This window comes from Vibrio sp. 661, assembly GCF_033339315.1.
In the GTDB taxonomy this organism is placed as follows: domain Bacteria; phylum Pseudomonadota; class Gammaproteobacteria; order Enterobacterales; family Vibrionaceae; genus Vibrio; species Vibrio alginolyticus.
The window spans coordinates 401,382-457,301 of sequence record NZ_JAWOUJ010000001.1 but is presented as its reverse complement, the minus strand read 5'-3'; the positions used below and the strand labels follow the sequence as shown (position 1 = coordinate 457,301).

The window sequence follows — 55,920 nt, the reverse complement described above, 5'->3', positions numbered from 1 at the left end:
GTTATTTGGGCCAATAAACTTTCATTTGTGTCAATATCGTCTAAATTATTGATATCAGGAACGTGGCAAATACACCTGCTATGAAAACTGTTGTGAGAACGAAATAAAGGATAGGTAGTTAAACTTTGTTAAGTTCAGGTAAAAGTTGACGTCAGGTACTCCATGAAATTCTTGGGTTTTTTTGACTTTTGCTACATCATGTACTGATAAAATGTAACCACATTTAACCTCGCTACTGTATAAAATAATAGTTAGTAGCGAGACTTTCACTATAAGCAAGGAGTTCTTATATGAACAAAACGTTGATCGCAGCTGCAGCAACTTCAGTACTTCTACTAGCCGGTTGTGCTTCTTCTGATGACGCAGCTACAGCAAATGCAGCAAAATTAGACGAACTAAGCAACCAAGTTAGCCAACTAAGCCAAGACGTACAAGCTCTTCAATCTGACGTTCAAAAATCAGGCGCAGCAGCAATGGCTGCTCAAGAAGAAGCTGAGCGTGCTAACGAGCGTATCGATAACATCGCTCAGTCTTACACTAAGTAAGACAAACAAGAAAAAAATATCATTAACTATCATTTAGTTAGTGGCCATTAAAAACAAAAATGGCGATAAAATGGCGACATGTACTATGCCGCCATTTTGTTTTATTGTTGCTGTCACTTATGTGACCAGGCTATGTGAACTTAAACAAAAACAACCTGAATCATTTTGTTAATTTAGTTCGGCCGAAATCAAGGGTTGAAACTCATTACTGCATGCTTTCTTTTATCAGCTAGGAGCAAGCGATGTGAAGCACTAAATGATGAGTCACGCTAAAACCGTGACTAGTAGTCGAATATATCCAATAGATCTAAATCGAATTCAACACCACGTAAGTCATGTTCATTACACAAGTTCTTTAGCTTGTCATCGCAATACAACAACTCACATCCTTCCATCAATGACTTGAAAACGTACTTATCGGAAACGCTAGACTCAACGAACTTGAGCGATACCAAGCCAACCGGATGCTCATCAATGTATTCGTGTTTCGTATGTTCCTTGTCTTCTTCGCCAAAACTCATGACATTGAAAACCTGAAACTTCTCGCCATCAATCTCGATAGGTAAAAACTCACCATCTGATTCAATGTATGGCTTTAACACTTCGAGCGCTCGAGGCGTTAGCACCAAGCTCGCACCCCAAACGGATATGTCCGGGATTTTTACCGACGTCTTGTAGTGAGCGGTAAATTCCACACTCTCTTCTACCCAAACATCAGCCAGCCCTTGTGCTTTTACTGGCTCATTGAAAAGCCTATCCAACAGGGCATCATCGCCCGCATCAATGGCCCTTTGAAACGGATCATGCTCAAGAACTTTAAAGTAACGATTGAGGTTTCTTACCTGATATATACTCATTAAGCTGGCTTCCAAGATGGATCTTTCTTCATAAGAATTTGGGGAGGATGAGAGCCATCCTTTAACTGAGATTTGATAGTCACAAGTCTCGCTCTAAATGCACTTTCATTGTTGCGAATAACCGCCAACCTGCCAACCCACCTCTGATAGTTATCGCCATGTATGCGCGAGTGCGTCGGCGCTTTTGGCGTAGTGTAATGCCCTTTGTAGGCGGTAGAACGAGGAAGCCAAATTCCATTAATTGAATCATTAATGCCTATTCCGTACATGAACATTTGCAACCGAGCGTTAGTCATGGCCCTAACACGGCCATTCCCCATGATGATATGATGCGCTGCATGATTTGGTGACGGCTTTGGCTCTGCAATGGCATACAAGTTACTTGCCAAGCGTGTTGTAGGATGATGTTTTTCCTTTGCCAATTCGGTATGAGAGCTATCTTTATTGTCGTCTCGATACGCTTCCAAATCTGCAAGCAACTGCTCTTGCAACTGTGCATGCGCGTTAATCTTGGCACGTTCTCGATTCAAATGAGCAATTGTTTCCTCTGCTTCTTTAACCTCTTTAGGCGAGGTTTTATCTAGATCCTTTATCTTGTGGTAATGCTTGTACGCTTTAACCTGGAATCTATATATCGCCATCTCCAAGCCTGACGGATTCTTTGGCCTTAAAGGGAGCTTCAGAACGGGAGACTTACCCAAAATTACTTTTTCCATTTTCTTTTCAAACCTTCAAAAAGAATAATGCTCCACCCTATAAGCGCACCCGGTCAACGAGGCAAACGTGTTTTTGTGCTTAAGTTAAAACTGTCACGAACTGACTAACATGTTAATTACATACAACTCTAAACATCGCGGACGCCCGTAGGCTGGCTCGAGCGACTCAACTTTTTAAGACATTATTTCGATGATATTTAATAAATGCCTTTTGCGGCTCACTAAATGAGCCCACGTTTAGAGGGTATGGTATACCCCAACAATTTAATAATGAAATTACGGAGTGATCTGAAATGATTAAATCAGCATCATCAGTAAATGATATCCACCCTTTATCAAAGAGCTTATCGATATGAGGAGAAAGAAGTAAGCCATTGTTTCCATCCAGTTTTTCTTGGTTATTGGATTCACGCCAAGGTTTACAGTGACTTGCGATCAAAAAGCGTTTGTCTGACAAACCTGTAACACGACATTTAGATTCAATAGCTTCCAGATTCTTTCTGAATCTTCCTTGGCCACGTCGTGCTTTTATCAACTGCTCTTTCTCTGTTTCGCTAATAGAGTCATCATACTCTAATTGCTGTTCTATTTCGTTATCTAGTTCATTGATCCCTTCATCAAAACCTAGCTCTTCTTTAGTCGCAACTGCTTCGCCTGAAAGCTCAAAAAGAAGGTTAGCTAGCTTCTCTGAAATATTAGCCAAGTAACAACTTTGATTGCCATTTCCATTCTTTTGGATAGGAGCATACTTATCAGAAAGTAGAGGGGCGATTGCGGAAATGTTGTCTTTAGCGCGAAATGGTTTATCTAAGGTTGTCCACTCAACCTTAACTAACCAGCCTTCATTGCCCCAATAACCTCCTTTGTCACCGAACTCATCTGGTTTAGATGCAGACCTACATTGTTCAACAACCTTGCCGATAGCCCTAATTTCAGCAAAAGCGAAAGAAAACACAGTGTCACCGACCGAAGTTTTAGGCATGTTGTCATAGCTATGATTTCTAGCTCCATTGGCATTCTTCTTAGGAGACCAAATATAGCCACCTTCAATCTCTTCTTTGTGTGTCTGTTTATGGTTTACCCACCAAAACATCTTATTCTCCAAGTTTTCTAATTGATATGGTGCAGATAGCCAAATATCCAAACTTAAATCTACAACTAGACATTTTCGAGTGTATAAATACACCCTCAGATATCGTTAAAGTTGTCCAATATTATATGACGTGAAATTTATAGTTATATCTTATTAGACGTTAGTTTGAAGTCTCTGTTTCTGCTGTTTAGCCTAGCACTGTTATTTACAGGTACCCATTAGAATCACATTTTAACTCATAAATTTAATCTCTTTTTTAACCTAATGTCTTGAACAGTTTCGAAAAAATATAATTCCTACCAAACTGTCTGCAATCCCTTGTTCTGTGAGGCTTTACCTCTAAGGAAAGAGATCTTTAACTTTACCTATTCGATCTTTAAAACTCTCACACAAAACACATAATAGAATTAAAAATCAAACGCTTAAAAACAAAACCAAGATCCTTACAGATCATAAATATTGCAATTTATCGAAAAAAAACGCATTTTTTGAAATTCTGCTAGATGAAATATAAGTCCTTTAAGAGATTTTCTGGATCACTGTAACTCCTTATAGCAAAAGAGCTCATTACGCGTCCTAGGTTTCTCATACTTCATAAATTTTCACTGAATCAAAATTTCTAAAATATCAGATCGAAAACTTCGCAGGTGGGGAGGAGGAGTGCGGATTCCGTCACCTTGAGGTTGCTTTTCGTCACAGTACGAGGCAGCTCGTCGTTTGAACGTGTCCGTGTCGTTCACGTAATTGATGCAACAGTATTCGAGGAAAAGAAAAGCGCCCAAAGCGGGCACTTGATTTGATATTGGCCTTGGATGGCAAGCTAGAATGTCGATAACTCCTTAATAATAAGGATACTGAGACGAAGGATTGTTAGGTAAACGACTAAGTCGTTTCGTATAATGTTCAATTTCGGTTACTCCCATAGATATATTGATTTATCTATAGGGTTGGTTAATTAGGTTGCGCCTAGTGTGAGAAAGGATTTTACGTCACGCTGTAAGATCCTTCCGAACTACCGCCAGTCACGGAAACCTCGGCATTTTGTGTTATTTCGTCATACACAGCGTTGGCGATCGCCTCTGCCATCTTCCCTGCCATCGCAAATTCTCCAGTTAACACGAAGCCTTGCGCTTCCAGTTCACTCTCTAACTTTTCTTTCAGTGAGGCTTTACTCATTGCCATACTACTTACCTGCCTTAACGGTTTTAGATATATCCACATGATTCTTGCCAGAGAACGGGCAAACGGTCTGCCCAGTACAAACCCCCGTGCCACCATTCATGGTGATGAGGTCAGCCACTTCTATGATTTTCTTGGCCGTAGTGGTTTTGTTATTTGTGATTTCTTCTATTTTGTCTTCTAGCACTTTGATGCGTTGATTTAAACATTCGGTGATGTTGTCTTTGTCGGTCTTGCTTTCAAAGTTACCTTCTTCGTCGACCAACTGGTAAACACCTTGACGTTGTTGGTATCGGCTCTCGCCTTGCTTAATCGCTGGTAACTTGAATCCCAATGGCAGAACACAACGAATAAAAGGCTTATCCGGTTGTCCGAACATAAAGCCTATTTCTACAATGCTTCCGATTGCCGGTGGTTCAAGTCTACCGGCGTATTCACCTACACCTGGTATTGGAAGTGGTACCGCCTGAAGTGGTGATTTATCTTTGAACTCCACACCCTTTTCATCGAGCAGCTGAACATCCACCGCGTAATGCGGGTAAAAGCGATCGGACATGTCGCCCTCTTCTGGCAGTTCAGGTAACGCTACTACCTTCCCCCATCGAGGTAAATGCCAACGGCCAGTCAGCTCCGGGAACAGTCGGAAGATGATCCGCTTAATTGCATTTACGTCCATGTCAATTTCACCTCTGTTCCTTGAAAATCAACGCCCACCAAACGTAAGCCGTTGACAATTGCGCCAGGTCTTAACTTTGGAATGGCGGGAACTTTTACCGATTTCGACGCAGTTCGGTTGGTCATTAGATTGCCTGGAATGGTCACTGGCTTATCAGCCCAGTAAGAATCTTTCCAACTGCCCACGTAAATCTGACCATTGCCTTGTTGCTGCCAAAACAGATCTTCAATCCCGAAGGCTTGAGACAGCTCGTCCATCACTCGATAGCCATTACCGTCGCTATAAAAACAAGGGATAGATGTTTTGCTGTAGGCCGCTTCTGGTACCACAAACTGCAGCCCTGTTTTGTTGGTTACATCGCTTAGTAATTGCATCAAGGTTGGGTGCCTAAGCGTGACATTAAGCGGTTTGAAAAGGAGCGCCGCTAGTTCGCGACAAAACAATTCTGACCATCCTTTTTCTGCGGGTTGAACTCTTTCAACATACCCAAGAAAAACGCGAGAAAAGCTATCTCCCCAACCAATATCGACAGCAACAATAGTGTTCACTATAGGCGAGCCTTCTACCTTAATTGTGCAACGCGCTGGCGTATTCACATCAAAAAGAACACGATGGTCTTTGGCTTTCACCTTTTGACTACCCAGATAAGCACGGCAGGAAAATTTGTTATTTATCGTCACGATTCACCCTTAACCCAAGGCCTCGTCTATGGCCTTAAGCACTTTCATCACTCCCGTCAGCTCAATGCTGGTACCCGGTGGTACCTCTTCGCTCGGGCCCGACTCAACCGGAGTCGTAACCCCTTGAACCTGTTGTTGCGTTGCAGGTTGGTCTTGTTGACGCTGTTCAACCCGCTCCGGTACCGAAAGATGCTCAACCAACTCAAACGCTACGTTCCATTGTCTGAGGCTTTCTTGTTCATCGGCCCGAATAGTGCCTTGGAACTTCACCTCACGAACTTTAAGTGTCGATGCGGTTTTATTGCTAACACGGTAGATTTGGCGAGCGCTATCTTGCTGCACACCGGCCATATTGAAAAGATTGCTCAGGCTCTCTGGCTTGCTGAAAGGAATGATGCCACTCACCGCCAACACCTTGCCCTTGTTACCTGTTTCCGCTTGGTCAGTCGATGAGGACTGGCCGGACATATCTTGTCCGGCGAGCTGTTGGCGAACACTAATGCGCAGGTTCTTGAGTGAGATTTGTATACCGTTAAGACTCAACATCTTGACTCGAAGTCTCCACCAACACCCCTAGATTATTGTCCCAAATGAAGACGGGAGAAGAGCAGCAGCGGCTTAATTGGTCGTTGTCCATTTCGCACTCACCACAACCGTTACAGCAACAATAGCTTTCCCCTTGTTTTAACTCTCTGATCATCATCGTTACCTTGTCGAGTTAGCAACCATTGGTTGATTGTTTAAGCCAGTAACATTCGCGTCAGCATGCTTCTCAATGTTGAATACGTTGACTTCTCCAGTACAGGTTACCGAAGAGCCACCTTGAACCAGATTTTCTAGCTTCGTGATACCAAGCTTACCGCTTAGCTGAGAGCCCACTAATGAGATTGCAGACTTGACCGCGATTCGATTCACTTGACCATCAACACCATTAAACCAGTAATGGAAACCCGTAGCCCCTCGTGTTGAGGCTGTCACATTCATGGATAAGTCGAAATCATCTACCTTCAATCCACTAAAGTAAGCAAGCGTCCTTCCCGAAGAGCCAGATGGCGCACCTTGGATGGTCGCGTTAACTTCAATTTCGAGCTTACCTCTCAATACTCCATTGACAGCAGAAGCGGAGGTGAACACACTGTGATTCACTTCATCGCCATTTCGACTCGATGCTCTCACGATTCTTGTTCTACCTAGGTCGACATCAACTGACGACCCAGTAACACTCATCGTTACGCGACCATCAGTGATAATTTCGGCCTGTGTTAGCTTTGCATTTTTGCCAAGAATGTAATGAGAACCGGCCACAGGAGTCGCGGTAATATCGACATCGATGGCGCCAACAGTCGTGGAACCATTGGAGATTTCCATCCGTCCATTGCAGGTAACATCTCCAACAGTGTTGTGTCCTCTATTTTCTGAGGCCGTGAGAACGGTAGAAGCAAAGAGCCCCGTAACACTGCCAGCTTGACACTTATCCGCATTGAAAAAATACACTGCAGCCCCTTGTGGAGAATTGTCATTTAATCCACGGCCTAATAAGTTCCCCACTTGGCAAGAAACCGCTTGCTCTCCAGCGCCACCAAAAATGACGCCATAAGCCCCAGCACCATCGAAAATATCGCCGCATTGGTTACCATTGCCTTTCATCCATACATTTCGTTCAGCAGGACCTTCGGAATAAATATCGCCAAATTTAAGGTTCTTCGCGGTACCTAGACATTCCACTACAGCAAATAAAGTATATTTTTCAGATTCTTCTTGCGGGTTAAAGGACCAAATATCGCCAAATTTCACGCCAGGAAATGAAGCGCCCTTGACGATGCGTTTGTAAACGTTTCTACCGACGATGTTGCCAAATGTAATATCGAACTGTTCTGCTATTTCAGGAGTTTCTGCATACATCCTTACCAAATCAGAGTCATGAACGACACCCAGTCCAGCATCCACAGATTTGATCCCATCGCCATATATATCACCCACCGTCCCATATGATTTGCCAAGCGGCACTTCCGAATCGACACCAACAAGGAAAACCCCGCCGACGAAACCTTTACCAATAACCGCACCATCATCATCTTGTAGGATGTTGAAGAATTTTTGGTTACCGACGCTAAAGTTCTTCGCTCCGTAAGCTGGAATTTTCAATGGGTATGTTTGAGTGGATGTTTTACCGTGAAAGTTGCGGTAAATCATATCGCCTATTTGGGCATTGATTGATGGCGTAGCAATACTAACTGGGTAAGCAGTATGATCTTCATCCAGGCCATCAACATCAAAGTTCTCAAGCTTGCAGCCACTAGAAACGGTTGCAAAATAGTAGTTCCCTATGAGTTGGATTTTCGCCCAACCTCCATCCCACCTGGCGGTATTGGTTAAATTAAAGCACTGGCTAACCGTGTATGTAGTGTCACTGCGGCCTAATACCTTGCCAGCATAAGATTGAGCAAAATCAAATGCAGCGTCATCTAAGTCGACACCATTTCCATAGGCACCAAACGACTCGAAATATTTTGTGTTTGACGCTTCCTGCAAAAAGAGCCCAGTGCCCTCAATGGGTAAACAAAACTCACCTGGGGTCACTTGGTCTACGACAGTCCAAGCTTGGTTGATCGTCGCATTAAACCGTTTTGTATTGATTCTCATGCCGATAAACGGTTTAAAGTACTTTCGTGCCCCTCTCAGCGCATGCCCAACAGAATCAAATTCAAAACTGCTCTTAACCTGCCGAATGTCGCTTAAACTATCATCAGCGTGTATCTCAGCAATTTTGCATACGAAATGCTGAATATCTTTACCCGTTGAAGAGTCAACGTAATTGTCTTTTTCTTCCTCGGTAATGACGAAATCAAACACGGTGACCTGCTCTCCGGTCGGAGAGCCTTCACGATAAGCATCAATGTAGATAAACGATGGTTTGTTCGACACTTGAACGCTGCGGTCAAACTCCATGCTGACACGATTACCCGACACATAACCAGCCCCCGCTTTGATGTTGTACGCACTACCCGATGTCGTCACCAAAAAGCCGTCTTCGATAAACCAGTCTTTACCACTTTGGTCGATGATGGCCTGTGCTACATCGCTGTCCATTTTCTTCATACGGTCGGTGGCGTTGTACTGCCAGCTTGAGGCATCCACACTAATGTTGGTGATTTCCGCGATGTCTTTGTATTCAAGGACAACCGAACGCACCAGAGTATTACCCGCTACACCAGGCTCATCTGCCGTCTTTGGTGTTAACGCATGATGATCAATGGTCACTAATACATCGTATTCAGAGCAGTACGCCCCGGTCCAGTTAAACTGAAACGGACCAACATGACTGGTCAACGTAGTACTGTAAATGACCGAGTCTGAGGATAGGCGGCCTCGTTGTTCAACCTGCTCTTGGTGAACAATATCATTAGTTGGAACCACATCACCGGGTTGTGGGAACTCTGGGCGGTTTGCTACATTCGCAAATATCATCTTGTCGATGATAAGCGGCTTTTCTTCCGCATTGAGCTGTGCCAGCAGTGCTTTACCTGCGGCGGTTAAAATTGACTTGTCTGTTGTATTTGCCATGTTTAGTAGTTTCTCAGCCCTTCACTGTGGCTTGGTAATATTCGCAGTCGACGTTCAGAACACTTGGAAGCATGCCGACGTTGAACCTGGCCTTAACGTGGGACATGGAGTATTGCGCTTCAATATTCTTACTTCTCGCCGCTAGGGGCATTTCGACATAACTGGTGTATTGATAACGACGACAGGTTCTGCCGTATTGCCTGATGACGGTATCGAGCAACTTAGGGACGTTGGTTAAATCACCGTCTTTGATTTTTAAGCTGATGACATCCCAATCCACATTGGCTAAACGTTCGTCTTGAGTGATATGCGGATAGCCCAACTTAGCGAACATCTCTTCCCACCCCGCTATCGTGCCCGCGTCGCGAGCAAATCCGTATGCATGAGCCACACGAATACGAAACAGAGCTTCCGGCTCTTGGCCTAAGCGTTCGACTTCACGTTGCCAGGCAAGAATATTGACCAGTGCCATTGGCGCGGTTAACGGATCATGCTGCTGCAGTGGCATTTCGAATGCCGCTCTCACATGTTCCCAGTAGTTACGCATGGCTCGGGCGAACTTAGTCAGTTCGCCACGTCCCATCCAGTAACGCAGATTAATCTCAGGAATTTTCAACGGTCACCCCCAGAGAATTAATGCGCGGTACCGTCAAGTTATTGATGATGTCGGCGTTATCGAATTCGAGCGATTCAATCTCTGAAAACTGCTCATGCAGCTCTTGCCCTAATCTTGAGAAACTGAATCGAAGAACCGGACTAGTGACCGTTGGCGAGTAATCGGTGTTCTCACGGAAAGCCGCACTAATAAACTGCTCCACTTTAATTTTTAACGCATCTCGGTCTTCCATCGTTAATGAACGAAGTGGCCAAACCCGGCAGACAATATCGTGAGTCGTTTCTGGCATGGCGAGGACTTGCAGATCATCACCATGTCCGTGCTGACCTTCGACACGGATGTACTCATTCAAATCCGCCAACATTTCTGCCGATGGTTCACCCGTGTCTAAAAGGATGAACGCGTTTGCGGTACCTGGTCCACGCGGGGCGTTATGCTCAAAATAAACATTGTCGTCGTTGATACCTGCGCGACTGGTGAGCAGCGAACGGTAGGCCGCATCAATGTGCCATCTTGCTACTGCGCTCCATTGGTTGCGTATACGTAGGCGGAGTTCGTCATTACTCTCTTTGTCTGCCCCTGCTTCATTCAACCATTCGGCAGGGTTCGTCACTGCGCCAATACCCGGAATGGCTGTTGGTAAAATGTGGTAATACCCTTCACCTAGGTTGTAAGCCGCGCCCTCGTTCTCTGCCTCGACTTCTGCCATCACCATGGTGTCGTTTTCTGGCATCGTGGTATCCGCAAGCACCTTTACTCGGTAAATCGTGCCATTAATCGGTTCGGTCTGTACCCATGTATCTTTGGGAATAACCAACGCAGGCCCTTTAACCGCAGAACGTTGAAAAGCGATCATACCTTTGGCTTTGGTTGCCCCTTTGCGGGTGAGTTTGCATTGCCACGCCAACAGGTCGAGCCATTGGTCAACGGCGGTCGCGACAAACATGTTCGGCAAGACATAGCCAACTAATAAGGTATTGATGAGCCACATGGTGGCTTTCACGACCGTGGCTTCAATGAGGCGCCAAAATGGAGAGAACGGCGAATCGTTTGAGATAATGGAACCTTCTTTGTCCATTTCCTCTTTGAGTACTTTCTTCCACCCTGCTTCATCGGTTGGGATACCCGATTGCTTCACCAGTTCCGAATAATTTGGTTTTGGAATATCAGTCATTAACGCTCTCCGTTATTCACTATCTCTAATTGCAACTCGCCAAAGTCCATGGTGTCGGCAAATACGTAAATCGTGCCCTCGGTCGGTTCATCCAAACGCACGGTACCTGGTACTAATCGAACGTCTTCTTCAACAAGCAGTTCCAGCCTGGTGCGGATATCGGCTTTCTTTGATGGGCTTCGCTCAGCGATTAAATCCACCGCTAAATTGCTCTCGATGATGGCGTGTTTGATGTCTTGGGCGATCACCGCACGGTCTTGAATCAAGATTGGGTTGCGGCCTGCATCGAGCACCACATCCCCGTTCTCAATCAAAATGTCCTGGTATTTGTAATCCGCCATTAGCCTGCCGCCATTTCTATTTCACTCGCTATGTCTTGCGGGCTGTTCATGTAGGTTGGATAAATCGCCACACCACCGTAGTTCGTCGAACTGGTTTGATAACTGGCAATATTCTTGGCTGCGCCTCCAGGTTGAATTTGTGCACGAGGCGTAGCGCTTTGAACGGACTTCGATTTCACTTGAGTCACTTCATCATCACCGCCCAAACCTGGTATCCAATCAATGAGTCCTTTCACTGAGTCCCAAATTCCCGCTAGGCTCTGAGAAATCCAATTGAACACTCCGGAAAAAACGTCCTTAATTGAGTTAGCCATATCACCGATAAAGGCAAACCCACTAGTGTCGGTAAAGCCGCTCATGACCCATTGCCAACCTGCCTTGATGAACTCAAACATGGCTCTGAATGGAAGTGTGATTAAAGTGATTGCCCCTTCTAGTACTTGGAACCAGGTTGTGTCACCAAACGAGGCTTTCAGATCATCCCAGTAGAAGATCAGCGCACCCACTGCGGCGATTGCGGCAACGACAGCACCAGCAATGAATCCTATTGGGTTCGCCATCATTGCGATGTTTACCGCTAGCATTGCAACGCGAAGCGCTGCCATTCCTTTAGTTAGTAAAAAGTTCACCCCTGTAAACATCTTCATGGTGAGCATATAAGTCGCCATGACTTGTTTACCTACACCCATCATTAAGGTAAAAGCACCACCTGCTGCTGCTGCACCTAAAATCGCCATGGCAGCAAAACCAATGTACTTGGTCAGGTTCGGGAACATCTCTGTCCATTCGATGATTTCTATCGCACCATCGGCCAAGCTCGAAATCACTGGCAAGAGAGAAGGCAACAACGCCGCGCCAAAAGCAGTGCGAACTGCAAACACGCCTTGTTCGAGTCGTTCCCATTGGTCGGTCATCGCTCCGGCCATGTTAATTGCCGTATTTAAGTTACTAGCATCATTTAGGTCTTTGACGCTGGATTGCAGCTCATTCGTTTTGCCTATCAAGTCGGTGATAAGCAGCACGGCTTCATCCGAGCCGAAAGCTTGCTTAATCTGATCAATTTCCAGTGAATCTAAATCACCGAATTGGTTGCGTAGTTTCGACAGAATATCGAACATGGGCAGCATTTTTCCGTTACTGTCGGTAAACGACATACCAAGCTTGTCTTGTGCTTTGACAACACCGTTCATAAAAGCTTTGTAACGAGTCCCCGCTTCACTACCAGTCATAGAGCCTTGTAGTAGGCCAAGCACGGCCATTTGCTCTTGAATGGCTACGCCGTGAGTTTTACCTAATGCGCCAACACCTTTAAACGCATCCGACATGCCTTGACCCGTGGTTTTGAACCTCTCGACAGATTTTGCGGTCATACCTGCAACTTGTTCAGCCCAGTTGTCTTTACCAATCCGATCGGCTTGGTCTTTAAAAACCGAGTACATGGTGCCCATGTAGTTGGTAATGGTGGCTGTATCTGCTTTAGTCGCAGCGGCTAAAATAGCCGAGCTTCTTGTGACACCCGCCAGTTCATCACCTGTCATATCTCCCATAGCAGATTTGATATCATACGAAGCCGCCACAAATTCAGTGGCCGACTTACCGTATTCAACCGAAAACTTCATTGCGGTTTGGGTAAGGGTTTTTAGTTGGTCATCGGCAACACCAAGTGATTTCACTTCACCTAATGCCCTGTCCATCTCAATTGCTGGCATCAAGGCTTGTTGCAATGCAAAGCCAGCACCCACCATGCCTGCCGCGCCAGCCATCATGGTATGAGTACCCTGACGGTAGGTATTGGTGACATCATTCAAATTGCGTTGAATATTGCCCAGAGGTTTAGAAATCTGGTCAATCAATCCAACTTGAAATCTGAGTGCTTCTGGTAACATCGTGTTCCTTATCAGCTAAACGCCCTGGCAACCCCATTGGCGGTGGCAGCTTGCATGTTTTCCCAATACTGACGCTCTAACCAAATTGCCCTTGCAAGGTTCTCTTCGCTGTCTGTCTCACCCGGCAACCACTTACGGCGCCAGGTAAGCATTTGTTCGAGCTCGTTGGAGTCCATAGCCCGAACAAGGGCATCTATTTTTTTACTTTGATTTGCAGCTTCGGTGTGTATTCCTTGAGAACTTCACCCACAACCTGAATCGCTGCACCTGGGTTATCGTTCGTCAGTTCACGGAATAGTTCTTTGCTTTCTTCTATAACGGTGTTCATCAGAAAGTTATGCGCAGAGTTCACGATTTCCCCCTGTGCCAACGCGTTCATGTAGTCGCTGTAATCCGCTTCTGTTGGGACGAACGTGATATCTGCATCACCGACCGTTAGTACAATTTGCTTGCTCATGCTACATCTCTCTCTTTATCTAGCTTGGTTTCCAAACGGTCGAACCGTCCGTTAATTGAATCTTTCAAATCATCTACGGCTTCCCGTAGTTCGTGCTTGGTGGCGTACTTCTCAGCGACATCACCACGCAGTCGCTCAGTGGCTAGCTCATTGGCATGGATACGACGATCATGATCTCGGGCGGTGTTCTGCCCTTTATCCGTTCTGCCGAAAACCACATTGATGATGGCGATAAGCAGCGCTATCGTTGCCACAATCGCCGATATCCATGATGAATCCATCGCTATTCCTTCAGTGGCACTTCTTTCAAGCGTTTGCCTTGTAATGCGTTGATGATGTCGTCCACGGTTTCTTGCAGAACATCGTTTGTGCTCAGGCCTTTCAAGGTTTCCAAGCCCCATACCACAAGACGTGTGGCGAAACGTTCAAGGATGATTGACCAACTGATTTGAAAGAACAGACCTTTCAGTACTTCCAACAATGTCTTGCCAACGATTCCAGTTAAGAAATTCATGCTGCTTCTCCGATTAACGATTGATATGCCTGTAGGTAATCTTCTGCGGTTGCTTTACCTGCGCTTGTGTTCCAGTACTTCTTCGCGTACCGAGCCAAACCTTCTAGGTCATCGGCTTCTGGCAAGGCTTCTGGGAACCGAATTAAATTGAGTCGTGCGGTTGCCACTGCGAACTCGGGTGAAATCACCATGTAACGAGGGTCTAAGTGCTCAACGGGGCAAAACATCGACAGTGCATCCAACAAGTGAGGGCGACTGTTACCTAACCACTCGACAAGCCAGCTGAAGGTGGCTGGCTCCATTTGGGTAAAGCCCAATGCAGGACCACGTACTTGTTTTGAGTAAGTAAACTTTCCAGACTCATGGGCAATAATCATCAGGATCAGATTAATGGCCGCTTGAGTGTTCATTGTGCCTTTACCACCGGATGCCATATCTAAGTGGTCAAGGACTGGCTTCATGATTTTCTCAACAAAGAGCTTTGCTAAATTCATCGGTTCATTCGCTCCAATTCGCTTTGACACTGGGTGCAGTAGATGCAACCTGGTACTTTTTGGCGGCGTTTTTCTGGGATTGGGTCGCCACATTCGCCGCATTCATGTGCGCTTTCCCGTTCTTCAATTCGCTTAGCCCTTGCCAGTTGGTTGGCAAGCGCCACTTCTGTGAATTGGGTTTCAATACCGCAGGCATGGTCGATAACATCTGCCATCATGCCTCCTTATTATTGAACCAAATCTTCGATTTCATCCGGACGTAGGTACGGCACACCGTTGATGCTGACAAAGTCTGGGCTTGTCACCTCGAACGGCAGCTTGTGAACTAATGCACTACCGCCATTCGAATCGGCATCAAGTAGGTCAGAGATTTTGATACGACATCCGAAGGCTTCAATTTTGAGCTCATCTTTATCAATCTTGCCGTAGAACAGCGCGTCAAAATCAGGCATTCCTCGCCAAGAGCCGGCTTGTTTCGCAGCTTTGCCTAGCAGGTTAAATTGCTGCGTGGTCAGCTCCATTTCACCACTAGCCTCAACATCGCCGTCGACGTAACCATCTGGCACACCCGAGGTTTTATTGATGGCGGAGTTATCGGTAATCGATAACGTGACTTTTTGTGCTTTGAGCTTGTAGTCACCTAAGGAGAAATGCATGTTCTTGCCAGAAATTCTCATGGATTACGCCTCCAAATCTGTAGGGTTAGTAAGATCAAGCGCGATGTTGACCACGATGTGTTTCGGGCAGTTATGAGGGCGAACCATCAAACCGATAAACACTTTGGTTTTGGTTACCCACTGAATGGTGACGTCCCCATCTTCTGGCGGCATGATCTCACCAGGGAAGGTAATGCCACCAACTTCTGTCGTTTTCGACATATCACGCATATCTTTGCGAAAGTAAGTGCGGTTCAGCTCAATGCTTGCAGGCGTTGAGTTAAGAATGCGGTCTGCAATACGGCGGATCGCTTTGATACGCACACGACGATTAAGCTTGTGCACCGGGCGAACGTATTCGAGGTACTGATAATCGCCGCCTTTGGCTTCCAATGTGGTCGCATCCGACCAGTACACCCCTTCTAAATCGGCATACCATTGCGGCAATGAGTAACGTGCATCAGCTAGCGTTGCGATGGTACTCATCTCTAATGCTTTCCCTGCGCTGTCCGTTGGCATGTTTCCCAAACTCAAGACTGAACCTGTTGCGACACGCATCGGGCTGTCTGCTACCGTGACGTTTCGATCACATAAACGACCAGCGAGTACACCTACGTTATTGCCGTTAAGCTGAGGAACGGGCGTCACGAGGTTTGCAGAAACATCTTTCACCAGGTCAAGCATGGCGGTTTCGTACTCTGCCCACGTTTGGCCTGTATCAGGGGTTGAATCAATGCCCGCACAAGCGGCGAGGAAGAACACCCAACGACCAAGTTTGCTCGTCAGCTCGCTTGCTTTCGACTGCATATCATCAAACTGAGTTTTGACCGTGACTGGGTCACAAATAGCAATGCCTTCGAATGAGTCAGTCCGGTTCGCCAGATCAACAGCGTCTTGCCAGGTATCGTCTGCATCTAAGCCAACAATCGCACCCGTCCAGTTTTGTTTGCCGTTAAGCTGGGCGGCTTTCACGTTCAGACCAAGCGCATCATCGGCAACAACTTCGTCAAGGTTGGTCATGTTATTAATACGGGTCACTTTGCCTTGCAGTTCGGCCTTGTCAGTACGCCCGATGAAAAGCACGTGACGTTCTATCTCAGGGATACCGCCTTGTGCCAAATTGAGATTATTAACCTCTACCTTTCCGGTTGCCATTGGTTATTTCCTCTGTTTTGCCTGCTCAAATATCTTGATGAGCTGGCGGTTCACTTCACGTTCTTTACTACCGAGAATCTGACGCTCTGCTAACGGAATATCCCAACTGGTGATATTTGGCTGATTAGAGAGTTCTCGAATGAGCTGTCCTGCTTGTCCATGGGTGATAGTTGCCATCAACTCACGTAAGCTGGCTTTCTTTCGTCCTTTGCCGCTTTTTCTCGGTACCGTGTAACCCAGTTCTCTTAGCTTTCTCGCTTGCCCCTTGGTACAAGGTGCTGAGTAATCCGGTTTGCCCCATCGCTTTTGCATTTGGCGCTTGGTCATTTTTTGCTTTTGACCAAGGTGGTGCCTTGCTGCGATTTTTGCGGTTAACTTGTTACTCCAAGTCAAATCAAGCTGGTTGGCGTTTCTCACATAAGGCGTTAAGCCCTTTGCCATCCGCTTTAAAACCTTGCCTTTCTTCTTTCCTTTCTTTGGTTGCAGAGCGCGTCCGTTAACGTCTTTTTGGGAACGAATGCGCTTTCTGGTATTGGTCGTTTCCCAACGGCCAAGGGTTTTCAGTATCCAGACTCGCTTTTTAGGTGGCAGAGCCAGCATGGCCAGCTTTTCCTGCATGTTGAGCACATCGCGATCATTGACCTTAATTTGCGGCTTCATTCACCAACTCCGCTTCTTCTGCGGTGTAGATTTCAACGGCCTGCACTCGGTAGGTTTCCCCTCGCCAAGTGATCATTCCCGCTGGGTCAGGGATCAGCTCAATCGGCTCCATCATTTCCAATTCAATGGCAACGTCGGCTACCTCACTGCTGATCACATCAACCGAAAGGTCTGGGTCGCCTAACTCATCTTCATTACGAGTGGTGTCGTAATCGCTCAGCCAACAGACAACCAAAGCAAGTAAGCAGCGAGGGTCCAAAAGTCGGTGGGGAAATTCTTCAATACTGACCACTGCGTTGTACTTCCAGTAACACGCGATATAACCGCCGTTCCCTCTGTCTTCACCGTTTGGCACAATGGAGCCGTTTTCCTGCCAGGCATCGATTTTGTTATCGAGCACATTGGAATTCAGGTGACTGACGATGTAGTCCGTCAGGTGCTCAAGCTTGGTTTTGTTGTAATTGGTTTCGCTCATATCGAGTCAATCCCATTCGCACTGCGGCCAAGGAGTGCACGCACATCTTTGTTACTCTGGGCGAGAAAACGTGCCTCTTGTTCCGGTTCATCCGTTGCCACGCTTTCACCTTCTTTTCGGCGGTCTTGGGTCGCAAACTCTTTCAGCAGCTCGGCGTGAGCCCGACCATAAATCGCACGTTTGTAGAGCATGATTTTCGGGTTGCTCAGCACAGGCTTTTCACCATCTACGATCAAGCTTTTTAATCGTTCTTGAATATTCAGCGCGGCAATGGTCACCGCGTAGTTCAAAGAGTCGTTATCAAACGTATGGGGAACACGGCGTAAACTGCGGAACTCAGCCGTGGATAAATCCGGCCATCCTTCACCTGGTATGGCGATATCGACTGCACTGTTAACATTTCCGCCAAAGCTCATAACGTTTCCTTCAATTAGGGCGCCTCTAGCCACTGGGTCGACGGTATCGAGTTAGCCTGTTGGCTTCTCCTACCTCACCAGCCGAGGCGCGGTGGCGTAGGAGTCTTTACAGATTCTTGCCTTCGTTAATGGCGCGAATTCGGGCTTCAATCTTCTTAATTTGGGTACCTACCCCCACTTTGCTGTTCTTATCGTGCGCGTGTTGAAGCAGAGCCAAGGCTTTTTCTAGCGTTTCTACGTTGCCAACCGCTGTGGCTTGCGGCTGGCCTTCTTCATTTCGGATCAGGTATAAACCCGCGAACTTGTACCACTTGGCGTGAACCTTCTCGTGCAAGCGCCACTCTTTCTCGACCTTGTCGAACACCTGGGAGAAATAAGGCTCAATGGAATGACCTCGTTCAGATTCTTTCTCCGCCCATGCCAACACTTCGTCAGCACAGAACGTCGGCCAGTCACGGCGGAAGTTTTCTGGCGTAGGCAAATCTAGCTCAATGGCTTTCATGCACCACTCAATCGCGGCATCCAGCTCTTTAATGTCGAATAGCCAAACCACCATGTTGGTAAAGATTGGGTTTTCGAACGCTTCGCCACTTTCTAAATAGGCCTGAACATACGGCTTGTATTTCGGTACCAGCACTTCACGCTTGTGCTTAATTCGATCAACGATGGCGTTAAATGAGCGCAAATACTTGCGGTCTTCTTCAAACTCAATCAGCTTGATGTGCAGGCTGTCGGTATCTGCACCGGAAACGGCTTCCGGTGCAGACTGGTTAGCTTGCTGTTCAATGAGCTTTCGGCGCTGTTTTGCTAATGGGCTAACCATGCGTCACCCTTTAACCTGCTGCTTCAACAACCGTGACTGATTCAATCGCGGCAAACTTACTCAGGTTGCCCACGGCATACCCTTCCATACGGATGTGATTGCTCTCAAATCGCATACGATCCGTATTGTTCTCTTGCTTGCGCCATTGGGTACCTGACTGCGTCAGAATCTGTAGATTCTTCAAGCTCGTGACCCAAACCGCATTGGCTGGAAAGAACGGTGGAGTGTAGGCTTTTTTACCCGCAATGGTTTTCGCCAAAGATTGAGCTGCTTTATGCTCAGTTGGTGTATTAGCTGATTCCAATAAGCGGTGCTGCTCAGCAGCGACCAAGTTAGAGCCGATCACTACGACTAGGTCATCGTCTTGACGATACTGCTCTGCAATGGTTGTGTTAATTAAGTCCTGAACCAATGAATCTAAGTTCTTGTATGAGTCAGCTGTAGCGCCTGTAGGATCGAGCTTCGCATCTGCTAGTACTTGAGCGGCTTTCTTCTCTTTGACGATAGTCAGCCAGCCTTTGTTCACATCCTGCCCCAATGGATTAGCCACTGGATCGGTTGTGGTAGCAACGCTTGTGCCATTGAAGCCAATGCGTAACATATCTAATGCAAAGCGTTTTGTGATGGCACTTTTCATTAGATTCATCCATTGGCCTTTACTACCAGAGTTGATCCATTGAGTCATGAGTTCCCAAGGGATGTGCGCTCCTGAATCGGTTTTGACTAATTGATAAGTGTTGCCATTTTGACCCACTTCCACGCTAAAGCGACCATCTGCACGACCCGTTGAGAGACCATCGTCACCTACATCAACCACTTGACCTTGGATTTGGTCAACCAGCCCGGTATGGATCATGCCAAGAAATGCATGGGAGTGCTTTAATGCTTCACGAAGTTTGGTTTCCATTACCGGAGTGATAGAAAACATTTTCTCGTCGGCTTCGGCATTCGCTGCTTGAAGAGTGCCACTGATAAACTCTGCTAGATAAGTTTTAAAATGTGTCTTGCTCATTTAGTAGAACTCCATAGTAGTGCCATCACCCTCGCCTTCCGGCTCTTGCCCAGGAACTTCCTGTGAAAGTTCAGCGAATTTGCTTTCCAGTCCGTCTACCTTCTCAAGCAACGGTTTTAACTTTTCATCCAAAGAGGCAGAGAATTGCTCAATGGTTGCCCCCTGACCTTCTGGTTCTGGTGTTTCTGGTTCGTTTTGCAAGTTGAATTCTTCAGCAAGTTCTTTCTTGAACTCACCTTTGAATGCAGAAAACTGTTCTTGCAGAGCGGCTTTAAGTTGCTCTTCAGTCACTTCGTTATCCTCAGCTGTTGATGTCGTTTCTGGCACTTCATCGCCAGAAGAGAAAAATTCATTAAATGCCGCAAATAGGCGGTCTTTACGAGTAAAGCATTCTGAAAAGTCCACCTCTTCTAAATGACTTGCTTTAATCTCGGTGGTTTCACCAGATTGGCGAGAGAATTGAAGGAGCGAGGTACCTGTGGAGGCTGGGGAGTCAGTCGCAGCTAGGCCCGTTAAATAGCAACGCCCTTCGCCCTTGTAATCGGGATTCGGTTCGATGGATGTAAATAGCTTTTGTTTTCTGCGGTTGGCTTCAAGCATATAATCGTTAGGCTCAAGCCTGGCAAACAGACGCATCTTGCCGTTTTCTTCTTCGGCTTTAAGCTCAATAACTTTGCCCCAGTTATCACCATAACCACTAAAGCGTTTATGTTCTGGCCAGATTAGCGCGGTGTATTCTTTCGGGTCATAGCTCGATGCCATTTGCTCAATCCATTCACGGGTAATTTTGCGTCCGTCAACGGTTGGTCCCTCAGTAGCAATGATTTTCCAGTCACTAATCTTTGGCATTTTCGTACTCAAGCTTGTCATTCACATTTCGGTTTGAGCAAACAATACGCCTTTGAATAACGGCTTTCAGCCACTTCAATTCCTAGAAATTCGGATTTTGTCCATATCCGATTTCATCCGAATTTTAGTTAGTCATTTGCGAGTTTTCGGCGCGTATGATGCAGATATGGCATATTCAGATGAAATAAGAGAAGCCGCGAAAAAGCTCTATTTACGCGGCGCTACTCCAAAAGAAATCGCAGCGCAGCTGAACCTCAATAGCGAGCGCATCATTTATACCTGGGCGGAGAAATTCGGCTGGGCTTTGTTGCTTAATGAACTTTCTGTTGAGGAAATGATTAATCGCCGTTTGGCGGTGCTAATAGATAAGGATGAGAAAACCGCTCAGCAGCTCAAGGAAATGGACAAGCTCATCGATCACCACGTTAAGCTGTTAAAAGCTCACGCTGATGCAAAAGCCAAAGTAGAGCGACACCTTTCGCTAGGCAGCTCACCAAAAAGTGATGGTGACTCACCTAAGAACAGCAGTAATGGGAGTCGTAAGAGAAGCCGTAAGAAAAACAGCATTGAGCACCTGACAGAAGATGACTTTAGAGGCTGGCACGAATCTCTGTTCAAATACCAGCACACGATGCGTAACAACATCAAACAGCGTATTCGTAATATTCTGAAGTCTCGCCAGATAGGCGCTACCTACTATTTCAGTGGTGAAGCCTTAGAAGATGCGATTCTGACTGGTGACAACCAAATCTTTCTTTCTGCATCACGCGCACAGGCTGAAGTTTTCCGCAGCTACATCATTGCGATTGGTAAAGAGTTCTTAGACATTGAGTTAACCGGCAACCCTATTATTCTTTCCAATGGTGCCGAGCTCCGCTTTTTGTCCACGAACAGCAAAACCGCGCAGAGTTATCACGGCCACGTTTATGTCGATGAATATTTCTGGATACCTAAGTTCGACGAGCTGAACAAACTGGCTTCGGCAATGGCAACACATAAGAAGTGGCGAAAAACTTACTTCTCAACACCATCTTCTAAAATGCACCAGGCGTACCCGTTCTGGACTGGTGACCAGTGGCGTAAAGGCAAAGACTCACGCGCCCATATCGAATTCCCGACTTTTGATGAATTCCGAGACGGTGGCCGACTTTGCCCAGACAAACAGTGGCGTTATGTTGTGACCATTGAAGATGCCGCGAATGGTGGTTGTGACCTATTCGACATTGACGAACTGCGCGAAGAATACAGCGATGAAGACTTCAAAAACCTATTCATGTGCGTGTTTGTCGACGCTTCGCTGTCTGTCTTTAAATTCTCTGACCTTGAAAAAGGCATGGTGGATGCCGCTCACTGGCAAGACTTCAAGCCAAACAACAAACGACCTTTTGCCACTCGAGAAGTTTGGTTAGGTTACGACCCAAGCCGAACCCGAGACAATGCCTGCTTGGTGGTTGTCGCTCCACCTGCCGTAGCGGGTGAACGCTTCCGCGTACTGGAAAAACACTATTGGAAAGGGCTGAACTTCCAATATCACGTGTCAGAAATAGAGAAAGTCTTTCAGCGCTACAAAGTGACTTACATCGGCGTCGACACCACGGGTATTGGCGGCGGTGTTTGGGACTTAATTTCGAAGAAATACCCACGTGAAGCACACGCCATCCATTACAGCAACGAAAACAAAAACCGCTTGGTAATGAAGATGATTGACGTCGTAGAAGCCAAACGCCTGCAGTTTGATGCCGAACACAAAGACATTGCGATGGCGTTTATGGCGATTAAGCGCGTCCCAACGGCCAGCGGTAACGCCATGACCTTTAAAGCAGAACGCAGCGAAACGACCGGACACGCCGATGCATTCTGGGCAATCTCTCACGCCATCATTAACGAGCCGTTAGATCACTCCACACCAACTAAATCAACCTGGACCACTGCAGCATGACCGAGCAAATGAACACTTTAGTCAAACAAGAAGAACACGCGCCAGAGTCGGTCTATCACATCGACTCCTCACCAGAGTCCATCGATTCAAACAGTTGGATGACCACCTATTCAGATTTGTTTTACAACGATGGTGACGACTATTGGGAGCCACCAATTTCCCGCAGTGGCTTGGCCGATATTGCTCGAGCAAACGCCTATCATGGTTCACTGCTTATCGCTCGAGCAAACTATGTAGCGGGACGCTTCCAAAGTGGCGGTGCAACTCGACGCCGACATATACAAGCTTTTTGCCGAGATTACTTTACCTTTGGCGATGCAGCGTTTCTTAAAATCCGCGATGGTTTCAAACGTGTGGTTCGTTTACACCCATTACCTGGCATGTACCTTCGTAGACGTAAAAACGGCAATTTCGTCATACTAGAGCGCGACAACCGACAACGAGAATACAAAAAGGAAGATGTTATCTTCTTACCTCAGTACGACCCGCAGCAACAAATTTACGGTTTAGCGGATTACTTGGGCAGCATTCAGAGCAGCTTGCTGAACAAAGATGCTACCTTGTTCCGCCGCCGCTACTACAAGAACGGCGCACACATGGGCTTTATCTTCTATGCCACCGATCCAAACCTTAGTGAAGACGATGAAGAAATGTTGAAGGAGAAGATTGCCAGCTCTAAGGGCGTGGGTAACTTCCGCAGTATGTTCGTAAACATTCCGAATGGTAAAGAGAAAGGAATTCAATTGATTCCGGTCGGTGATATCGGCACCAAAGATGAATTTGAGCGCATCAAAAATATTACGGCGCAAGACATTCTAGTGGGCCATCGCTTCCCAGTAGGCAAAGCAGGCATTATCCCGCAGGGTACCACCAGTTTAGGTGACCCGATTAAGATTGGCAGCGAATACGCCAAAGATGAAATTATTCCAGTATGTGAACTGATTATGGATGAAGTGAACAGCGACCCAGAGATTCCCAAACGGCTCCATTTGAAGTTTGATACCCATACGGTAACAACAGCATAAGACTGTACAAAAACACAGACATTGACGTAATATTACGCTGTCAGTCAGTTAAATTAGGTCAATGTAATGAGAGTGTTTTGCCCGGAGTGCGGCGAGAAAAGCCGCATCCAGAAATCGAATAGAATGAGCACGAAGTACGCAGATTTGTATTGCTCGTGCAATGACTCAGAATGTGGGCATACCTTTGTGATGAACTTGTCTTATAGTCACACTCTTAGCCCTAGTGCTAAAACCACATCGCAACTAGCGTTTAATATGGTTAAGGCTTTAGCACCAGAACATAGAGAAGAATTAAAGCAGCAACTTTCCATTCTATAACTTAAACGTTGGGCTCTCTGCCTCATCAGCCATCCTGATTATTGTCTCGATGGCTTTTATTTTTTCATCGTCCAGTAGGTGAGCAAACCTCGGTAACACTCCCTCAAGTAACACTCTCCCTGCTTCCTCTCTTCCCTCGCCTACCGTACTGACGGCCACACCATCAATGATTACATCCAGAGCGGATTGAAATAGCTGCTTTTCTTTAGACATATCAATACCCTTACCAGTGATGCTGATAATATACTGTATATACATACAGGTTTCTAGCTGTATTCTTAGACCTGCTTCACTCATATGTCATTTTCCTTCTTTAAGAACGTCGGTTTCACATTGTTCAGTTAAACAGCCAGCACATCTGACCCGGCACGTTATGACTCATACATTTATCAAGCAATCACGGTTTTAATGTTTCCAAAGTGCCCATGATGGCAAAGCTGAGCCCGTTACTTGCCACCATATACGTCTCAAAACTAATCTAGCTGGTCTCGGCTACGATTTGAAAAAGGCGCAATGGTGCTTAATAAAAAGAATGAGTGGTAAGGGATAAAGAAGGAGGGTGTATTTATAGTTGCGAAAAGCAGATTCGCTGTCAATAGACGAAAAAAAACGACGGCTGTGGATAACCGTCGTTTCAACCCACCTTAATTATGTTGTGGATAAATGAAAATTCCTTTTCTTTAATTACATAAAATTGCACTAAAAAAAACAACAAAAGTCACATTAAAACGGACTTATCGCTCCATACTTTGCTAACACTTTAGAGATATAGTCCCAAAGCTCGTTCAAATCTCGATATTCCAAATAGAAGTTGCTGTCGACAAACTGCGAACCACTTGATGAGAAATTCGGTTGCGCTTGTCCTTTGCAACCGATACCCAATTCAAAGGTGGCTGAGAACTTACCGCCTCTTGGCCTTACATTGAATTTGTTGTGGTATGTCCAATGGGTTTCAGATTGGCAGCGTTGATAGTGAGCCGGTATCCAGCCAGAGTCGTAAAAATTTGGGTAGGTGTGCTTTGAGAGTTGTAGCGTTGATTGAGGAGGAAAAATAGCGACAGGCTGAGAAGATTCTTTTTCGATTACATCAAGCACCCTTTTCTAAATCGTTTAGCCACTTTAGCTCGACTAAACATAGCGACTACTAAATGTGCCCCTCTGAGTGAGAAAATACGAACTGTTTTTTGTAAATTCCCCGAGACACTCAAATTGAGGGACTCGTTCATTTCAGACGAAAACTCATCACAATTACGTTCGTAAATTTGGGTTACCGCATCTGACTTAGAGTAACCAAGTGCGTGCGCTAGCTCAGTAGCAGTCAACCAAAGCTTTTATTGGTATTCGATAACGTCGAAATGAGTGTTTTGGAAAGGAAGTGCTGTTGAAGTCATAAGGTTGGTACTACCGCACAATCAGGACTGCCAGCCTAAGCTGCCTTGCCCAGCCCAACATAATTTGATAGCACAATCCTCAGACGAATTGACCATGTTTAGATTTGCCGAAGCCATACATATAAAAAACCAGCAAAAGATGGCGCATATATACCCTGAGGTGTTCAATGCGAGATACTAATCCCCGGCACTGGATTTTGCCAGTGTTCTAGTAGGTTAGCCGATGTGACCTATACTAGTCAATGACGTCTAAGAATATTGATGAACATTGACGCATATTGATTAAGATTTGACAATGTGATGATTGTTTGAAACTTTAGGGTGATGTATAGTCCGGTTTCTGAAAAATAGTGTATATTATTTTTTGTACTCCTATCCCTCGTCATAAAATGACTTAGAAAATGTACCTCACATTTTCTACGCAGATATCTAAGGGTGTAAATTGCAAGTAGCACACGCGACTAAAGTTAACGAATTACTAGACTCACTAATGGAAGCTATTGCTTCTGACACTGTGTTAAGTGAATTCGAGCAAGCTTACTATAAGAGAGAAGCAGAAAATTTACCTGATGCGGCACATACGCATTTGGTCCTTACTCTGCTGTATACCTCTTTGCGTCACCAGAAACTTACTCTTGTCCACGCTCAAGAAGCATTACGCTTATCAGAGCCAGGCGAACTCGCATCCTATGCAAATGCGATCTGGGCTATGAATTATGTGGGTGCTGCCAAGTCGCTGTATGATCTAATGTCTCAGTTTAATTTTGAACTCTTTCCAGAGGTCATTATTGAAAATATGGTCGTTGCAAGTCGCTTTTACAATGATTATCAATTGACCGAGAAGTTACTTTCACATCTTTCTGAAAGTGAATATCTAGAACCTGAGTCGCTCAACCTTGCGATAAAGCAACAAAACCTCGCATTAGCTCAAGAGCACTTTGGCACTACAGCTCAAGATCTTCTCGATGTGTCGATGATTGCATCAGAAGTTGTTGAAAAATTAGATGTTGCTGTTCCTGTCGATTCAAAGACCTACATTCTCCCTGAATCACATCATTTAAGTGTAGTGTTCGAAGTGCAATGCTCTGTTGATGAAGCTTTCGACCTAAACTGGGAACTTAGCTCAAAGTTAGTCGAGCGCGGTTTGGATGATTGTAATATTGTGGCTCGCTTCGACATTGAAAGCTCAAAGCCAGAGCTTGTTGCAGGAGGAGCGGTCTAATGCCAGTGACAACTGACGAACTTATCGCACATACGCATTCCCTACTAAACTCGGCTTCAAACGAGGCCGAGTACCGTAACGTCATAAGTAAAGGCTATTATGGAATGTACCATTCGGTTCTTTCCATACTTGATAACGCCCCTCCAAGTGTTATTGGTCAAGGGGTACATGCTTCGCTTATCTCATACTTAAAGTCACATGACGTGAGACACAGTGAACGCCACAATCATATGTCTCTCAAAGCATTAGCTATGGTTTTGGCTCAATACAAAGACAAGCGTGTGGTTGCTGACTACAAACTTGAGGCTACAGTGACCAAAGAACACGCTGAAGATATTGCTAACGCTGCAACTCGTCTTAAAGATAAATGTGACGGCTTAGTAACATCTCTCGACCAATAGGTCATATCAGCGGCCAAACGTCCCCATCGGGGAAAGTCGACAGATCAGGTTGTTGATACTCTTGCTTTTCTGGTTGGGCGAATAAGTTGTCCCAACCCTCGAAATACATCCAATTGGTGTCTGAGCCCAAGCCCTAAACAAACAAGATTTAACATCACAGACGCACTAAATTTTAAAATACAGATTATACACCTCTTTGACACCGTCAATTAGCTTGTCGAGATCTTCTACTAGGTCTAGAACATTTTGAGAGAATGGTCCCTGAGCATATTTAAAAGCCTCATCAAAGTCATCTAGTAATGCTGCGGTACTTTGATTCGACTGTTTTTTAATCATTGCCGCTGATTCTATGTCGATAAGGGTAATTAGTAGTTTTAAATTAGCCATAGTTTTCTCGATAAATTAAAGCAAGTACTTACTAAGCACCTAGCCTTGGTTTTAGGCATATGCGCCTCTAACTCAACATGGGTTGAAACCGCCCTTCCAAATAGTCAGCGGTAATACTTTGCCAATAGCACACCTCATTTTCATCAATTTCAATGGGTTGTACGGCATCAAGTAGTATCGAATGCCAGTATGCCTGATTGTCTTTGAACCTTACGAATGATCTTTGATAAAAGTTATCAGCATTGTGCTTTACATCACTCAAATCAATATCACGACACTGTAATGCCCACCCCCTAGCACCAGCAGCCCAAAACAGGAAGTCGTCCACCTTTTGTTTTGCGTCTTCACCCTCGAACGTAATGCAAAAACGATTCGTTGAGCTCACATGCACACCGCGTTCTTTAATAGTTTTGTTAAGCTTTTCCGCTTGTTTCTCCAAACGGATGATTCGTTGGCACAGACGGTTTTGATAGTCCTCTGGCTTACTCTGCTGCTTTGCTATCGACTTCGCTTTAATGGTTTGAGCTTTCGCCGCTTTTAGATTGCTAATTTGACGCTTGATTGGCTTCTTCCATTGCTCCAGCTTATAACCGAGCTCCTTGATAATTGCAGTCATATTGCCTGCTTCAAACGAAGCAAGGGTCTCCCAAGCAGGAGCTCTTGAACACTTCGCGATATTGTATCGATTTCCCTTGATTAGCCCTTGGTCAGCATTTTCACCTTTCGCGGCATAACCGACTGCTTTGATAATGTAAGAACCGGCGGCTTTTGGCTTTTTGATTCGCTCTAATTTCGCAAACCCATGCCCCCATATCTTTTCAAGTCGCTTAGCCCAAGGACTAAATAGATGCTCTGGCACTGTCCAACGTAGCAAAATGTGAACGTGTGGATTAGGCTCTCCATCTTCATTGGCTGGACACTCGGCTACCCATATGTAATGGAAATCAGCAGGCAAGTTGGTCGGGCCAACATCGCTAGGTTGAACATATTTAGCAACTTTATCCTGGGATAAATCACAGTACTTTCGTCCACTGTCGTTATCAACTTGGATGGTATGATCCGCAACCCAGCCGCGTTGATACATTTTCTTTGCGCCATCAAGAAAACGAGAGACTTCTTTACCTATCGTTGTCTCTAAGGTTTTTTCCATCGAGAACTCTTGCTTGGGCTTTTGTTTAAGATCGCAATACGGCCCGGCTATGACACTACCCTGATTCATAGCTTTAATACGCTTACTATCTAAGGTTGGAAATAGCCAGTATTCTCCACCAATATCAGTGATTGGTTGGTCAACTTTCTTTTCGCCACGCTTGGGATGTACTGTCACCATGTTGCGCTTATAGATTATGGGGTGATGCGACCCCATGCTTACACACTCACTTCCATCCAACATTCCACCGAATATGGCCATCCGTTGTGCCTTGGTGAAAGTCAGCGTCAGAAAAGTAGAGAAACCACCGTGGCAAGCTGCAGTGTAAGCCCCTGAATCAAATATTTTAGAAACTGAACGGGACGTCAGCTTTTCTGAGAACCTTTCACCACTGTTTTCTGCTGGCGCAGCACTAGATGACGTTTCGGTTACTGCCTGAAACTTATAAGTTTCATTCCAAGACCGATGCATTAGCTGCATTGAAATAGGAATTTTTTTAGGTTCGCCTTGCCCTCGTTTGCCATTCTGATTGAGAATGGCAGGTTTAGAGCGCTCGTTCGTTTCATACAATGCATCATGGCTGAAGTTGGCGTCGGCATTGCTGATGATACTTTTAGGACGTAAAGACTTGCTCAGGCTCATCAATTGCCTAATTTGCTTGTCTTTTCTGTGGCGAAATTTCTCTGTCGGACTTTTGCGCCCTTTGACTAGCCTATACTCTTCGGCGATTCTCGCCGCCGCTTCGCGGTCGTGTTCCGAGAGATAATTTACCGATTTATAGAAGTCAGTTCGCTCTTGAAGATCTCGTTCTCTCTTAGACTTTCGGTTGGGAACGCGGTCATATATCGCTATTTTTTTGACCATTCCACTATCTAGAAGTGCTTGTTCTTGGTCTGAGTAAATTTTGGAACCTAAAAAACCAGCATTGTAGCTGGCGTCATTATTTTTGATTCGGTCCAGGGGCATCACTGCCCCACCGATATAGAGAAGATCAGACTGATTCATATTCTATCCCTAATTTTTCTTTCGAAAACTTAACGAATAGTCTCTGTGTATCAGGAGACTTCAGAAAACCTTCGACCTCTTCGAGTCGAATAGTCATGGTTATGCCCCATCCTTCCGGCCCAGCAAAATATGCAATAGCACACTTTTCATATGTTTTTGTTCGTCCTTCCAAAATTTGAATGACATCATCACCGACACTAACTGAAGTGAGCCTTCTATTTTTCATACCGCCTCCAGTTCTTGGGTCGTTACCAACATAAAGCCGCCTTTCCCATTGCCTTTGCTCAAAACGCCTTTGGTTAAATGAGTGCAACTGAGGGATACACACGCTTGTTCGATCGCTTGGTCTAGTGAGTCGAAGTCGCCAACCATTACATTGGCGACTTCTTTCGTGTCTTCATGGCGGATGATGCCGCCATCTGGGCAAAGCATTATTGCGGCGTATTGCATGACGCACGCTCCTGTTCTTCTAAGTAGCGACTCGCCTCATCAATAAAAGAGCGCCCGCCTTCCACCGTTAACTCTGCATCAATAGTCGTGTATCCGGCAGAACGCGTAATCTCATAGCCAGCTTCGATGCAGTCACAACACTCTTCCAATCGGTCTTTCAACATTTCAATTAACTGGCTGGCTTCACTCGAACTATTTCTCATGCGGCATCCTCCGCTTCAACTGCATCACGACGAAAAGCAATGCGTTCAATCAGGTAGTCTTCAATATGCAGTAGTTCTTCTAGCGCACGCTCTTTATCAATCAATACAACGTTGTGAGCGTGATTCGTTGTGTTCTCATCAAACACAATCACGTTGAGAAGGCTCATTTTTGATGAGTACTCGATACGAATACTGATGACATCTGAGCTATCCAACGCCAAAGCGAACAGACTATTAATAGTTGTTTGGATCGCGAGCTTGTTTGCGACTTCATTTAGATTCATCTTTTATGCTCCTACGCTAAGACGAAAAAAAGTTCCCTGTTAAGGGGCAAAGGCTTGGAGAATTAATGGGTGCTACTGAATTGGTAATGCTTGAGGCGTCGAACGTCACCAAGATTGCAATCGAACAACGTCGCGATTTCTTTAATCTGTTGCATGCCGCTACGGATTTTTTGAAGCTCCAAATCATTAAAGCTTTCAAACTCTCGCACATGCTCCGAGGCTTTCAGATCACCGGCGACTAAAACCATACCGCGAAAACGCGGTGGCATAGCGTCCCACAATTTTTTCAACTTGCCGCGAGTAGCGGAACCATTGAACAATGCTTTACAAGCGGCAATGCTCTCACTGGCTTTGGGTGTTTGCTTTTGTTGTTCTTGTTGAATAGCTAACTGACTCATGATTGCTCCTTAGGCTAAACCTGGAAGTGGCGCACCGTTGGCAAGGAAATCTGTGCTCATTTGCATTAATGGCTGTAAGCCTGTGGTGCGATTTTCAAGGTCATTGATAAGCAAAACCAAATTGCCTAAAGCCGCTTGAGCTTTAGCAAGGGTTTTACGCTTACGAGATCGCGGTAAACGCTCTGCGGTGTACATTGCCAACGCATCGCTAGAAAGCTCACCGGAATGGGTGTTTAATTTTAGAAATCGCTCAAACAGGTTCAGATCATCTTCTGCTTTTGGAAGTGGGATAGTGACCACCCCATCACCGGCAAATAACGTATTTACGATTGAGTAATCACCAGAAACACGACTGATGTAAGCAAGGACAACAGGTTTAAGCACGTGCGGTTGGTTCGGGTTCAGCATGTTACGAAGCATTGTCCCGCTAAGTTCTAGCTTTCTAGCAATCGCTTCTATATCGTGATTGACGACAAAATCACAGCAAGCCGCATCAAAAGCTTGTTGTTTGCGTTCACGTAATCCGCACATTGAGTTATTTGCGTCCATAACTAATACTCAAATAAAGAAGAAAGGTACGAAAACGAATGCCCAGTCAAGGATATTTATCCAGAGTGGGCACTTGTTCGGATATTTATCTTCCCAAGACTCACTCATCGCATCTTGCTGGGTGAGTTTGGTTTGAGGTAGGACAGCGAAGCTCATACTTGTTGCTCCGCTGCGCGTTGGTAAAGCTTGACTAAGTTAATGAGAACGCTGCCGCTTTTGCCTTTTTTTTCTAGGACAGGGATTTCGCCAGCAGAGATTGCGCGGTCAAGGGAAGACGAAGACCAACCAGTACGACGAATAAACTCTTTTTTAGTACAAAAAGGTGCGTCAACCGCTATTTGAATACTTGCCATAAGTGGTATCCTACTTGTTTGTGTTTATTTGATGGCGATTGAGTGAGATTGGTTAGCCATCTTTGTGTATGTGAAAAGCGTACGATCATTTTTTCTTATTTGCAAAATTTATTTACTCATTAGAGAAAATAAACCTGTTAACGTGATCCGACGCAATTTAATCACCTATTTGAATAGGGAAATTTTTTCTTATGAGCAGACTTAAAGCAAAAATCCCCGCTTTTGACTATCTTGGCGGTCGAGATTTCACTGAAAAGCTCAAAAAGGTAACTGGTTGTAAGACTTATGAGTTAATGAGCGATCGCTACGGTGTACCTAACTCAACGTTCTCCACATGGCACACTCATAATCGAACCGGATTTGAGTTAATAATCAGAGAACATTTAGCTACAGGAGCGTCTGTTCGCTACATGGCTCTTGGGGAAGGCGAACCTTTCGAAAATAAAGGGTCGAATACACTTACATCTCAAGAACTTCAGATATTCAAATTAAATGACGGGACTCTTGTTGAAGCAGGTAACACAGTTCTTGACCTTGTGACTTTAGACCGCTTTGGTCTAAAACCATCTCTAACTCAAGTGATTGAAGATGACTCAGGTCTTTACTACATAAACAAAGAATCGACTGACCCAGTATCAGGTGATTACCTGATTGATATAGACGGCCGCCTTTCGATTAACTATTTACAGCGCTTACCAGGTAAAAAATTGGCAATTGCTTTTGGCAATTCAACGATTGAAGTATCCGAAGAAGATATAAAAGTGCTTGGTCGTGTGGCTATGGAAATGAAGAAGAAGTGACGAGTTAGGGTTAACTCCCATCGCGACTTCAGATCTTCAATCAGATAATAATTAAGTAATAGCCTTCTATTATAGAAAAAAAAACAAGTGTAGCGGTTAGGAGATAATGGCTAAAAATACAATCGAGCGCAGTGCATCGGATAAAACCAAAGGGTTTAGGTTACAAAAAATCCGCGCAATTAAGTTAATGATCGAAGAAGTCATGAAAAATGAAAAACAGTTGTTTTACACGGCTATCGAGGTTGTTGAAGATATCCACCATACTGTAGTCTCTGCTACTAGCAACGATGACAGAATCGAAGAATTGAAGGCTTATGACAACAGTGCTTTTACCTTGCAGCACGATGCAGTAAAAAATACACTGGTCAGCTTTTTTGATATCTATTTCCAACGTTGGAAATCCAGTGACAACGTAAAACTAGGCTTTTACACAACCGCAACTATTGGTAAAGAAAAGAAAAGTGTCAGCTTTGAAGGAAATACTCTTAAACCTCCCGCAAAATCAATTCTAAAAACATTTTCAGATGGTGAGGATTTAGATGAAGAAACATTTAAATATTTTAAAGCAACAATACTCGAAGAGTATTTAAACCAATACTATAAAGCCCCTAACCCAACATCGGAAAAATATCAGGAAGAATTAGAAAGACAGAAACAAAGATTAGAAAATTCTTATTATTCTCGCCTTAAAAGCTTGACCATTGAAGAAGCTAAAGATTTTTTAAATCAGATTTACTGGCATTTTGGTGATGAAGATATAGATGCTCTAAAAGCAACCGTTCTCCAGCTGATAAGAACATGTTATCTATCGAATATAAATAACGAAGGTAAAGAAGAGACAATCTTTTCAGAACTTATGGAGCTGCTTGATGAAAGACAGAACGATAAGGTTTTTTCAAATAAATTCCTATTTGGTTCAGATATAAAAATGGTATTTAAAGATGCCGAGACAAATATCGCTGTAGAACTTTTAGACCCATCATGGGAAAAATACAATGAAGAATCAATTCAGATTATAGACAAACGTACTTTATCTGAAAAATTATTATCTGTTTGCCCAACTTTTTCAAAAAAACTTTTAGGTGTTTATTCACGAAAAGCTTGTACTGTAAAAATAGACGCTAACAGTGGAAAGTCTTTTTTATCTCTCAAATATAGAGTATTTTTGGCATGTGAAGAGTATTTGGCTCTGAATACTAAAAGTAGCTATACACAAGATGAAATCATTGAAGCTGTAAGTACAATGTTAAAAGAATCTGAGACAGCTGTCGAATCTTTGAAAACTGACTATACATACAAAGTATCAAGTAAAGAAGTCATCGCGAACATAATCTATGATCTATTTGATGAGTGTTTTATCGCTCTAGATGAGGTTTAAAATATGGATACCATTAAAAAGCGCCTTATGTTCAACTCTAATGACGATCCTTATTACATGTGTTTTTGGATATTAATTACACTAGACCAACTTGGTAAGAAGGATGATAATTATTTTAAGGATAGTCGTAAATTATTATTCATTATCTTATTATTGAGTGACAACAACACTTTTGATTCAATCATAAGATCGATGAAATTTGGTTCTTCTAAACAAGAACAAGACATTTTGTTTGATTCGTATAAAGATGGTATAACTCAAATAAGTAGATTTAATTCTTTACTAATAACATTAGAAAAAAAAGAGTTAATATTTATAAAAAAAAGTAAAAATTTGGATACCCTCGACTTATCACTAAACAAAAAAAACATCCCAAAAGATTTCTTTGACAAAAAATCATTTAAACCTGATTACGAAAAAATAAAAAAACTAAAATCATCGGTGGAACGAATCACTGCCCTTTCTTTAGACACATTCATTGAAAGAGTTTATAAAAATAATGGTGTTAAAACATGGCAAGTTTAAGAATTAATAAAATAAATTACTTTGGTGATAAGTACTACTTTGAATCAGAAATTTTTGACTCAAATATTATTCTTATTGAAGCAGATAATGGGACAGGAAAAACAACATTTAATAGCTTAATATATTTTTGTCTAGGTGGAAAAGTAAAATATTTTGATAAGAGATCCGATGAACCACACGAACAAATAGCATATGATACTAATAATCATGCAGAGCTTTACATATCGATTGATGAAAAAAATTATTTACTTCATCGTCAAATATCAAAAAATGAAATACTAGTAGCTGAATATATTATAAATAAGGATATTCCTTTCTTTAGCCCGGAAATAATACCTGAATCTACTCGCGTATATAATATATATAGAAGTTCTAATCATGATAATGAAAATTTAATTTTTTCTGACTGGATACTTGATGAATTAGGGATTGAAGTTGTTAGCTTATATCAAGGAAATACTACTTTTAAGTTCAACTTTTCAGACTTGCTTAGATTGATATATCACAATCAACTACCAGATCCTAGCGGCATATATAAGCCACTAGATCATAAGTCTAATTTTGTAACTGACTCAGAACTTATAAGAAAAGCAATTTTTGAGCTTCTATTGGGCAATAAATACTCCGAACTCTATGCTGGAATAACTGACGAGAGAGAAGCGGAAAAAGAATATAATGTAGCCAAAAGTGTATCAGAAGAGTACACAAAGCTAGTTGATAGCTTGAACGAATTATCCGGAAACACTGATATAAAAAATGTCGATGCTATTAGAAGTGAAATTGAGAAAAAGGAATTATCTTTATCTAAGCATATAGATAAAAGAAATGAGCTAACAAATCAGTCAACGCCAGAAAAAATACCATTAACAGAAATCAATGAACTGAAAGAAGAAGTATCAAGAATAGAACAGGAAAATATCGACATGGAGCGTGCCAAATTAAGGCTCCTAAATGAGCTCGCAGATTTAAAGCAGCTAATAAAACATAGAAACCAAGATGTTAAAAATATAGAAAAAATCATCCACACTCATGACAGTCTTTCTCTATTTAACTCAAAGACTTGTCCGTACTGCCTTGAAGAAGTTGAAGTTGAAGAGAATCACTGTATTTGTGGAAGCCCTATTGATCCGTTGAGGTTTGAAAGATTCACATATACATCAAATGAATATATAGACATTTTGAAGTCTCGTGTTAAATCACGAGAAACAATTCGTGCTGCCTATGAAAATTGCAAGTCAGAACTTGAACAACTAAAAGATAGAATCTTTGCTTCTAAACATAAAACACAAATAGTAAGCGAACTTATAAATGAAAAAATAGAGGCTTCAGGAAAAGTATCACCTTTGACATCTTTACAAGAAATTGATTCTTCCATCTTTGATTTAAAAGACCAAATTTCAAAATTGAACCAAAGTCTTACTATGGAAGAAAAGTTATTAGGATTAATTAAAGAATCTGACAGGCTAAAGGAGAAATTTGATAACGCATCTTCGAAAAGAAAGATTTACGAATCCCAAGCTGAACTCGATATGAAAGGGAAAATAAAGCATTTCAACAAAATATATAACCAGTTAATGAGTGAATCATTACAAGAGTGCAGATCTGCAAAAATCAGTTCAGATAACTATATGCCAATAATTAATGGTGGCTACTATAAAGAAGCAAGTTCAAAAGTTTCTGTCAGATTAATGTACTATTTAACATTGTTGAAAATGTCGCTTACTGACCCTTCTGTTATGTTCCCCAAATTTTTGTTAATAGATACTCCGGACACCGCAGGGATCGAAATAGACAACCTTATACCTTGTTTCGAACAATTTAGAGATCTCACTGGTTCGTACCAGATTATTTTATCAACAGGTCTAGGCAAATACCCTAAAGACTTTATTGAATATAGAAAGTTGTATTTACCTAATAAAACAACCAAGCTTTTGAAACTTCGCACTTAGTTCGCATATCGAGAGAGTATGTTATGAGTGTCAGAAAAATCGAAGATAGTGGACACCCAAAACCTTGGCTTTGCGAATGTTATCCGCAGGGCCGGAACGGGGCCAGAAAACGTAAGCGCTTCGCCACCAAAGGCGAGGCGGTCGCTTACGAAAAATTTCTGATGAAAGAAGTCGATGATAAGCCCTGGCTTGGTGACAGGAAGGACTTGCGCACACTTCAAGACTTAGTCGAACTCTGGCACAAGCTTCACGGCCAGCACCTGAAATCCGCTGAAAAAGTTTACCCTCGCCTCTGCACCATTGTTGAAGAACTGGGGAACCCGTTTGCAATCAAGTTCACTGCAAAAGACTTTGTTCATTGGCGCTCTAGCCGAAAGGCAAAAAACCGATACGGAGATGAGACTACTGCAGGCAAAGTGATATCTGCGCCTACCAATAATCTCGACTTAAGATATCTGCGTGCGGTTTTCAATGAACTCACTTCCCTTGGAGAGTGGACTCAACCAAACCCACTTACCAGCGTTAAACAGATCCCTGTAACTGAATCTGAAATGGGCTTCTTCTCAAATGAAGATATTACTACGCTCTTCGATAGGATCAGCAAAAGTAAACGAGCCAAAGAGTTCGAACTGGTCTGCAAAATTTGCTTATCGACAGGAGCACGAATTTCAGAAGCGAATAACCTCCGTCTTTCACAGATTACGAAATACAAGATCACATTTCTTGATACCAAGAGCAAAAAGAACCGTACCGTTCCAATCACAGAAAAGCTTTATAACGAACTGATGGAGTTTGAGCGAACGGGAGAAAAGGACAAGTTGTTTAAAAACTGCCTTCATGGCATTGCCTATATCGTAAATCGGACATTTCCAGACTTACCGGATGGTCAAAATACCCACGTGTTTCGTCATACCTTCGCGAGTCGATTTATGGAGGCCGGAGGAAATATTCTCGTACTGCAAAAAATCCTTGGTCACAGTGATATCAAAATGACCATGCGCTATTCCCATTTTTCACCAGATCACCTTATCCAGGCGGCTGAGTTGAACCCTATTTCGAGCTTGGGACTGTAGCCATTATTTCAGAGAGAAATGGCGACAAAATGGCGGCAAATTTTCTTAATATTGATGAATATTGAATAGCATTGGCGAAATGGATATTTTGCAAGACATTGAAATAGCTCGAAAATCCTTGACTTCACTGGGTTGTGGGAATAGCTATTGATTACACTAAGTAAGATTTAATACCGCGTCTTAACGCCCGTTAAGGCGCGGTTATTTCGATAGGAACCCCATTCTGTGCAGCGATTGCTGCTTTAGCCTTCACGTTTTTCATACCGAATTCATCCAACCACCACTTTAACTCTTTCGGCACTTTGAGTTCATCTTTCTCGCCATTACTACGAGTCAAAGGCTCATGTGCTTCTAAGAACACACTTCTGTCAGGCTCAAGTGTCATTTTGATAGGCTGGTTAATGATGTTAACGTCTTCACCGTTACGAACCTTGTCAAATAACCACTCAATGTCACTTGGGTCCATACGAATACAACCCGCGCTGACCCGCATACCAATCCCAAAGTCCTTGTTGGTACCATGAATTAGGTATTCGCCATTCCCGTAAGCTAAACGCAATGCAAACATACCAAGTGGATTATCAGGCCCCGCAGGAACAACGGCTGGTAGGTCAATGCCCTTTGCTTTGTACTCGGCACGAATAGAGGCTGGAGGAGTCCATGTAGGGTTCGGTCGTTTTTGGCTGATACGCGTTGTCATTACTGGGGTATCGCGCCCTATTCGGCCAATTCCGACAGGAAATACATGGACAATATCCTCTCCTTTCGGAAAGTAATATAAGCGCAGCTCGGCTAGATTAATAACGATACCTTTATAAGGTACGTCTGGGAGGATTAGCTGTGTCGGAATAGTAAGAACATGCCCCTCTTCTGGTAAGAAGGGATCCACGCCTTTGTTTGCGGCCATTAAACCTAGCATACCCACATCGTAGAGCTTAGCGATATTTGCCATGGTTTCGCCTTCTTGCACGACGTGGTTTTCAAGGCGACCAATTAAACGGCTTCCATCCTCTGGTAATTCGTACATCTTAGCGAATGATAGACCACTCACTAAAGATAACGACACAGATAGCAGGGTACGTTTTGCGAAACTCATTGATCGCTTTTTGCTAAGCATTTCACTCTATTCCTTGGCACTTTTAAAGAGCTGTAAGGTTATCTCTCTTTCTGTCTTGTGATCAACCATCGGCTTGTGATATTCCAGTAAAGAAAAGCCCTCCCAAGTCCAAGGTTTATGGATGTATTTGTTCGGTACACTTTTGATTTCTGGTACCCAGTGGCGCACAAATTCACCATTAGCATCGAACTTTTCGCCTTGGCTTATCGGGTTGAAAATACGAAAGTATGGCTGCCCGTCACAGCCCGTAGAAGCAGACCATTGCCAGCCACCATTGTTCGCTGCAAAATCGCCGTCCACCAGCTTACTCATGAAGTACGCTTCTCCCCATCGCCAATCAATATGTAAGTCCTTGGTAAGAAAGCTCGCGACAATCATACGTAATCGATTGTGCATCCAACCTGTTTGATTGAGCTGACGCATTGCTGCATCAACGACTGGGTATCCTGTTGTTCCTGTCTTCCATCGCTCAAAGGCCTTCTCATCATAGGACCACTGGATTTTATCCTCCCAATCGATAAATCCTTTGCCTTTGACGAGTTTTGGTTCGAAAACCAATAGGTGCTGATAAAACTCACGCCAAATGATCTCACTTAGCCAAGTTGCTTTCCCTTCTGTAAGGTCATTTTGTTGATTTTCAGCATACAAACGAGCAATACACTGCCTTGGTGATAGCGCGCCAATCGCAAGGTATGGAGACAGTTGGCTAGTGCCATCAATAGCTGGAAAGTCTCGCTCGCTTTGATACGCGTCACTGCGCTCCCGTGCAAATTCCCTAAGCTGCTTCAAAATATCATTAGTCGAAGCCAGCCAGTCTTCACTGGATTCTCGAGGATAGCTAAATGTGAAGCTTGAATTAAATCGAGCCGACTCTAATTGTTCGAGTACCTTTTTATTGAGTGGCGCTTGCTCGTGAGGTTTTACTACCGTCGGCATATGGAACTGCGTTAACCAAGCACGCTTGAATGGCGTAAATACCTTAAAATATTCGCCTTGTTTATTAAGAACCGTCGTTGGCGCGTGCACACATTTGTCATGAAACAGTTCAAATTCGATATCGTGAGAAGCTAACGCTTCACTTACTTGTGTGTCGAGCTCTCGTTCGTTCACCTCATAGTGAATGTTTGCCATGACAGACGTGGCTTCAAGTGTTTCCGCCCACCCACTAATCACATCTGTACAATCGGAAAACGACGGCACCTCTTTGTACAAAAAAGGAATATTAAGGCTTTCAAGCTCCTCGTTAAGACAAGCTAAGCGACGAGCAATGAGGTCTGCCTGCATCGGCGCCATGTGATGCTCCCGCCACTGCTCTGGCGTCGCGATAAAGCAAGCGACGACAGGCTGACCTGAATCCAATGCCGCTTTGAGTGCCGTGTGGTCTAACGTACGCAAGTCACGTCGAAACCATACTAAAATCATGGTAGCTCCTATCTTTTGTCTACTAAGTTAGGTGTAATTTCTCTATCACTTCAGAGCACCCCATCCGATCACCTAGCTGTGCGTGAAGCATTTTGATGGACGCTACTTGTTTAGCAGCTAGTGCTTTATTGGAGAAAAGGTAGATAAACGAACCATTTTCAATGACCTCGTGATCTAGTAGACCAGAAACATCATCAACCTTATCGATCAAAGTCGTGTGATACCCTTGTTCACAAAGCTTCGCTGCTTGAATCCAACTCTCAGATTCTCTGTTTTGTTCAAAGCTAATGAGCAGACACTTTCCTTTGGAAGCGGCTTTGTTTTCAGAATCGATAACAAGGGCAAGTCGAGTGATTAAACAAGTCTGAAATAACCCCACCTGCAAGGATCGCAACGATCCTTTTACCATATCTAGCGCATCAAATACTGGGCTAATAAACTGATCAATAACGAGTTTTAGTGGGTACTCTTTAAGAACAGAGGCAAGTAAACTCTCTGCTTTTCCTCGATTCAGGGTAGACAGCGCAAGCAGCATGTTTTCAACTTCTTCGAGTGTGCGAACCTCGTTTTTGACTTCGACATCGGCGCTTTTTCCTAGCAACCCCTTAACTTTACCAATCGAAATCCCCTTCGCGAGCCAACTCTGGACTTCGCGAATCGTATCGAGATCTTGCTGGCGATAGAGTCTGTGTCCTTTTTCAGTTCGCTGAGGCTGGATCAAGTTGTATCTTCGTTGCCAAGCTCTCAGCGTAACTGGTTTTACACCCGTGATTTCTGCGACATCTCGGATCGCGTATAGTTTTTCTTCTGAACTACAAACCATAGCGTAATCTCATCTCCTGCGGATACGGTTCTAAAAACTTCTGTTTTGCTAAATACTCGTCTGGGTAAGTATTTAAGTAATGCTTAATCAACGTAAGTGGTGCTAGCAGAGGCAGCATTCCAATACGGTAGTCGTGAATCACTGTCGCTAACTCTTCTTTTTCTTCTTTAGTTAGTGAGCGTTTGAAGTACCCTTGTAAATGCATCAACACATTTGTGTTATTTTTGCGGCTAGCCCGATTCGTTAACGCCTTCATCAGTCCTAAACGATACTCTTGGTAAAAGTCTTCAATTTCATAATTAGCGACATCGGCAACTAAGCGGCCAAGGGATCGGTATGACTCTGGGTGGTGTGCCATTAACGTCAGTTTGTAGCGCGAATGAAAGTCGATGATTTTGCCACGAGTAGGCTCACCATCCATCGAGTCGTAAAAGTCATTTAGACAAAATACTCGAGTAATAAAATTTTCTTTCAATACAGGGTCGTTAAGTCTGCCATCCTCTTCAACAGGCAACCAAGGCATTTTTTGCATCAATGTTTGTGTATACAAGCCAACACCTTCTTTCGCAGCACTGTTCTTGCTGTAAACCTTGACTCGCTCCATGCCACAAGTTGGTGACTTGGCACAAACGATGTAACCACAAAGCTGCTCGCTTTGAAGTTCATCTACTTTATTGGCCGAGTAAGTGAGCATATTGTCGGTATGATCATTTTCTGGATTTTTGGTTTCAACCAATGCAACACGCTCTTCATTAGAAACAAGACGAATTGTTGGACGGGGTACTGGCATACCTACGCCGACTTCAGGGCATACCGAAACAAAGTCAAAATACGGGCTGAGCTCTTTAGTCACAAAGTTGCTCACCTTATGACCAGAGTCAAAACGCACTCGTTCACCCAAAACACACGAACTGATACCTACTTTGATTGAAGATTCCATGATGACGCATCCCTATACAAAAAGTTTTGTTGTATAACTTATAGCAAGCCTTTCCAAATTGTACAAGAAAATAAGTTGTACAATTTAATCGTTTTACTTCACTCGAAAGTATTTCGATCAACCAGCTGTCAGAAAAAAGTTTGGCCCAAAAACAAAGAATTTGTGCGCGCAATCGACAAACTGCTCAAAAGCAAATCGATTGCTCTTTTGATTTCAACAGATTTGGTTATCAATAGTAATTGCAGTTTCTAAATGCGTGGTTTTTGTGACTAAGCTCTCAAGGGGCCACTGTACGTCCCGATATTATTGCCTCAACGAAAACGAACAAGTTCAACAGAATTGGTAATAGCGTTCTATAATAGAGGCGTTTTATCAAAACAAAACTTTGGAGAGCACTTATGGCAACCCCACACATTAACGCACAACCAGGTGATTTCGCTGAAACAGTTCTAATGCCAGGCGACCCGTTGCGCGCTAAATACATCGCTGAAACGTTCCTAGAAGATGTGAAACAAGTTTGTGACGTTCGCAACATGTTCGGCTTTACTGGCACTTATAAAGGCAAAAAAGTTTCTGTAATGGGCCACGGCATGGGTATCCCGTCTTGCTGTATCTACGTACACGAGCTAATCGCTGAATACGGCGTGAAAAACGTTATCCGTGTAGGTAGCTGTGGTGCAGTACGTGACGACGTGAAACTAATGGACGTTGTTATCGGTATGGGTGCTTCTACAGACTCTAAAGTTAACCGTATCCGTTTCAACAACCACGATTTCGCAGCAATCGCTGATTACGGTCTTCTAGAAGAAGCAGTTAACCAAGCGCGCGCTCAGGAAGTGCCTGTAAAAGTAGGTAACGTATTCTCTGCAGACCTGTTCTACACACCAGAAGCAGACATCTTCGAGAAGATGGAAAAACTAGGCATCCTAGGTGTAGACATGGAAGCGGCTGGTATCTACGGCGTAGCAGCTGACCTAGGCGCGAAAGCACTGACTATCCTGACAGTTTCTGACCACATCATCCGTGGTGAAAAACTAAGCTCAGAAGAGCGTCAGAAGTCGTTCAACGACATGATGAAAGTTGCACTAGAAACTGCAATCAACATCTAAGAACAAATAGTAAGTAATAATTTGCAGCCAGAGTTATGCTGGCTGCCCGAATTATCCCGAGGGGGCGATTGTGTCTAACGGCGAACTGCCAAAAGACGCAGATGGGTTACAACTCAACTTTTGTAAAACATTGGCGTGTGACAACTTTGGATTGAGTGATGCAAAGCGTTACGTTCTGCAACATGCGAACCCTAAGCGTCCGGCGATGGTATGCCGTGAATGTGGAGCTTTCCCCCCCTTACTTAATAATCGCGATGTCGTGAACGAACTTCATCGCCTGCGGCACGTCCACAGTGACGGGTTGCCTGCTTGCCGTAATGATGATTGCGACAACTTTGGACTTTCTGTCCACACTCACAAACACCTCTATCACGCTTTCGGTTACAGTGGCGATCGCCAACGTTACCGCTGTAAAGTGTGTCAAAGTACCTTTGTTGACAAGTGGTCTGGTGCCAACAAGAAGCTTCAATTTCAAGAGAACTTGATGGGCTTGTTGTTTACGGGATATTCAGTACGAGAAATCTGCCGCAAGCTTAGTATTAACCCAAAAACCTTTTACGATCATGTTGACCATATAGCTAGCCGCTGCCGCCGTAAGCTGGCAACCATTGATGCGCGCTGGGTAAACCACGCAACGCATTATGAATTGGCCTCAAACTATATTGCATTGCAACCGAACAGCAATAACGGTGTGTATTGGATTGTTTCTGGCGAAGCGCATTCTGGCTATATTCTTTGCCAGCACGTCAATTATTCCGCTGATGAAGAGCCAATCGCAACGCTCGATCATAATCCTTACGATGAGGTGTCTCGTTTTGTTTCCCAGGAGTACGCAGCGGAAGCAAGTGAGCCGCTTGCGGAACCTTCTCATCACCTCAGAGAGCGAATTGACCAAAAATACCAAACAATTTTGGCTCGCGGTAACGTAGAAGACCCTCTTGGTAATCTATCTGTATTTCATTACCCTTCAAAAGGGGCATTAGTCCGTCCACCATACACCTCATATGCACACTATTTGCACGTACTTGATATGTGCTGCCCAAACAAACGTGTATCTCTATACATGCCTCAAGATCCCCTACTACGTTCGGCTGCACTGAGCGTTTGTTTACCTCGCATTAAAGAGAAAAGTGTCGACTTGATGTACGTAGAAGAGGACGCTAGTTGGGACATGAGTACTCCCTTTGGCAAAGTCGATATCGCCTATATGAGTTGGTGGCGCGATCGCTGGGCAATCTCTAGTCAAAACGAAAACCACAAAGGCATTTGCTACCTCGCTGGCGATCAAAATGAGCCTGAAAAATGGTTTAACGTTGCGACAACTCGTCATGTGAAGTTTTATCAAAACCGCTTTCAGATTCTTTTCGAAAGCTTCATTAACGAGCCACGTCGCAAATTACGACCTGCTGGTATTTTACCTCTTTTAGATATATTCAGAGCTTGGCATAATTTGTGCTATCAGGATAAACAAGGTCTTACCGCTGCACAAAGGTTAGAAGTCTCTGATGCACCTTTGACAATCAAACAGCTCCTATCGTAGCTATTCTATTGGTAATTTAGATGTAGTAATTAGGGGTTGTAACGGTATACATTACGGCCCCTGATCGTTTACCAAAACGTTATCCGCATCGCTTTGGTAAAGAAACATGCATCTAACCACTTAATATTAGGTGTGATTTCCAGTTCGATAGTCATGGATGTGAACGTTGGATAAAAACCAAATTCAGCTAGAAGATGATCTCACTAAGCTTAAAGGCCAAATAAAATCGGCCCCTAAACATACCTTTAATGTTGCGCAGCAATATCTTATCCGCGCGGAACAAATTTTATTTGTGGACGGAGAGATCAAAGCCTTACTCATCATGGCGCAATGCTGTTGGTGCCTAATGGATTACCGACAAGGCTTAAAACTCGTCAAAGACGCTTACAGCAAACAAACACAGCTTGAAACCGACGATCATCTCCCGGAAATTCTCCATCTTTTTGCACTCCAATATTGGGGCCAAGCAAAGTATTATTCCGCGCAACAATATTGGATTAATGCGCTCGAACAATCTGCTCTTGTTGATGATGTTGAAATTCAAATCGAATCTCTAATTGGGCTTGGTAATGTATGGCGCATCACTAATGAACACCAACTTGCCGCTTCAACTCATGAGTTAGCCGTTAAAGTGGCAAACAATGTTCGTATTGCTTGGTTAGAAGGCAAAGCGCGCATCCTATTAGCTTGGGACTATTACTTACTAAATAAGTTTGTCGAGATGCTTACGGTACTGGATGGAGCAACCGAAGTATTAAAAGATCATGATGATAGTACGTGGCAAGCCGAGATCTGGGACTTTAAAGGGTTAGCACTGCTTGGACTAGAACGCCTTGATGCGGCCGAAGAAGCCACCCAAAAAGCCCACCAGCTTGCCATTGAGCATGACCTCGTTTGGATGAAAGCACACTCTTTTATTAGCCGAGCAAGACTTGAGCTTTTGCGCCAAAATACAGACAGCGCTGCCAAGTTGCTACTTGCAGCAGAAGAGTCTGCACTCAGTTTCGACCACGGTGAGCTACTCAGCCAAATTTGCTTCCAACAATCACGAGTCGCTGAAGAACAAGGTGACTTTGAGTCTGCGTTTAACGCGTTCAAGAAATACCGTAAGCACGCACTCAAAATGCTCAAAGAACAAACTCATCGAATCAGCATGGATAAAGCAAGAGGCTCTAAACGCCAACTAGAGCAGCGAGCACGTAAGCTGATCAATCATATTCGCTCTCAACACGAATACGACCCTGAAAAACAGTTCTCTAATGTCGTTTCTGAGACCTACTGGTGGGAACAGTTAGTTTTGTTTAAAACGGAGCTCAAACGCTCTAACCACGCCATCATTATGATTCAGCATTCAAACCCCGAAGTTCTCGATGTTTGTACCGAGCTCGTTCATGCATTGACAACCTCCAGCGACCTCATCTCGAGAATTTCCAGTAACAGGCTAGCAATGTTAATTGCAGAAAAAGGTCAAGCAGCAGAAGAGGTCTACCGCACTGTCCAAGCGATGTTAGACATCTATCCATGGAAGCGACGCGGAATCAAAGGCCCGAAACCGATACTGTATTTGCAAGATATCCTGACCTTCCCATTCACGTTAGAACAGCTCGAAGAAAGTTATATTGAGGTAATGAAGAATGGAACAACTGCTTAGCAAGGTGACTGACGCAGGTATCGATCCTTCTTCCGTTTCAGGTGAAGAAGCGATTACGCTATGGGAACACATAGGGTTACATATTGCGTCAACAAACCGAGAGAAAGCGCATTGCTATATCATTAGCGCCGAGTATCGAAGAGAGATCAAACAGCTCAACGACAGCATTAGTGAATTGAAACAAGCGCTTGAGTTGCTTGTTTTACCAGAAGATGTAGAAGATATTCTTTCTGTGAAAGCAAGCTTGAGTGAGCGTTTAGTTGAAGTAGGTGACTACAATGCGGCATTAACCGAGTATGTTGCTTCAACCAATATCGCCGTCGAGTACGGCTATATTGATGAGTACGTATTGGCCATTATTGGAATGGGTAATTTGTGCGATGCCTATGGGGATCACCAACGTGCATTACGTTATTATCAAAAAATAGATGCTATCGATCACGCTATTGGCAGTCGATCCCTACGCCTTCGTTACAAGCTGTACATGCTTGCCTGTTATATCAGCTTGAACCGTACCGCAGACGCCAAAGAACTATTGAGTGAATGTGAAGAACTGAGCATTCTCGTCAGTGATAAAAACCTCGCCGCACAAATTCACCTCTACCGAGCCAAATTACATCGTCTGCAAGAAGACTACCCCAATGCGTTGCTGGCTATTTCGAATGTTCAGTATACAACGGGTAGTGCCACGACATACTGGTTATCCACGATGGTCAAAATTGAGACTGCGTATTGTCTAAACGGTGTAGGGCACACTTCTTTAGCTAATTTAACGTTGGACTCCATCAGTAAAAGGATTCAAAAGCAGCTATCTCCTATCGTTACTCAGCATTTTTATAACGCGATGAGTCAAGTTTACGCCTCTCAAGGGTTGTATCAAGAAGCATTAAATTGTGAAAAAAAAGCGCATAGAATCGAATCTGATCTTGTAAAACATATTCCGATCGGTGAGTTAGGGTCTGCTCAACTACGCCGACTTTCACGCTTTGAGTTACAACTCAAACTCATTTTGTCAGAGCTAGAAAACAAAGAACTAAAAGAAACCACCAAGCAGCATAAAAATACTGTTGCTCAGCTACAGCAGGACGTCTTTACCGATCCACTTACGTCTTTACACAACCGACGCTGGTTAGAAGTTAAACTAAAAGATCTACTTCTGCACGATACTGCATTTGCATTGATGGTCATCGATATCGATCACTTCAAATCCATCAATGACGAACTAAGCCACTTGGTGGGCGACAAAGCGATCAAAAGTGTGTCACAGGAACTGGCGTCCTACTTCAGATTTAAAGGCGCATCGTGCGTACGATTTGGTGGTGAAGAGTTCCTCGTGATCCTTGAGAATACCCAACTGGAACGCGCAGAAATGCATGCCGAGAATTATCGTGAACGGATTTATCAATATGGTTGGGAGGATATTCTTGGTGAACGGGGGCTGACCGTATCCATAGGGATTACCTTGCATCGAGAAGGCGAGAATACTCAGCGAACTTTTTATCGTGCAGACAAAGCTCTTTATCGCGCCAAAGCCAACGGCAGAAACCAAGTCTGTACCGAACTTTAAACCATGCCCCGGTTGACACCTGGGGCTTTAGTATACTTTTTATTTATCCTTCCTATATCACTTCACTGCTTGTTTAAATAAGTACTCAGCAACACCTTAGCTGCCAATAAACATCAGTGGATACTTACATCGCATAAACATAATTCCTACATAAAAACCGCTTGATTCATCTGTAGTTAAGACAAATACTTAAATTGTTAATTTACGTAGATTTTCCATTTCGCAATACGCACAGGTAGGTAAGATGTTTCTAGACTATTTTGCACTTGGGTTACTCATCTTCGTTGCTTTAGTGATCTTTTACGGAATCATTGTCATCCATGATATTCCATATGAAATCGCCAAAGAGAGAGAGCACCCGCACCAAGACGCAATTCACTACGCTGGCTGGGTCAGCCTTTTCACTTTGCATGCGCTGTGGCCATTTTTATGGATCTGGGCAACATTATGGCGCAAGGAACGCGGCTGGGGTTTTAAACAACTAGAACAAGAAACACACGACATTCATCACCGCCTTGAAGAACTCATCGATGAAGTCAACGAACTCAAAAACGAAGTATCGATGTTGAAACAACAAAAGATTCAGCAAAAGCCTTTGCCTGAACAAAGTAAAGAGGACGAATAATGGACTTATTGCTGATTCTGACTTACGCAGCTCTTTGTATTGCCATTTTTAAAATCTTCAATATTCCTCTAAACAAATGGACGGTCCCGACAGCTGTACTTGGCGGCGTAGTGTTAGTGGGCACACTCGTGCTGCTTATGAACTACAACCACCCATTTACTCAATTGGGTAACCAAGTGTTCCCGACTACGCCTATCGTCTCTGGCGTGCGTGGCCGCGTGGTGGAAGTGCCAGTCCAGGCCAACCAACCGCTCAAAACGGGCGATATTCTTTTCAAAATCGATCCTGTCCCTTTTGAAGCAGAAGTTGCTCGCCTGGAAGCGAAAGTTAAAGAAGCAAGCCAAGGTGCGTTGGGCTTAGAGTCTGATCTAAGAGAGGCAGAAGCTGCTGTATTGAAAGCACAAGCGGACAGAGATAAAGCACAAAGGGAATTTAGCCGATATCAAAGGGGCTTTGATCGTGGCGCGTTTACTGAACAAGATTTGGATACTCGACGCCAAGCGTATAAAGCGGCAGAAGCCATGTTAGACGTTGCGATTTTGCAACAAGAACAAGCGCAAATCGCTCTGGACTCTGAAATCGGAGGCGAAAATACCCAAGTCGCGCAACTTCTTGCCGAGCTGCGTAAAGCAGAGTTTAACCTAGAGCAAACCGTCGTTCGTGCGCCAACCGATGGTTACGTTACGCAATTGGCTTTGCGTCCTGGTGTTATGGCTGTGCCGTTGCCACTTGCCCCGGCAATGACCTTCGTACATACCGAAGACATTACGTACACCGCGGCATTCAGACAGAACTCATTACAACGCTTGAAGCCAGGCTTTGAAGCAGAATTTATGTTCCGCGCAATTCCGGGCAAAGTGTTCCGTGGCGAAGTCATTGACGTGATTCCAGCCATTGGTGAAAGCCAAATTCAAGCGCGAGGCGCTCTGCTTGGGACTGATGCCTTGCGCACGAGCGGACGTGTTTTTGCGAAGCTGAAAATTACCGACGACTTGAGTGGATACCACCTACCAATGGGTACTGCGGTTGAAGTTGCAGTTTATTCAGACAGCTTTACTCACGTATCAGTGATGCGCAAAGTGCTTATTCGTATGAAGAGCTGGCAGAACTATTTATACCTCGACCATTAATGAACATATAGCGCATTCATTTATTGGTAAAAATAACATCAAACCGTGTAATCAGGGGCTGACGATCAGCCCCTGATTCATTCTAGCCATCCAGATAGATAGCATTCCCACTTTTATTAATATTCTGTATAATGCGCGCCTTATTTTTAATGCTTGCTAAAACCAAAGCCAGTCAAAGGGATGCGTGAATCAAATCACACATTTCCTGAAGAAAAATAGAGCAAACAATAAGCAGCTTGGTTGTTTTGAATATATGTTACACAATCAAATAACTAACGCTTTCCAACAATATAAATGAACGTTCTTTAAAATCGACTATTGAACTGAGGTTATCTATGAATCTTTCCGCTAAAACTGTTGTGGTTATTGCAATCGGTGCTGCTCTTTACGGTATCGGTGGCTTACCTATGTTTGGCATCCCTGTGTTTGCAAACACAACGCTAAAACCAGCAATGGCAGTATTAGCATTGTTCTCAGTACTATTTGGACCACTTGTTGGCTTCTTGGTTGGTTTTATTGGTCACTGGGTTACTGACCTATTTGCAGGTTGGGGCGTATGGCTCACTTGGGTACTTGGTTCAGGTATTGTTGGTTTGATTATCGGTCTATTCCCTTCTCTAACGCGCTACCGTTTGGAGAAAGGTGATTTCAATATGAAAGACTTCGCGTTATTCGTAGTACTTGCGCTATTAGGCAACGTATTTGGTTACGGTTGCTCTGCATTCCTCGACACGATTTTATACGCAGAACCGTTCACTAAAGTGTTTACCCAGCTTTCTATTATCGCGATCGGTAACACCATTCTTATTGCTATTGTTGGCTTCTTCATTCTTAAGTCTGTCGCTAAACGTAACAAGCAAAGCCGTAACTTAACAGAGGCTTAATGTCGAATGACAATCGAATTTTCTAACTTCTCTTTTAGATATGAGTCGCTGGACAAACCGACGCTAAAAAATGTCAATCTAAGGATAGAGAAAGGAGAGAAAATCGTCATTATCGGTCCAAGTGGTAGTGGTAAATCTACCCTTGGGCAATGTCTTAACGGACTGATCCCACACGCAATCAAAGGGGAAACCAGTGGAACATTGACCATCAATGGTCAAGACACCGCCCCTTTCGACATGCACCAATACACTGAGCAAGTTGGCACCGTACTGCAAGATACGGACAGCCAATTTGTCGGCTTGAGCATTGGCGAAGACATCGCATTTGCGCTGGAAAACCAGCTAACTTCAAATATCGACATGTACCCATTGGTCAAAGCCACGGCCAAAATGGTCGACTTGGAACAGATGCTAGAACGCTCACCCAACGATTTATCTGGCGGGCAGAAACAGCGTGTTTCTTTGGCGGGCATTCTCGTCGATGATGTCGATATCCTTTTGTTTGATGAACCACTAGCTGCGCTTGACCCTAAAACGGGTAAAAAAACCATCGAGATCATCGATGATCTACACCGCGAAACGGGCAAAACCATCGTAATCATTGAGCATCGTCTTGAAGACGTTCTGCATTGCTCAGTTGACCGTATTATCTTGATGGAAAGCGGCAAAATCATTGCCGATACAACGCCAGATGAAATTTTAGCGTCGCCTCTGCTAGAAGATTACGGCATCCGCGAACCGCTTTATATTTCAGCACTGAAAGAAGCAGGCTGCGCGATTGAGGGCGATGCAAAACCTTCTAGCTTAACTACCTTACCGTTGGAGCAATATAAACCGGCAGTACAAGCATGGTTTGATGGTTCAAAAGCACAACCGCCCAAAACGCCAGCCGAGACTTTGCTTGAAGTCCGTGGCCTCACCTATTCTTACGACGGTGAGAAAAACGCGTTAGAAGACGTGAGTTTTGACATCAAGCGTGGCGAGTTTGTCTCTGTACTTGGCAAAAATGGCTCGGGTAAATCGACCATCACCAAACTGATTATGGGCGTTATTGAAGCGGATAGCGGCTCAATGAGCATGAATGGTCAAGATCTTAACGAACTGACCATCTTCGAGCGCAGCCAGAAAGTGGGTGTGGTGATGCAAAACCCGAATCACATGATTTCCCATCACATGATTTTCGACGAAGTGGCCTTCGGCCTCCGTAATCGTGGCGTTGAAGAGAAACAAATCGAAGCTAAAGTACTTGAAGTCCTTGAGCTGTGCGGTTTGAGCAAATACCGTCACTGGCCAATCGAAGCATTGAGCTACGGCCAGAAAAAGCGCGTAACCATTGCGTCAATTTTGGTCTTGGAACCAGAGCTTCTGATCCTTGATGAACCGACGGCAGGTCAGGACTATCGAAACTACACGTCTATGCTGAGTTTCATCGAAAAGCTCAATCGCGAGTTGGGCGTAACCGTAATGATCATCTCTCATGACATGCATTTAGTGTTGGAATACACCTCGCGCTCTATCGTGATTGCAGACAGTAAATTAGTCGCGGATGCACCAATGACGCAGGTATTCAGCAGTCCAGAGCTACTAGACCAAGCAAACCTCACTACCACAAGTTTGTTTGAGTTGGCTACGAAAGTTGGTATCGAGGACACCAATGGCTTTATGCAGCACTTTATCAATGTAGAAAAAGCGCACCGCCAACAAAAAAGCGACGACGTAAACCAACTAGAGAAAGCGGTGGCATGAAAGACAATAAGATGAAGTTTGGTATCAACTACATCGATACCCAATCGCCACTTCATAAGTTGAATGGCATTACTAAGTTCTTGCTTTTCATTGCTTGGGTAACGGTGGTATTGACCACATTTGACTTGCGAATCATCGCGCTGTTGATCGTGCTGGGTTTGGGCTTATTGAAAATGACCAAAGTGCCCTTTCATGTCTACAAACCGCTGTTATTCGGTACAGGCACGGTATTACTGATCAATGCCCTGTTTATGTTCGCGTTAGCACCGCAACAAGGTACTGAGTTCATGGGTTCATCAACGGTTTTACTCTCGTTACCCGGTAATTACTCGCTCACTCAAGAGACATTGTTTTACCTAGTAACAGTGACGTTGAAGTACTTCAGCATGTTCCCAATCGCGTTGGTGTTTGTATTTACCACTCATCCGACAGAGTTTTCAGCCAGCTTGAACCGCTTGGGTGTACCTTACAAAATCGCCTATGCCGTAAGCTTAACGCTGCGCTACTTGCCGGAAGTGAAAAAGGACTTTGTTAACATCATGCACGCGCAACAAGCACGCGGAGTAGAACTGAGCAAGAAGGCTCCGTTGTTCACTCGTATGAAGAACGTCGCGAAGATTCTTGGACCTCTGATTTTCTCTAGTTTAGACAGAGCCGACCAAATCTCAAACGCGATGACGCTACGTGGTTTTGGCCGCCACTCCTCTCGCACTTGGTACAGCTTAAAACCCCTGACCAAAGCCGATATGATCTGCATGGCGGGGATTGCAGTGATAGTGATTGCGGCGATCAGCAAGCGTGTTATCGACACACAACTGTTCTGGTATCCGTTCTAAATTCTTAAGCTTCAAACAGAAGATAACGTGCTTAGTATTGCGAACACGTTATCTTCCCGCTTTCCCCTCGATAACTCGCCTGCTGGCTTCTTGCTCGCAAGTATTCAAAAGAAGCGGTGATTTCAGCGGCTCACTGATGTGCCAGAAAGTTGCTTATTCAAACGACCAACATGAACTAAACTCATCAGTTTTATCAGGGGCTTAATGATCAACTGCGCACTGCCTACAATGAAAAGCCAAGTACCACTTTCAATCAACGAATCATTCAAAAAGAAAAAGCTACCAATTAAAAACCAAATAGCAATGAGTAGGTCGTTTGCAGCACCTAACGCCTCATAGCGGCGCTGAATCACGATGTGACGGCTTCCTAGATCTAAATCCAACTCTCTGCCATGTATCTGCACTGTATAGCTCCCCTCTTATTGTTTCGCGTCAGTTATGCCCAAGTTATTTCGAAATACTTAGTTCTAAACCCTAACGGACGTGGCATGCATTGACAACCATTGGGGGGATTATCTATTTGCAATAAAAAGAAAAGGGCGCATAAGCACCCTTTTCAGCGAGTCTAATTACAGGTATTCACTTCAATGGCTAGATAGTGAGTACCAACTTAACTCCACTTCAACAAACGAGTTTCATTGCCTTCTTCCGGCTTCGCTGGAATATTGAGTGACAACAGCAAGCTCACTGCTGCCATACCAGCGCCGATGTAAAATACGCTCGCAGGTGAAACAAGCCAGATGACACCAAACGTAACAGGTATTACAACTGCAGCAATATGGTTAATCGTAAACGCAACGCCTGCGGTCGACGCCATATCGGCAGGATCGGCAATTTTCTGGAAGTAGGTTTTAATCGCAAGCGCTAACGCGAAAAATAAATGATCGACAACATACAATGCTGCCGCCCACTCTGCCGTTTGCACCAAACCGTACCCGACGAACACGAAGATCAAACCGACGTATTCAAACATCAACGCTTTGCGCTCACCAACAACGCCGATAAAACGGCCTATTCGCTTCGCAAACAAGAAGTTAAAGACATAGTTAATCAGGAACAACAACGTAATATCTGCGGCGGAGTAACCAAACTTTTCTACCATCAAGAAACCAGCGAACACCGTAAAAATTTGACGGCGTGCTCCACTCATAAACGTAAGCGCATAGTATAACCAGTAACGTTTACGCAGGATGAGCTTCTTGTTCTGAGGCACTTTTGTCTTAAATTGTGGGAAGGCAAATGCCATCACCAAAATGAGCACAAAACCTAAACCACCAGCCATTAAATAGACCGTTTTAAAATCAAGTTTGAGCTGTTCGAGCGAAACCCAAATGGCGCCGTAGGTAAACAGAGAAGCCAAAGCTCCAACAGAAATAAACTTACCCAGCATTTCTGGCGCTTCTTCTTTAGATAGCCATTGTAAAGACAAAGACTGCTTGAGTGTTTCAAAGTAATGGAAGCCGGTGGACATTAACAAGGTTGTAAAAAGTAGACCGTACAAAGTGGGAAAATAACCTGTTAATGCCGTACCAAGCGTAAGCATCGCCAAAGAGACGAGCATAAAGCGTTGCTCTCGGATAAACAGCAATACAAACACGGCGGTAAAGGCCAAAAAACCCGGAATTTCGCGCACACTTTGCAATAGGCCTATGTCAGCACCATCAAAGTTTGCTTTCTCGATAACAAAGTTGTTCAACAACGCCATCCAGGTAGAAAAAGCAATGGGCACGATAATGGAAATTAACAGGAGGAAATTTTGCGGCGTTCTCCAGCCGTGCGATGAGGTAGTCATGATGTTTCCTTTAAATATGAAGGCATCATCATAGCTTTAAATGTAACAAATTCGCAATATCATTATTATTTTCAGCCCAGAGCAAGCAGATATGGCTGAGGGATATTGTTATGAAGATAAACATCGCACTTAACTCCTTGGCTAAGCGCGATGTTCAAGTATCAAGAGAACTAAAGCATGAGTAAATGTGCTCAGTGGCTTAATCAATGACTTTTACTGATAGGCGATTTTTAAATTCAAACACATGTTCTGGACACACATCCAAACAACGGCCACAGCTAATGCAGTTTTGATCCATAACTCGACGATCTCCCTCTTTCAAAGGCTGCCGAAGCACTTCTGGTTCTGGGCAAACGTAAAAGCAATCCATGCATTTGGTGCAATCTTCGCGCCGAACAGCAGTAACGCGCAACAGGCTTTTTCGGCCTATCACGCCATAGGTAGCCCCCAGTGGACATAAGTGCCCACACCACCCATGCTCAACCAAGAGTAAATCCAACACAAACACTAGGGCGATCAACACCCAACCTGCGCCCATACCAAACACCAACCCGCGATGCAGTGCCGCCACTGGATCTAACCATGTCCAAAGAATCTCGCCAGATAGCGCACTGCCCAACATCAAAACAGGGATCAGCCAATAACGAATCACGGGAGACCAACGATAGCTCGCTTTAATGTTGAGCTTTCGACGCAACCACGCCGCCAAGTCTGTCACGATGTTCAACGGGCACACCCAAGCACAAAATGCGCGCGGCGCCAAAATCGCGTAAAACGCAACGACAATCACTACGCCTAACAACGCATTAAACTCCGGAACATGCCCTGTCGCCAAAGCTTGAAGCACAATTAACGGGTCACTTAACGGCACGGTATCGAGCAACATACTTGATGACAGATTACCAGTTAGAATTCCCAGCGTCGGCCCAGCCATAAACAGCGCAATGATGGTGAACTGACATAACCGACGTAAAATCAAAAACCGATGCGCGCGCCACCAACCAAGCTTTTCAAGCGCTTCTTTGCCAGCATTTTGAGCTAAGTTCTTTGCCATTACTTACCTCCTTTTAGCGATTCAAGCGCACCTTCCGGCACAGGCG

67 protein-coding genes (1 of these 67 cut by a window edge) are annotated in these 55,920 nt (G+C 44.2%); 20 read left to right on the top strand and 47 right to left on the bottom strand.

The genetic code is table 11. From position 1 onward, the window contains the following. Positions 1-290: 290 nt before the first annotated feature. On the top strand, positions 291-545 hold the full coding sequence (locus R7P69_RS02140) for an Lpp/OprI family alanine-zipper lipoprotein (RefSeq protein ID WP_005375145.1): 255 nt from the start codon (positions 291-293) through the stop codon (positions 543-545). A gap of 281 nt (positions 546-826) precedes the next feature. On the opposite strand, the gene R7P69_RS02135 is transcribed toward R7P69_RS02140, so the two are convergent. The 26 genes from R7P69_RS02135 to R7P69_RS02010 form a co-directional block, all read right to left on the bottom strand. After that, positions 827-1,402 (bottom strand): hypothetical protein, encoded by a 576-nt coding sequence (locus tag R7P69_RS02135; protein WP_318121310.1) that lies wholly within the window; start codon positions 1,400-1,402, stop codon positions 827-829. Beyond that, positions 1,402-2,118: an AHH domain-containing protein gene (locus tag R7P69_RS02130; protein WP_193279574.1), complete on the bottom strand. Its 717-nt coding sequence runs from the start codon at positions 2,116-2,118 to the stop codon at positions 1,402-1,404. Before R7P69_RS02130 ends, R7P69_RS02135 begins: the two co-directional genes overlap by 1 nt. A gap of 166 nt (positions 2,119-2,284) precedes the next feature. Next, positions 2,285-3,211, bottom strand: a complete 927-nt coding sequence (locus tag R7P69_RS02125; protein ID WP_318121306.1) for an HNH endonuclease signature motif containing protein — start codon at positions 3,209-3,211, stop codon at positions 2,285-2,287. A gap of 984 nt (positions 3,212-4,195) precedes the next feature. After that, positions 4,196-4,393, bottom strand: a complete 198-nt coding sequence (locus R7P69_RS02120) for a hypothetical protein (RefSeq protein WP_318121304.1) — start codon at positions 4,391-4,393, stop codon at positions 4,196-4,198. 1 nt (position 4,394) lies between these two features. Further along, entirely contained in the window at positions 4,395-5,066 is a 672-nt protein-coding gene (locus R7P69_RS02115; RefSeq protein WP_318121302.1) for a hypothetical protein, read from the bottom strand. After that, positions 5,057-5,746, bottom strand: a complete 690-nt coding sequence (locus tag R7P69_RS02110; protein ID WP_318121300.1) for a hypothetical protein — start codon at positions 5,744-5,746, stop codon at positions 5,057-5,059. The genes R7P69_RS02115 and R7P69_RS02110 overlap by 10 nt, the downstream gene beginning before the upstream one ends. 9 nt (positions 5,747-5,755) lie before the next feature. After that, positions 5,756-6,292: an adenine glycosylase gene (locus R7P69_RS02105; protein WP_140052230.1), complete on the bottom strand. Its 537-nt coding sequence runs from the start codon at positions 6,290-6,292 to the stop codon at positions 5,756-5,758. A gap of 159 nt (positions 6,293-6,451) precedes the next feature. After that, the gene (locus R7P69_RS02100; RefSeq protein WP_318121296.1) at positions 6,452-9,310 is read right to left on the bottom strand and encodes a phage tail protein; all 2,859 of its coding nucleotides are present in this window, start codon (positions 9,308-9,310) and stop codon (positions 6,452-6,454) included. A gap of 13 nt (positions 9,311-9,323) precedes the next feature. Beyond that, the gene (locus R7P69_RS02095) at positions 9,324-9,926 is read right to left on the bottom strand and encodes a phage tail protein (RefSeq protein WP_140052231.1); all 603 of its coding nucleotides are present in this window, start codon (positions 9,924-9,926) and stop codon (positions 9,324-9,326) included. Continuing rightward, on the bottom strand, positions 9,913-11,100 hold the full coding sequence (locus tag R7P69_RS02090; RefSeq protein WP_140052232.1) for a baseplate J/gp47 family protein: 1,188 nt from the start codon (positions 11,098-11,100) through the stop codon (positions 9,913-9,915). Before R7P69_RS02090 ends, R7P69_RS02095 begins: the two co-directional genes overlap by 14 nt. Next, positions 11,100-11,441 carry a DUF2590 family protein gene (locus R7P69_RS02085; RefSeq protein WP_031856781.1) on the bottom strand — a complete coding sequence of 114 codons (342 nt, stop codon included), beginning with the start codon at positions 11,439-11,441 and terminating at the stop codon, positions 11,100-11,102. Before R7P69_RS02085 ends, R7P69_RS02090 begins: the two co-directional genes overlap by 1 nt. After that, positions 11,441-13,327 carry a phage tail tape measure protein gene (locus R7P69_RS02080; protein WP_318121292.1) on the bottom strand — a complete coding sequence of 629 codons (1,887 nt, stop codon included), beginning with the start codon at positions 13,325-13,327 and terminating at the stop codon, positions 11,441-11,443. The genes R7P69_RS02085 and R7P69_RS02080 overlap by 1 nt, the downstream gene beginning before the upstream one ends. Before the next feature lie 11 nt (positions 13,328-13,338). Beyond that, on the bottom strand, positions 13,339-13,479 hold the full coding sequence (locus R7P69_RS02075; RefSeq protein ID WP_164673212.1) for a DUF6890 family protein: 141 nt from the start codon (positions 13,477-13,479) through the stop codon (positions 13,339-13,341). A gap of 41 nt (positions 13,480-13,520) precedes the next feature. Then, positions 13,521-13,784, bottom strand: coding sequence for a putative phage tail assembly chaperone (locus R7P69_RS02070; protein ID WP_238843008.1), 264 nt, complete (start codon positions 13,782-13,784; stop codon positions 13,521-13,523). Further along, on the bottom strand, positions 13,781-14,065 hold the full coding sequence (locus R7P69_RS02065; RefSeq protein ID WP_025517570.1) for a hypothetical protein: 285 nt from the start codon (positions 14,063-14,065) through the stop codon (positions 13,781-13,783). Before R7P69_RS02065 ends, R7P69_RS02070 begins: the two co-directional genes overlap by 4 nt. 2 nt (positions 14,066-14,067) lie before the next feature. Continuing rightward, positions 14,068-14,298, bottom strand: coding sequence for a hypothetical protein (locus tag R7P69_RS02060; RefSeq protein ID WP_086458831.1), 231 nt, complete (start codon positions 14,296-14,298; stop codon positions 14,068-14,070). After that, a complete protein-coding gene (locus R7P69_RS02055) occupies positions 14,295-14,792 on the bottom strand; it encodes a hypothetical protein (protein WP_213868070.1) in 498 nt (165 codons plus the stop codon). The genes R7P69_RS02060 and R7P69_RS02055 overlap by 4 nt, the downstream gene beginning before the upstream one ends. After that, the gene (locus R7P69_RS02050; RefSeq protein WP_065302675.1) at positions 14,789-15,007 is read right to left on the bottom strand and encodes a TraR/DksA C4-type zinc finger protein; all 219 of its coding nucleotides are present in this window, start codon (positions 15,005-15,007) and stop codon (positions 14,789-14,791) included. The genes R7P69_RS02055 and R7P69_RS02050 overlap by 4 nt, the downstream gene beginning before the upstream one ends. Positions 15,008-15,019: 12 nt before the next feature. Continuing rightward, positions 15,020-15,469 carry a phage protein gene (locus R7P69_RS02045; protein WP_318121287.1) on the bottom strand — a complete coding sequence of 150 codons (450 nt, stop codon included), beginning with the start codon at positions 15,467-15,469 and terminating at the stop codon, positions 15,020-15,022. 3 nt (positions 15,470-15,472) lie between these two features. Continuing rightward, positions 15,473-16,603: a DUF2586 domain-containing protein gene (locus R7P69_RS02040; protein WP_318121285.1), complete on the bottom strand. Its 1,131-nt coding sequence runs from the start codon at positions 16,601-16,603 to the stop codon at positions 15,473-15,475. A gap of 3 nt (positions 16,604-16,606) precedes the next feature. Next, the gene (locus tag R7P69_RS02035) at positions 16,607-17,263 is read right to left on the bottom strand and encodes a virion morphogenesis protein (RefSeq protein WP_318121282.1); all 657 of its coding nucleotides are present in this window, start codon (positions 17,261-17,263) and stop codon (positions 16,607-16,609) included. After that, a complete protein-coding gene (locus R7P69_RS02030; RefSeq protein ID WP_318121279.1) occupies positions 17,247-17,738 on the bottom strand; it encodes a phage tail protein in 492 nt (163 codons plus the stop codon). Before R7P69_RS02030 ends, R7P69_RS02035 begins: the two co-directional genes overlap by 17 nt. Further along, positions 17,735-18,154, bottom strand: coding sequence for a head completion/stabilization protein (locus R7P69_RS02025; RefSeq protein ID WP_318121278.1), 420 nt, complete (start codon positions 18,152-18,154; stop codon positions 17,735-17,737). The genes R7P69_RS02030 and R7P69_RS02025 overlap by 4 nt, the downstream gene beginning before the upstream one ends. Positions 18,155-18,260: 106 nt before the next feature. Beyond that, positions 18,261-18,977 carry a phage terminase small subunit gene (gene gpM / locus R7P69_RS02020; protein ID WP_318121276.1) on the bottom strand — a complete coding sequence of 239 codons (717 nt, stop codon included), beginning with the start codon at positions 18,975-18,977 and terminating at the stop codon, positions 18,261-18,263. Between the two features lie 10 nt (positions 18,978-18,987). Then, positions 18,988-19,989: a phage major capsid protein, P2 family gene (locus R7P69_RS02015; protein ID WP_225461308.1), complete on the bottom strand. Its 1,002-nt coding sequence runs from the start codon at positions 19,987-19,989 to the stop codon at positions 18,988-18,990. Further along, positions 19,990-20,838: a GPO family capsid scaffolding protein gene (locus R7P69_RS02010; protein WP_318121273.1), complete on the bottom strand. Its 849-nt coding sequence runs from the start codon at positions 20,836-20,838 to the stop codon at positions 19,990-19,992. It abuts the gene before it with no gap. Between the two features lie 166 nt (positions 20,839-21,004). Between R7P69_RS02010 and R7P69_RS02005 the strand changes: the two genes are divergently transcribed. The 3 genes from R7P69_RS02005 to R7P69_RS01995 all read left to right on the top strand — a co-directional run bounded on the left by R7P69_RS02005 (position 21,005) and on the right by R7P69_RS01995 (position 24,120). Then, positions 21,005-22,777, top strand: coding sequence for a terminase large subunit domain-containing protein (locus tag R7P69_RS02005; RefSeq protein ID WP_318121271.1), 1,773 nt, complete (start codon positions 21,005-21,007; stop codon positions 22,775-22,777). Then, on the top strand, positions 22,774-23,802 hold the full coding sequence (locus tag R7P69_RS02000) for a phage portal protein (protein WP_318121269.1): 1,029 nt from the start codon (positions 22,774-22,776) through the stop codon (positions 23,800-23,802). Before R7P69_RS02005 ends, R7P69_RS02000 begins: the two co-directional genes overlap by 4 nt. Positions 23,803-23,868: 66 nt before the next feature. After that, a complete protein-coding gene (locus R7P69_RS01995) occupies positions 23,869-24,120 on the top strand; it encodes an ogr/Delta-like zinc finger family protein (protein WP_225461312.1) in 252 nt (83 codons plus the stop codon). Here R7P69_RS01995 and R7P69_RS01990 read toward each other — a convergent pair. From R7P69_RS01990 to R7P69_RS01980, 3 genes are all read right to left on the bottom strand, one after another. Beyond that, positions 24,115-24,417 carry a hypothetical protein gene (locus tag R7P69_RS01990; RefSeq protein WP_318121268.1) on the bottom strand — a complete coding sequence of 101 codons (303 nt, stop codon included), beginning with the start codon at positions 24,415-24,417 and terminating at the stop codon, positions 24,115-24,117. The genes R7P69_RS01995 and R7P69_RS01990 overlap by 6 nt on opposite strands. Before the next feature lie 426 nt (positions 24,418-24,843). Continuing rightward, the gene (locus R7P69_RS01985) at positions 24,844-25,215 is read right to left on the bottom strand and encodes a hypothetical protein (protein ID WP_318121267.1); all 372 of its coding nucleotides are present in this window, start codon (positions 25,213-25,215) and stop codon (positions 24,844-24,846) included. Then, positions 25,203-25,442 carry a hypothetical protein gene (locus R7P69_RS01980; protein WP_318121266.1) on the bottom strand — a complete coding sequence of 80 codons (240 nt, stop codon included), beginning with the start codon at positions 25,440-25,442 and terminating at the stop codon, positions 25,203-25,205. Before R7P69_RS01980 ends, R7P69_RS01985 begins: the two co-directional genes overlap by 13 nt. A gap of 511 nt (positions 25,443-25,953) precedes the next feature. Between R7P69_RS01980 and R7P69_RS01975 the strand changes: the two genes are divergently transcribed. Together R7P69_RS01975 and R7P69_RS01970 are read left to right on the top strand one after the other, a co-directional pair. Next, complete coding sequence (locus R7P69_RS01975; protein ID WP_225461315.1) at positions 25,954-26,733, top strand: hypothetical protein; 780 nt, start codon at positions 25,954-25,956, stop codon at positions 26,731-26,733. Then, entirely contained in the window at positions 26,733-27,134 is a 402-nt protein-coding gene (locus R7P69_RS01970) for a hypothetical protein (protein WP_225461316.1), read from the top strand. The genes R7P69_RS01975 and R7P69_RS01970 overlap by 1 nt, the downstream gene beginning before the upstream one ends. A gap of 165 nt (positions 27,135-27,299) precedes the next feature. Here R7P69_RS01970 and R7P69_RS01965 read toward each other — a convergent pair whose 3' ends face one another. From R7P69_RS01965 to R7P69_RS01920, 10 genes are all read right to left on the bottom strand, one after another. Beyond that, entirely contained in the window at positions 27,300-27,521 is a 222-nt protein-coding gene (locus tag R7P69_RS01965) for a hypothetical protein (RefSeq protein ID WP_225461317.1), read from the bottom strand. Positions 27,522-27,588: 67 nt separating this feature from the next. Then, positions 27,589-29,676 carry a hypothetical protein gene (locus R7P69_RS01960; protein ID WP_318121264.1) on the bottom strand — a complete coding sequence of 696 codons (2,088 nt, stop codon included), beginning with the start codon at positions 29,674-29,676 and terminating at the stop codon, positions 27,589-27,591. Further along, positions 29,663-29,902 (bottom strand): hypothetical protein, encoded by a 240-nt coding sequence (locus tag R7P69_RS01955; protein ID WP_318121263.1) that lies wholly within the window; start codon positions 29,900-29,902, stop codon positions 29,663-29,665. The genes R7P69_RS01960 and R7P69_RS01955 overlap by 14 nt, the downstream gene beginning before the upstream one ends. After that, positions 29,899-30,126 carry a hypothetical protein gene (locus R7P69_RS01950; protein ID WP_054576243.1) on the bottom strand — a complete coding sequence of 76 codons (228 nt, stop codon included), beginning with the start codon at positions 30,124-30,126 and terminating at the stop codon, positions 29,899-29,901. Before R7P69_RS01950 ends, R7P69_RS01955 begins: the two co-directional genes overlap by 4 nt. Continuing rightward, complete coding sequence (locus R7P69_RS01945) at positions 30,108-30,329, bottom strand: hypothetical protein (protein WP_318121261.1); 222 nt, start codon at positions 30,327-30,329, stop codon at positions 30,108-30,110. The genes R7P69_RS01950 and R7P69_RS01945 overlap by 19 nt, the downstream gene beginning before the upstream one ends. Next, positions 30,326-30,613 (bottom strand): hypothetical protein, encoded by a 288-nt coding sequence (locus tag R7P69_RS01940; protein WP_318121260.1) that lies wholly within the window; start codon positions 30,611-30,613, stop codon positions 30,326-30,328. The genes R7P69_RS01945 and R7P69_RS01940 overlap by 4 nt, the downstream gene beginning before the upstream one ends. Positions 30,614-30,675: 62 nt before the next feature. Next, the gene (locus R7P69_RS01935) at positions 30,676-31,011 is read right to left on the bottom strand and encodes a hypothetical protein (protein ID WP_318121259.1); all 336 of its coding nucleotides are present in this window, start codon (positions 31,009-31,011) and stop codon (positions 30,676-30,678) included. 9 nt (positions 31,012-31,020) lie between these two features. Continuing rightward, complete coding sequence (locus R7P69_RS01930; RefSeq protein ID WP_318121257.1) at positions 31,021-31,560, bottom strand: phage regulatory CII family protein; 540 nt, start codon at positions 31,558-31,560, stop codon at positions 31,021-31,023. A gap of 9 nt (positions 31,561-31,569) precedes the next feature. Further along, positions 31,570-31,716 carry a hypothetical protein gene (locus R7P69_RS01925; RefSeq protein WP_318121255.1) on the bottom strand — a complete coding sequence of 49 codons (147 nt, stop codon included), beginning with the start codon at positions 31,714-31,716 and terminating at the stop codon, positions 31,570-31,572. After that, entirely contained in the window at positions 31,713-31,913 is a 201-nt protein-coding gene (locus R7P69_RS01920) for a hypothetical protein (protein ID WP_031856859.1), read from the bottom strand. The genes R7P69_RS01925 and R7P69_RS01920 overlap by 4 nt, the downstream gene beginning before the upstream one ends. A 191-nt stretch (positions 31,914-32,104) precedes the next feature. On the opposite strand from R7P69_RS01920, the gene R7P69_RS01915 reads away from it, so the two are divergent. The 5 genes from R7P69_RS01915 (at position 32,105) to R7P69_RS01895 (ending at position 37,638) form a co-directional block, all read left to right on the top strand. Further along, the gene (locus R7P69_RS01915; protein WP_318121253.1) at positions 32,105-32,713 is read left to right on the top strand and encodes a phage repressor protein CI; all 609 of its coding nucleotides are present in this window, start codon (positions 32,105-32,107) and stop codon (positions 32,711-32,713) included. Positions 32,714-32,819: 106 nt separating this feature from the next. Next, positions 32,820-34,091 (top strand): hypothetical protein, encoded by a 1,272-nt coding sequence (locus tag R7P69_RS01910; protein ID WP_318121252.1) that lies wholly within the window; start codon positions 32,820-32,822, stop codon positions 34,089-34,091. Positions 34,092-34,094: 3 nt separating this feature from the next. Further along, positions 34,095-34,616: a hypothetical protein gene (locus R7P69_RS01905; protein WP_318121250.1), complete on the top strand. Its 522-nt coding sequence runs from the start codon at positions 34,095-34,097 to the stop codon at positions 34,614-34,616. After that, positions 34,604-36,565, top strand: a complete 1,962-nt coding sequence (locus R7P69_RS01900; protein ID WP_318121249.1) for a hypothetical protein — start codon at positions 34,604-34,606, stop codon at positions 36,563-36,565. The genes R7P69_RS01905 and R7P69_RS01900 overlap by 13 nt, the downstream gene beginning before the upstream one ends. Before the next feature lie 23 nt (positions 36,566-36,588). Continuing rightward, on the top strand, positions 36,589-37,638 hold the full coding sequence (locus R7P69_RS01895; RefSeq protein ID WP_318121247.1) for a tyrosine-type recombinase/integrase: 1,050 nt from the start codon (positions 36,589-36,591) through the stop codon (positions 37,636-37,638). Positions 37,639-37,828: 190 nt separating this feature from the next. Here the strand turns inward: R7P69_RS01895 and R7P69_RS01890 are convergent, their stop codons facing one another. The 4 genes from R7P69_RS01890 to R7P69_RS01875 are packed head-to-tail and all read right to left on the bottom strand — an operon-like array spanning position 37,829 to position 41,940. Next, the gene (locus tag R7P69_RS01890; RefSeq protein WP_025768560.1) at positions 37,829-38,755 is read right to left on the bottom strand and encodes a L,D-transpeptidase family protein; all 927 of its coding nucleotides are present in this window, start codon (positions 38,753-38,755) and stop codon (positions 37,829-37,831) included. Positions 38,756-38,761: 6 nt separating this feature from the next. Next, complete coding sequence (gene phrB, locus R7P69_RS01885; protein ID WP_047104510.1) at positions 38,762-40,177, bottom strand: deoxyribodipyrimidine photo-lyase; 1,416 nt, start codon at positions 40,175-40,177, stop codon at positions 38,762-38,764. Positions 40,178-40,199: 22 nt separating this feature from the next. Then, positions 40,200-41,000 carry a MerR family transcriptional regulator gene (locus tag R7P69_RS01880; RefSeq protein WP_005375142.1) on the bottom strand — a complete coding sequence of 267 codons (801 nt, stop codon included), beginning with the start codon at positions 40,998-41,000 and terminating at the stop codon, positions 40,200-40,202. Further along, on the bottom strand, positions 40,990-41,940 hold the full coding sequence (locus R7P69_RS01875) for a YbgA family protein (protein ID WP_005375141.1): 951 nt from the start codon (positions 41,938-41,940) through the stop codon (positions 40,990-40,992). The genes R7P69_RS01880 and R7P69_RS01875 overlap by 11 nt, the downstream gene beginning before the upstream one ends. Positions 41,941-42,338: 398 nt before the next feature. Here R7P69_RS01875 and deoD point away from each other — a divergent pair, with 398 nt between their 5' ends. From deoD to R7P69_RS01830, 9 genes are all read left to right on the top strand, one after another. Further along, positions 42,339-43,049 carry a purine-nucleoside phosphorylase gene (gene deoD, locus R7P69_RS01870; protein ID WP_005375140.1) on the top strand — a complete coding sequence of 237 codons (711 nt, stop codon included), beginning with the start codon at positions 42,339-42,341 and terminating at the stop codon, positions 43,047-43,049. Positions 43,050-43,119: 70 nt separating this feature from the next. After that, positions 43,120-44,589, top strand: coding sequence for a lactate dehydrogenase (locus R7P69_RS01865; RefSeq protein WP_025768563.1), 1,470 nt, complete (start codon positions 43,120-43,122; stop codon positions 44,587-44,589). Positions 44,590-44,755: 166 nt separating this feature from the next. Further along, positions 44,756-46,240: a hypothetical protein gene (locus R7P69_RS01860; protein ID WP_053303858.1), complete on the top strand. Its 1,485-nt coding sequence runs from the start codon at positions 44,756-44,758 to the stop codon at positions 46,238-46,240. Next, positions 46,224-47,807 (top strand): GGDEF domain-containing protein, encoded by a 1,584-nt coding sequence (locus R7P69_RS01855; RefSeq protein WP_054574921.1) that lies wholly within the window; start codon positions 46,224-46,226, stop codon positions 47,805-47,807. The genes R7P69_RS01860 and R7P69_RS01855 overlap by 17 nt, the downstream gene beginning before the upstream one ends. A gap of 244 nt (positions 47,808-48,051) precedes the next feature. Next, positions 48,052-48,432, top strand: a complete 381-nt coding sequence (locus tag R7P69_RS01850; RefSeq protein WP_005375135.1) for a DUF3302 domain-containing protein — start codon at positions 48,052-48,054, stop codon at positions 48,430-48,432. Then, complete coding sequence (locus tag R7P69_RS01845; protein WP_005375134.1) at positions 48,432-49,562, top strand: HlyD family secretion protein; 1,131 nt, start codon at positions 48,432-48,434, stop codon at positions 49,560-49,562. Before R7P69_RS01850 ends, R7P69_RS01845 begins: the two co-directional genes overlap by 1 nt. Positions 49,563-49,897: 335 nt before the next feature. Then, positions 49,898-50,446 (top strand): ECF-type riboflavin transporter substrate-binding protein, encoded by a 549-nt coding sequence (locus tag R7P69_RS01840; protein ID WP_005375133.1) that lies wholly within the window; start codon positions 49,898-49,900, stop codon positions 50,444-50,446. Positions 50,447-50,452: 6 nt separating this feature from the next. Then, positions 50,453-52,192: an ABC transporter ATP-binding protein gene (locus R7P69_RS01835; RefSeq protein WP_238952490.1), complete on the top strand. Its 1,740-nt coding sequence runs from the start codon at positions 50,453-50,455 to the stop codon at positions 52,190-52,192. Then, the gene (locus tag R7P69_RS01830; protein WP_104976444.1) at positions 52,189-53,028 is read left to right on the top strand and encodes an energy-coupling factor transporter transmembrane component T family protein; all 840 of its coding nucleotides are present in this window, start codon (positions 52,189-52,191) and stop codon (positions 53,026-53,028) included. The genes R7P69_RS01835 and R7P69_RS01830 overlap by 4 nt, the downstream gene beginning before the upstream one ends. A gap of 122 nt (positions 53,029-53,150) precedes the next feature. Here the strand turns inward: R7P69_RS01830 and R7P69_RS01825 are convergent, their stop codons facing one another. The 4 genes from R7P69_RS01825 to napG all read right to left on the bottom strand — a co-directional run. After that, a complete protein-coding gene (locus R7P69_RS01825; RefSeq protein ID WP_005375130.1) occupies positions 53,151-53,432 on the bottom strand; it encodes a YrhK family protein in 282 nt (93 codons plus the stop codon). 206 nt (positions 53,433-53,638) lie between these two features. Further along, a complete protein-coding gene (locus R7P69_RS01820; protein ID WP_005375129.1) occupies positions 53,639-54,820 on the bottom strand; it encodes an MFS transporter in 1,182 nt (393 codons plus the stop codon). A 199-nt stretch (positions 54,821-55,019) separates the two neighbouring features. After that, a complete protein-coding gene (gene napH / locus R7P69_RS01815) occupies positions 55,020-55,874 on the bottom strand; it encodes a quinol dehydrogenase ferredoxin subunit NapH (RefSeq protein WP_238952489.1) in 855 nt (284 codons plus the stop codon). Next, positions 55,874-55,920, bottom strand: partial view of a ferredoxin-type protein NapG gene (gene napG, locus R7P69_RS01810; protein WP_149191635.1) — the 3' portion only. The gene runs 724 nt beyond the window's last position; 47 of the gene's 771 nt are visible here — the last part of the coding sequence; the start codon falls outside the window, past its right edge; it ends in the stop codon at positions 55,874-55,876. Before napG ends, napH begins: the two co-directional genes overlap by 1 nt.

Excerpts from the sequence above, each read along its gene's own strand:
- R7P69_RS02000 (WP_318121269.1), top strand. The coding sequence starts at position 22,774 with ATGACCGAGCAAATGAACACTTTAGTCAAACAAGAAGAACACGCGCCA.
- R7P69_RS01965 (WP_225461317.1), bottom strand. The coding sequence starts at position 27,521 with ATGGCTAATTTAAAACTACTAATTACCCTTATCGACATAGAATCAGCG.
- R7P69_RS01895 (WP_318121247.1), top strand. The coding sequence starts at position 36,589 with ATGAGTGTCAGAAAAATCGAAGATAGTGGACACCCAAAACCTTGGCTT.
- napH (WP_238952489.1), bottom strand. The coding sequence starts at position 55,874 with ATGGCAAAGAACTTAGCTCAAAATGCTGGCAAAGAAGCGCTTGAAAAG.
- R7P69_RS01995 (WP_225461312.1), top strand. The coding sequence starts at position 23,869 with ATGAGAGTGTTTTGCCCGGAGTGCGGCGAGAAAAGCCGCATCCAGAAA.
- R7P69_RS01840 (WP_005375133.1), top strand. The coding sequence starts at position 49,898 with ATGAATCTTTCCGCTAAAACTGTTGTGGTTATTGCAATCGGTGCTGCT.
- R7P69_RS01905 (WP_318121250.1), top strand. The coding sequence starts at position 34,095 with ATGGATACCATTAAAAAGCGCCTTATGTTCAACTCTAATGACGATCCT.
- R7P69_RS01925 (WP_318121255.1), bottom strand. The coding sequence starts at position 31,716 with ATGAGCTTCGCTGTCCTACCTCAAACCAAACTCACCCAGCAAGATGCG.
- R7P69_RS02050 (WP_065302675.1), bottom strand. The coding sequence starts at position 15,007 with ATGGCAGATGTTATCGACCATGCCTGCGGTATTGAAACCCAATTCACA.
- R7P69_RS01890 (WP_025768560.1), bottom strand. The coding sequence starts at position 38,755 with ATGCTTAGCAAAAAGCGATCAATGAGTTTCGCAAAACGTACCCTGCTA.
- R7P69_RS02105 (WP_140052230.1), bottom strand. The coding sequence starts at position 6,292 with ATGTTGAGTCTTAACGGTATACAAATCTCACTCAAGAACCTGCGCATT.
- R7P69_RS01900 (WP_318121249.1), top strand. The coding sequence starts at position 34,604 with ATGGCAAGTTTAAGAATTAATAAAATAAATTACTTTGGTGATAAGTAC.
- R7P69_RS01955 (WP_318121263.1), bottom strand. The coding sequence starts at position 29,902 with ATGAAAAATAGAAGGCTCACTTCAGTTAGTGTCGGTGATGATGTCATT.
- phrB (WP_047104510.1), bottom strand. The coding sequence starts at position 40,177 with ATGATTTTAGTATGGTTTCGACGTGACTTGCGTACGTTAGACCACACG.
- R7P69_RS02075 (WP_164673212.1), bottom strand. The coding sequence starts at position 13,479 with ATGCTTACCTGGCGCCGTAAGTGGTTGCCGGGTGAGACAGACAGCGAA.
- gpM (WP_318121276.1), bottom strand. The coding sequence starts at position 18,977 with ATGGTTAGCCCATTAGCAAAACAGCGCCGAAAGCTCATTGAACAGCAA.
- R7P69_RS01970 (WP_225461316.1), top strand. The coding sequence starts at position 26,733 with ATGCCAGTGACAACTGACGAACTTATCGCACATACGCATTCCCTACTA.
- R7P69_RS01850 (WP_005375135.1), top strand. The coding sequence starts at position 48,052 with ATGTTTCTAGACTATTTTGCACTTGGGTTACTCATCTTCGTTGCTTTA.
- R7P69_RS01960 (WP_318121264.1), bottom strand. The coding sequence starts at position 29,676 with ATGAATCAGTCTGATCTTCTCTATATCGGTGGGGCAGTGATGCCCCTG.
- R7P69_RS02030 (WP_318121279.1), bottom strand. The coding sequence starts at position 17,738 with ATGAGCGAAACCAATTACAACAAAACCAAGCTTGAGCACCTGACGGAC.
- R7P69_RS02120 (WP_318121304.1), bottom strand. The coding sequence starts at position 4,393 with ATGGCAATGAGTAAAGCCTCACTGAAAGAAAAGTTAGAGAGTGAACTG.
- R7P69_RS01830 (WP_104976444.1), top strand. The coding sequence starts at position 52,189 with ATGAAAGACAATAAGATGAAGTTTGGTATCAACTACATCGATACCCAA.
- R7P69_RS01880 (WP_005375142.1), bottom strand. The coding sequence starts at position 41,000 with ATGGTTTGTAGTTCAGAAGAAAAACTATACGCGATCCGAGATGTCGCA.
- R7P69_RS01990 (WP_318121268.1), bottom strand. The coding sequence starts at position 24,417 with ATGAGTGAAGCAGGTCTAAGAATACAGCTAGAAACCTGTATGTATATA.
- R7P69_RS01845 (WP_005375134.1), top strand. The coding sequence starts at position 48,432 with ATGGACTTATTGCTGATTCTGACTTACGCAGCTCTTTGTATTGCCATT.
- R7P69_RS02135 (WP_318121310.1), bottom strand. The coding sequence starts at position 1,402 with ATGAGTATATATCAGGTAAGAAACCTCAATCGTTACTTTAAAGTTCTT.
- R7P69_RS02015 (WP_225461308.1), bottom strand. The coding sequence starts at position 19,989 with ATGAGCAAGACACATTTTAAAACTTATCTAGCAGAGTTTATCAGTGGC.
- R7P69_RS02005 (WP_318121271.1), top strand. The coding sequence starts at position 21,005 with ATGGCATATTCAGATGAAATAAGAGAAGCCGCGAAAAAGCTCTATTTA.
- R7P69_RS02080 (WP_318121292.1), bottom strand. The coding sequence starts at position 13,327 with ATGTTACCAGAAGCACTCAGATTTCAAGTTGGATTGATTGACCAGATT.
- R7P69_RS01820 (WP_005375129.1), bottom strand. The coding sequence starts at position 54,820 with ATGACTACCTCATCGCACGGCTGGAGAACGCCGCAAAATTTCCTCCTG.
- R7P69_RS01910 (WP_318121252.1), top strand. The coding sequence starts at position 32,820 with ATGGCTAAAAATACAATCGAGCGCAGTGCATCGGATAAAACCAAAGGG.
- R7P69_RS01875 (WP_005375141.1), bottom strand. The coding sequence starts at position 41,940 with ATGGAATCTTCAATCAAAGTAGGTATCAGTTCGTGTGTTTTGGGTGAA.
- R7P69_RS01935 (WP_318121259.1), bottom strand. The coding sequence starts at position 31,011 with ATGAGTCAGTTAGCTATTCAACAAGAACAACAAAAGCAAACACCCAAA.
- R7P69_RS02070 (WP_238843008.1), bottom strand. The coding sequence starts at position 13,784 with ATGAGCAAGCAAATTGTACTAACGGTCGGTGATGCAGATATCACGTTC.
- R7P69_RS02045 (WP_318121287.1), bottom strand. The coding sequence starts at position 15,469 with ATGAGAATTTCTGGCAAGAACATGCATTTCTCCTTAGGTGACTACAAG.
- R7P69_RS01950 (WP_054576243.1), bottom strand. The coding sequence starts at position 30,126 with ATGCAATACGCCGCAATAATGCTTTGCCCAGATGGCGGCATCATCCGC.
- R7P69_RS01855 (WP_054574921.1), top strand. The coding sequence starts at position 46,224 with ATGGAACAACTGCTTAGCAAGGTGACTGACGCAGGTATCGATCCTTCT.
- R7P69_RS02090 (WP_140052232.1), bottom strand. The coding sequence starts at position 11,100 with ATGACTGATATTCCAAAACCAAATTATTCGGAACTGGTGAAGCAATCG.
- R7P69_RS02010 (WP_318121273.1), bottom strand. The coding sequence starts at position 20,838 with ATGCCAAAGATTAGTGACTGGAAAATCATTGCTACTGAGGGACCAACC.
- R7P69_RS02040 (WP_318121285.1), bottom strand. The coding sequence starts at position 16,603 with ATGGCAACCGGAAAGGTAGAGGTTAATAATCTCAATTTGGCACAAGGC.
- R7P69_RS02025 (WP_318121278.1), bottom strand. The coding sequence starts at position 18,154 with ATGAGCTTTGGCGGAAATGTTAACAGTGCAGTCGATATCGCCATACCA.
- R7P69_RS02085 (WP_031856781.1), bottom strand. The coding sequence starts at position 11,441 with ATGGCGGATTACAAATACCAGGACATTTTGATTGAGAACGGGGATGTG.
- R7P69_RS02065 (WP_025517570.1), bottom strand. The coding sequence starts at position 14,065 with ATGGATTCATCATGGATATCGGCGATTGTGGCAACGATAGCGCTGCTT.
- R7P69_RS01930 (WP_318121257.1), bottom strand. The coding sequence starts at position 31,560 with ATGGACGCAAATAACTCAATGTGCGGATTACGTGAACGCAAACAACAA.
- R7P69_RS02035 (WP_318121282.1), bottom strand. The coding sequence starts at position 17,263 with ATGAAGCCGCAAATTAAGGTCAATGATCGCGATGTGCTCAACATGCAG.
- R7P69_RS01945 (WP_318121261.1), bottom strand. The coding sequence starts at position 30,329 with ATGAGAAATAGTTCGAGTGAAGCCAGCCAGTTAATTGAAATGTTGAAA.
- R7P69_RS02115 (WP_318121302.1), bottom strand. The coding sequence starts at position 5,066 with ATGGACGTAAATGCAATTAAGCGGATCATCTTCCGACTGTTCCCGGAG.
- deoD (WP_005375140.1), top strand. The coding sequence starts at position 42,339 with ATGGCAACCCCACACATTAACGCACAACCAGGTGATTTCGCTGAAACA.
- R7P69_RS02140 (WP_005375145.1), top strand. The coding sequence starts at position 291 with ATGAACAAAACGTTGATCGCAGCTGCAGCAACTTCAGTACTTCTACTA.
- R7P69_RS01940 (WP_318121260.1), bottom strand. The coding sequence starts at position 30,613 with ATGAATCTAAATGAAGTCGCAAACAAGCTCGCGATCCAAACAACTATT.
- R7P69_RS02125 (WP_318121306.1), bottom strand. The coding sequence starts at position 3,211 with ATGTTTTGGTGGGTAAACCATAAACAGACACACAAAGAAGAGATTGAA.
- R7P69_RS02100 (WP_318121296.1), bottom strand. The coding sequence starts at position 9,310 with ATGGCAAATACAACAGACAAGTCAATTTTAACCGCCGCAGGTAAAGCA.
- R7P69_RS01920 (WP_031856859.1), bottom strand. The coding sequence starts at position 31,913 with ATGGCAAGTATTCAAATAGCGGTTGACGCACCTTTTTGTACTAAAAAA.
- R7P69_RS02130 (WP_193279574.1), bottom strand. The coding sequence starts at position 2,118 with ATGGAAAAAGTAATTTTGGGTAAGTCTCCCGTTCTGAAGCTCCCTTTA.
- R7P69_RS01915 (WP_318121253.1), top strand. The coding sequence starts at position 32,105 with ATGAGCAGACTTAAAGCAAAAATCCCCGCTTTTGACTATCTTGGCGGT.
- R7P69_RS02060 (WP_086458831.1), bottom strand. The coding sequence starts at position 14,298 with ATGAATTTCTTAACTGGAATCGTTGGCAAGACATTGTTGGAAGTACTG.
- R7P69_RS02055 (WP_213868070.1), bottom strand. The coding sequence starts at position 14,792 with ATGAATTTAGCAAAGCTCTTTGTTGAGAAAATCATGAAGCCAGTCCTT.
- R7P69_RS01835 (WP_238952490.1), top strand. The coding sequence starts at position 50,453 with ATGACAATCGAATTTTCTAACTTCTCTTTTAGATATGAGTCGCTGGAC.